The 57,671-nt window shown below is 36.8% G+C and carries 51 protein-coding genes and 1 tRNA gene (2 of these 52 only partly in view); 22 read left to right on the forward strand and 30 right to left on the reverse strand.

Annotated elements, in window-relative coordinates:
• On the reverse strand, positions 1 to 5,691 hold the 5' portion of the coding sequence (locus ACYT6F_RS01670; protein ID WP_472599598.1) for an RHS repeat-associated core domain-containing protein. Its footprint begins 765 nt before the window's first position; only the first 5,691 of its 6,456 coding nucleotides appear in the window; the start codon lies at positions 5,689 to 5,691; its stop codon lies off the left edge, out of view.
• Between the two features lie 9 nt (positions 5,692 to 5,700).
• Complete coding sequence (locus ACYT6F_RS01675; RefSeq protein ID WP_472599599.1) at positions 5,701 to 6,159, reverse strand: hypothetical protein; 459 nt, start codon at positions 6,157 to 6,159, stop codon at positions 5,701 to 5,703.
• A gap of 502 nt (positions 6,160 to 6,661) precedes the next feature.
• On the opposite strand from ACYT6F_RS01675, the gene ACYT6F_RS01680 reads away from it, so the two are divergent.
• From ACYT6F_RS01680 to ACYT6F_RS01695, 4 genes are all read left to right on the forward strand, one after another.
• Positions 6,662 to 7,393 (forward strand): DUF6261 family protein, encoded by a 732-nt coding sequence (locus ACYT6F_RS01680; protein ID WP_472599600.1) that lies wholly within the window; start codon positions 6,662 to 6,664, stop codon positions 7,391 to 7,393.
• Positions 7,394 to 7,440: 47 nt separating this feature from the next.
• Complete coding sequence (locus ACYT6F_RS01685) at positions 7,441 to 7,839, forward strand: putative signal transducing protein (protein ID WP_169229364.1); 399 nt, start codon at positions 7,441 to 7,443, stop codon at positions 7,837 to 7,839.
• 585 nt (positions 7,840 to 8,424) lie between these two features.
• Complete coding sequence (locus ACYT6F_RS01690) at positions 8,425 to 9,030, forward strand: fumarylacetoacetate hydrolase family protein (RefSeq protein WP_472599601.1); 606 nt, start codon at positions 8,425 to 8,427, stop codon at positions 9,028 to 9,030.
• A 58-nt stretch (positions 9,031 to 9,088) separates the two neighbouring features.
• Positions 9,089 to 9,526 carry a universal stress protein gene (locus tag ACYT6F_RS01695; protein WP_472599602.1) on the forward strand — a complete coding sequence of 146 codons (438 nt, stop codon included), beginning with the start codon at positions 9,089 to 9,091 and terminating at the stop codon, positions 9,524 to 9,526.
• Between the two features lie 79 nt (positions 9,527 to 9,605).
• Here the strand turns inward: ACYT6F_RS01695 and ACYT6F_RS01700 are convergent, their stop codons facing one another.
• The gene (locus ACYT6F_RS01700; protein WP_472599603.1) at positions 9,606 to 9,839 is read right to left on the reverse strand and encodes a DUF6341 family protein; all 234 of its coding nucleotides are present in this window, start codon (positions 9,837 to 9,839) and stop codon (positions 9,606 to 9,608) included.
• Between the two features lie 42 nt (positions 9,840 to 9,881).
• On the opposite strand from ACYT6F_RS01700, the gene ACYT6F_RS01705 reads away from it, so the two are divergent.
• The 4 genes from ACYT6F_RS01705 (at position 9,882) to ACYT6F_RS01720 (ending at position 15,046) form a co-directional block, all read left to right on the forward strand.
• Positions 9,882 to 10,787, forward strand: a complete 906-nt coding sequence (locus ACYT6F_RS01705; RefSeq protein WP_472599604.1) for a DUF6427 family protein — start codon at positions 9,882 to 9,884, stop codon at positions 10,785 to 10,787.
• A gap of 6 nt (positions 10,788 to 10,793) precedes the next feature.
• Complete coding sequence (locus tag ACYT6F_RS01710; RefSeq protein WP_472599605.1) at positions 10,794 to 11,378, forward strand: DUF3109 family protein; 585 nt, start codon at positions 10,794 to 10,796, stop codon at positions 11,376 to 11,378.
• A 261-nt stretch (positions 11,379 to 11,639) separates the two neighbouring features.
• Positions 11,640 to 13,928 carry a GmrSD restriction endonuclease domain-containing protein gene (locus ACYT6F_RS01715; RefSeq protein ID WP_472599606.1) on the forward strand — a complete coding sequence of 763 codons (2,289 nt, stop codon included), beginning with the start codon at positions 11,640 to 11,642 and terminating at the stop codon, positions 13,926 to 13,928.
• Positions 13,925 to 15,046 carry a PIN domain-containing protein gene (locus tag ACYT6F_RS01720; protein WP_472599607.1) on the forward strand — a complete coding sequence of 374 codons (1,122 nt, stop codon included), beginning with the start codon at positions 13,925 to 13,927 and terminating at the stop codon, positions 15,044 to 15,046. Before ACYT6F_RS01715 ends, ACYT6F_RS01720 begins: the two co-directional genes overlap by 4 nt.
• Before the next feature lie 97 nt (positions 15,047 to 15,143).
• Here the strand turns inward: ACYT6F_RS01720 and ACYT6F_RS01725 are convergent, their stop codons facing one another.
• The 13 genes from ACYT6F_RS01725 to ACYT6F_RS01785 form a co-directional block, all read right to left on the reverse strand.
• Complete coding sequence (locus ACYT6F_RS01725; RefSeq protein ID WP_472599608.1) at positions 15,144 to 18,005, reverse strand: M16 family metallopeptidase; 2,862 nt, start codon at positions 18,003 to 18,005, stop codon at positions 15,144 to 15,146.
• A gap of 309 nt (positions 18,006 to 18,314) precedes the next feature.
• The gene (locus ACYT6F_RS01730) at positions 18,315 to 18,998 is read right to left on the reverse strand and encodes a hypothetical protein (RefSeq protein ID WP_472599609.1); all 684 of its coding nucleotides are present in this window, start codon (positions 18,996 to 18,998) and stop codon (positions 18,315 to 18,317) included.
• 111 nt (positions 18,999 to 19,109) lie between these two features.
• A complete protein-coding gene (locus ACYT6F_RS01735) occupies positions 19,110 to 20,444 on the reverse strand; it encodes a trigger factor (RefSeq protein WP_472599610.1) in 1,335 nt (444 codons plus the stop codon).
• Between the two features lie 249 nt (positions 20,445 to 20,693).
• Positions 20,694 to 21,290: a hypothetical protein gene (locus ACYT6F_RS01740; RefSeq protein WP_472599611.1), complete on the reverse strand. Its 597-nt coding sequence runs from the start codon at positions 21,288 to 21,290 to the stop codon at positions 20,694 to 20,696.
• Between the two features lie 46 nt (positions 21,291 to 21,336).
• A complete protein-coding gene (locus ACYT6F_RS01745; RefSeq protein WP_472599612.1) occupies positions 21,337 to 23,721 on the reverse strand; it encodes a TonB-dependent receptor in 2,385 nt (794 codons plus the stop codon).
• Between the two features lie 227 nt (positions 23,722 to 23,948).
• Positions 23,949 to 24,305, reverse strand: a complete 357-nt coding sequence (locus ACYT6F_RS01750) for a hypothetical protein (RefSeq protein WP_472599613.1) — start codon at positions 24,303 to 24,305, stop codon at positions 23,949 to 23,951.
• 158 nt (positions 24,306 to 24,463) lie between these two features.
• The gene (locus tag ACYT6F_RS01755) at positions 24,464 to 26,389 is read right to left on the reverse strand and encodes an ABC-F family ATP-binding cassette domain-containing protein (RefSeq protein ID WP_472599614.1); all 1,926 of its coding nucleotides are present in this window, start codon (positions 26,387 to 26,389) and stop codon (positions 24,464 to 24,466) included.
• A 189-nt stretch (positions 26,390 to 26,578) separates the two neighbouring features.
• A complete protein-coding gene (locus ACYT6F_RS01760; protein WP_472599615.1) occupies positions 26,579 to 27,922 on the reverse strand; it encodes a T6SS phospholipase effector Tle1-like catalytic domain-containing protein in 1,344 nt (447 codons plus the stop codon).
• Positions 27,923 to 28,054: 132 nt separating this feature from the next.
• Entirely contained in the window at positions 28,055 to 28,732 is a 678-nt protein-coding gene (locus ACYT6F_RS01765) for a response regulator transcription factor (protein ID WP_472599616.1), read from the reverse strand.
• Entirely contained in the window at positions 28,701 to 29,429 is a 729-nt protein-coding gene (locus ACYT6F_RS01770) for a sensor histidine kinase (protein WP_472599617.1), read from the reverse strand. Before ACYT6F_RS01770 ends, ACYT6F_RS01765 begins: the two co-directional genes overlap by 32 nt.
• Positions 29,430 to 29,479: 50 nt before the next feature.
• Positions 29,480 to 30,088, reverse strand: coding sequence for a hypothetical protein (locus tag ACYT6F_RS01775; protein ID WP_472599618.1), 609 nt, complete (start codon positions 30,086 to 30,088; stop codon positions 29,480 to 29,482).
• A 15-nt stretch (positions 30,089 to 30,103) separates the two neighbouring features.
• Positions 30,104 to 30,835 (reverse strand): hypothetical protein, encoded by a 732-nt coding sequence (locus ACYT6F_RS01780; protein ID WP_472599619.1) that lies wholly within the window; start codon positions 30,833 to 30,835, stop codon positions 30,104 to 30,106.
• Between the two features lie 80 nt (positions 30,836 to 30,915).
• The gene (locus tag ACYT6F_RS01785) at positions 30,916 to 31,536 is read right to left on the reverse strand and encodes a DUF5715 family protein (RefSeq protein ID WP_472599620.1); all 621 of its coding nucleotides are present in this window, start codon (positions 31,534 to 31,536) and stop codon (positions 30,916 to 30,918) included.
• A 217-nt stretch (positions 31,537 to 31,753) separates the two neighbouring features.
• Between ACYT6F_RS01785 and aqpZ the strand changes: the two genes are divergently transcribed.
• Positions 31,754 to 32,479 carry an aquaporin Z gene (gene aqpZ / locus ACYT6F_RS01790; RefSeq protein ID WP_472601092.1) on the forward strand — a complete coding sequence of 242 codons (726 nt, stop codon included), beginning with the start codon at positions 31,754 to 31,756 and terminating at the stop codon, positions 32,477 to 32,479.
• Positions 32,480 to 32,529: 50 nt separating this feature from the next.
• On the opposite strand, the gene ACYT6F_RS01795 is transcribed toward aqpZ, so the two are convergent.
• The 4 genes from ACYT6F_RS01795 to ACYT6F_RS01810 all read right to left on the reverse strand — a co-directional run bounded on the left by ACYT6F_RS01795 (position 32,530) and on the right by ACYT6F_RS01810 (position 35,754).
• Positions 32,530 to 33,075 (reverse strand): hypothetical protein, encoded by a 546-nt coding sequence (locus tag ACYT6F_RS01795; RefSeq protein WP_472599621.1) that lies wholly within the window; start codon positions 33,073 to 33,075, stop codon positions 32,530 to 32,532.
• A 264-nt stretch (positions 33,076 to 33,339) separates the two neighbouring features.
• Complete coding sequence (locus ACYT6F_RS01800) at positions 33,340 to 34,320, reverse strand: LuxE/PaaK family acyltransferase (protein ID WP_472599622.1); 981 nt, start codon at positions 34,318 to 34,320, stop codon at positions 33,340 to 33,342.
• Positions 34,321 to 34,492: 172 nt separating this feature from the next.
• Positions 34,493 to 35,284, reverse strand: coding sequence for a UDP-2,3-diacylglucosamine diphosphatase (locus ACYT6F_RS01805; protein WP_169229344.1), 792 nt, complete (start codon positions 35,282 to 35,284; stop codon positions 34,493 to 34,495).
• 23 nt (positions 35,285 to 35,307) lie between these two features.
• On the reverse strand, positions 35,308 to 35,754 hold the full coding sequence (locus ACYT6F_RS01810; RefSeq protein ID WP_029294574.1) for a 6-pyruvoyl trahydropterin synthase family protein: 447 nt from the start codon (positions 35,752 to 35,754) through the stop codon (positions 35,308 to 35,310).
• Between the two features lie 149 nt (positions 35,755 to 35,903).
• Between ACYT6F_RS01810 and ACYT6F_RS01815 the strand changes: the two genes are divergently transcribed.
• Entirely contained in the window at positions 35,904 to 36,419 is a 516-nt protein-coding gene (locus ACYT6F_RS01815; RefSeq protein WP_472599623.1) for a TlpA family protein disulfide reductase, read from the forward strand.
• On the opposite strand, the gene ACYT6F_RS01820 is transcribed toward ACYT6F_RS01815, so the two are convergent.
• On the reverse strand, positions 36,414 to 36,797 hold the full coding sequence (locus tag ACYT6F_RS01820) for an acyl-CoA thioesterase (protein WP_472599624.1): 384 nt from the start codon (positions 36,795 to 36,797) through the stop codon (positions 36,414 to 36,416). The genes ACYT6F_RS01815 and ACYT6F_RS01820 overlap by 6 nt on opposite strands.
• 136 nt (positions 36,798 to 36,933) lie before the next feature.
• Here ACYT6F_RS01820 and ACYT6F_RS01825 point away from each other — a divergent pair, with 136 nt between their 5' ends.
• Both ACYT6F_RS01825 and ACYT6F_RS01830 read left to right on the forward strand, forming a co-directional pair.
• The gene (locus ACYT6F_RS01825) at positions 36,934 to 37,587 is read left to right on the forward strand and encodes a ComF family protein (RefSeq protein WP_472599625.1); all 654 of its coding nucleotides are present in this window, start codon (positions 36,934 to 36,936) and stop codon (positions 37,585 to 37,587) included.
• 115 nt (positions 37,588 to 37,702) lie between these two features.
• The gene (locus ACYT6F_RS01830; RefSeq protein ID WP_472599626.1) at positions 37,703 to 38,392 is read left to right on the forward strand and encodes an alpha/beta fold hydrolase; all 690 of its coding nucleotides are present in this window, start codon (positions 37,703 to 37,705) and stop codon (positions 38,390 to 38,392) included.
• 59 nt (positions 38,393 to 38,451) lie between these two features.
• Here ACYT6F_RS01830 and ACYT6F_RS01835 read toward each other — a convergent pair whose 3' ends face one another.
• The 3 genes from ACYT6F_RS01835 to der all read right to left on the reverse strand — a co-directional run bounded on the left by ACYT6F_RS01835 (position 38,452) and on the right by der (position 42,009).
• Positions 38,452 to 39,657, reverse strand: a complete 1,206-nt coding sequence (locus tag ACYT6F_RS01835) for a cytochrome-c peroxidase (RefSeq protein ID WP_472599627.1) — start codon at positions 39,655 to 39,657, stop codon at positions 38,452 to 38,454.
• A gap of 310 nt (positions 39,658 to 39,967) precedes the next feature.
• Positions 39,968 to 40,621 carry a uracil phosphoribosyltransferase gene (gene upp / locus ACYT6F_RS01840; protein WP_472599628.1) on the reverse strand — a complete coding sequence of 218 codons (654 nt, stop codon included), beginning with the start codon at positions 40,619 to 40,621 and terminating at the stop codon, positions 39,968 to 39,970.
• Positions 40,622 to 40,698: 77 nt separating this feature from the next.
• On the reverse strand, positions 40,699 to 42,009 hold the full coding sequence (der, locus tag ACYT6F_RS01845; protein WP_472599629.1) for a ribosome biogenesis GTPase Der: 1,311 nt from the start codon (positions 42,007 to 42,009) through the stop codon (positions 40,699 to 40,701).
• Positions 42,010 to 42,259: 250 nt separating this feature from the next.
• On the opposite strand from der, the gene ACYT6F_RS01850 reads away from it, so the two are divergent.
• Positions 42,260 to 42,330, forward strand: a tRNA-Gln gene (locus ACYT6F_RS01850).
• Positions 42,331 to 42,472: 142 nt separating this feature from the next.
• On the opposite strand, the gene ACYT6F_RS01855 is transcribed toward ACYT6F_RS01850, so the two are convergent.
• Both ACYT6F_RS01855 and katG read right to left on the reverse strand, forming a co-directional pair.
• The gene (locus ACYT6F_RS01855) at positions 42,473 to 43,066 is read right to left on the reverse strand and encodes a hypothetical protein (protein WP_472599630.1); all 594 of its coding nucleotides are present in this window, start codon (positions 43,064 to 43,066) and stop codon (positions 42,473 to 42,475) included.
• Positions 43,067 to 43,153: 87 nt separating this feature from the next.
• The gene (gene katG, locus ACYT6F_RS01860; RefSeq protein WP_472599631.1) at positions 43,154 to 45,433 is read right to left on the reverse strand and encodes a catalase/peroxidase HPI; all 2,280 of its coding nucleotides are present in this window, start codon (positions 45,431 to 45,433) and stop codon (positions 43,154 to 43,156) included.
• A gap of 303 nt (positions 45,434 to 45,736) precedes the next feature.
• Here katG and ACYT6F_RS01865 point away from each other — a divergent pair, with 303 nt between their 5' ends.
• Together ACYT6F_RS01865 and ACYT6F_RS01870 are read left to right on the forward strand one after the other, a co-directional pair.
• The gene (locus ACYT6F_RS01865) at positions 45,737 to 46,198 is read left to right on the forward strand and encodes a heme-binding domain-containing protein (protein WP_472599632.1); all 462 of its coding nucleotides are present in this window, start codon (positions 45,737 to 45,739) and stop codon (positions 46,196 to 46,198) included.
• Positions 46,199 to 46,208: 10 nt separating this feature from the next.
• Complete coding sequence (locus ACYT6F_RS01870) at positions 46,209 to 46,622, forward strand: thiol-disulfide oxidoreductase DCC family protein (protein WP_169229335.1); 414 nt, start codon at positions 46,209 to 46,211, stop codon at positions 46,620 to 46,622.
• 62 nt (positions 46,623 to 46,684) lie between these two features.
• Here the strand turns inward: ACYT6F_RS01870 and ACYT6F_RS01875 are convergent, their stop codons facing one another.
• Positions 46,685 to 48,115 carry an alpha-amylase gene (locus ACYT6F_RS01875; protein WP_472599633.1) on the reverse strand — a complete coding sequence of 477 codons (1,431 nt, stop codon included), beginning with the start codon at positions 48,113 to 48,115 and terminating at the stop codon, positions 46,685 to 46,687.
• A 189-nt stretch (positions 48,116 to 48,304) separates the two neighbouring features.
• Here ACYT6F_RS01875 and ACYT6F_RS01880 point away from each other — a divergent pair, with 189 nt between their 5' ends.
• Positions 48,305 to 48,970: a DUF4290 domain-containing protein gene (locus ACYT6F_RS01880; protein WP_169229333.1), complete on the forward strand. Its 666-nt coding sequence runs from the start codon at positions 48,305 to 48,307 to the stop codon at positions 48,968 to 48,970.
• Between the two features lie 2 nt (positions 48,971 to 48,972).
• Positions 48,973 to 50,280: a UDP-N-acetylglucosamine 1-carboxyvinyltransferase gene (gene murA, locus ACYT6F_RS01885; protein ID WP_472599634.1), complete on the forward strand. Its 1,308-nt coding sequence runs from the start codon at positions 48,973 to 48,975 to the stop codon at positions 50,278 to 50,280.
• Positions 50,281 to 50,368: 88 nt separating this feature from the next.
• Here the strand turns inward: murA and ACYT6F_RS01890 are convergent, their stop codons facing one another.
• The 3 genes from ACYT6F_RS01890 to ACYT6F_RS01900 all read right to left on the reverse strand — a co-directional run bounded on the left by ACYT6F_RS01890 (position 50,369) and on the right by ACYT6F_RS01900 (position 51,940).
• Positions 50,369 to 50,680 (reverse strand): NIL domain-containing protein, encoded by a 312-nt coding sequence (locus ACYT6F_RS01890; protein WP_472599635.1) that lies wholly within the window; start codon positions 50,678 to 50,680, stop codon positions 50,369 to 50,371.
• A gap of 164 nt (positions 50,681 to 50,844) precedes the next feature.
• Positions 50,845 to 51,507, reverse strand: coding sequence for a YiiX/YebB-like N1pC/P60 family cysteine hydrolase (locus ACYT6F_RS01895; protein ID WP_472599636.1), 663 nt, complete (start codon positions 51,505 to 51,507; stop codon positions 50,845 to 50,847).
• A complete protein-coding gene (locus ACYT6F_RS01900; protein WP_472599637.1) occupies positions 51,485 to 51,940 on the reverse strand; it encodes a DUF1801 domain-containing protein in 456 nt (151 codons plus the stop codon). The genes ACYT6F_RS01895 and ACYT6F_RS01900 overlap by 23 nt, the downstream gene beginning before the upstream one ends.
• A gap of 160 nt (positions 51,941 to 52,100) precedes the next feature.
• Between ACYT6F_RS01900 and ACYT6F_RS01905 the strand changes: the two genes are divergently transcribed.
• From ACYT6F_RS01905 to rpmB, 5 genes are all read left to right on the forward strand, one after another.
• Positions 52,101 to 53,306, forward strand: coding sequence for a pyridoxal phosphate-dependent aminotransferase (locus tag ACYT6F_RS01905; protein WP_472599638.1), 1,206 nt, complete (start codon positions 52,101 to 52,103; stop codon positions 53,304 to 53,306).
• Positions 53,307 to 53,624: 318 nt separating this feature from the next.
• A complete protein-coding gene (gene murB, locus ACYT6F_RS01910) occupies positions 53,625 to 54,644 on the forward strand; it encodes a UDP-N-acetylmuramate dehydrogenase (protein ID WP_472601093.1) in 1,020 nt (339 codons plus the stop codon).
• A gap of 249 nt (positions 54,645 to 54,893) precedes the next feature.
• Positions 54,894 to 55,697, forward strand: a complete 804-nt coding sequence (proC, locus tag ACYT6F_RS01915; RefSeq protein ID WP_472599639.1) for a pyrroline-5-carboxylate reductase — start codon at positions 54,894 to 54,896, stop codon at positions 55,695 to 55,697.
• 126 nt (positions 55,698 to 55,823) lie between these two features.
• Positions 55,824 to 57,467, forward strand: coding sequence for an apolipoprotein N-acyltransferase (gene lnt, locus ACYT6F_RS01920; RefSeq protein WP_472599640.1), 1,644 nt, complete (start codon positions 55,824 to 55,826; stop codon positions 57,465 to 57,467).
• Between the two features lie 136 nt (positions 57,468 to 57,603).
• Positions 57,604 to 57,671 carry the 5' end (the start) of a 50S ribosomal protein L28 gene (rpmB, locus tag ACYT6F_RS01925; RefSeq protein ID WP_029294538.1) on the forward strand. It continues 172 nt past the right edge of the window, so the window shows 68 of its 240 coding nt (coding positions 1-68); the start codon lies at positions 57,604 to 57,606; the stop codon falls past the right edge of the window.

A 57,671-nucleotide genomic window follows, 5' to 3' on the forward strand; every position in this document is an offset into this window, starting at 1 on the left:
AAAGGTAGAAGAAAATCCTCCGGAAATAGCCCCCGTGACAGCGCCTACCAGCAAACTTTTACCAAAGCCTCCCCAAGTCCAGTTATTGGTTATCAAAGATTTTATCGTATAAATTCCGGCAGATATTACCGCGCCTACAATGGCACCATAAATTACAGGAACTACGTACGATAAAAAGAAACCTGCTGCCCATATTTCCCCAGTCGGGTCATTATACATCAAGGGGTTATTCATTACATAACCGTACTTGTTGTAGTTTTGGGTATTGGCAGGATCCTGTATATTTTCGTCTGCATTCAGGAATCTTCTTAGCAGCGGATCATACAGCCTTCCGTTCATGTGGATAAGCTCTACCTCGTGCAGATGCTCGTGGGAAGTATAGCCACGGTCTATCAGCATGGCTTTGTTTGTCAAAAACTCTTCTAATGCCTGACCTTTTAGTATGCCTCCTTCTTTTATTTGCAGATGGGTAAAGATACCCCATGCATCATAATGTCTGCGTTCTTCGGCATTGCCTTCTTCATCGCTTATGGCAAGAATACTCCCCAGGTAATCTTTGTGCAGGAATTTATAGCCTTTGTCTTCATTAAAATCTTTAACATAGATAATGCTGCTTTCATACGGCGAGCCGCCGATGTAGAGGATATGCTTTTCTTTTCCGCTCTTCTGGTCGATAATAATCTCGGCATCGCCACCCTCATTGTAATACTTGGCGTATCTGGCTTCCTGCTCTTTCTCAAAGTTTCCACCGTAGTACATGATCTGCCTGCTTTCAGACAATCCGTATCCGAAAGCATAGTCGCCACGGGTACCGTCTATTTTTACCGGATCGTTGTTTTCGTTGTAGGTAATTTTCTGAAGCACCCTACTCTGCCCGTTGAGGTCATAATTCTGTATTCCTTCTGCATTCAGCTTCATTTGCGTAACCCGGTACGGATTTCCGCCAATACTGAACCCTATTTCTCCCAACTGGTCGTTGTATCTTATTCTTCCTGTCTCATCATATTCGTTAAAAGACAATTGCCCTGTTTTAGGATTGGTCCAGTTAACCAGCCTGTTGTTGTCATCGTATTCGAAAACTTCGTCGATGTCGAAATTCTTGTGGTAACGATGGTTCAGCTCATTCTTTATGGCATTAAAGCTATAATTCAGTGTCATCAAATCCGCACTTCCGGAAACATGAGACACCTGGGACAAGAAACCAAAGCTGTCATACTGATTGCTGATCTGGGTATTTCCCAGTGATGCAGCCAGTACCTGTCCTTTGGCATTGGTTTCCTGCAATTGGTAAAGGGTTTTCCCGCTGTTGGCATCGGATAGGTTTTCCAGGTCTCCGTTCCAGCTGCTGTAGTTATTCTGTACGGTTACTTGAGTTGTACCACCCTGAGATTGCAAGCCTTGATGAAACTGCGAAACCCTGCCCAGTGCATCATACTGTATATCATCTTTAAAGAATGTTTTCCCCTCAAACTGTTCTGCATGCGCCGTAAGCCTTCCGTCTGTAGCATAAGTAAAGTTCTGCGCAAAATACCTGCCATTGGCTTCGCCATATTTTTTTGCGATCTGCCCGTAAGGATTGTACTCAAATTCATAATTTTTTTGAGTAGAAACACCATCGTTAGAAATTTCTTTTACGTGCACAGGTAATCCGTTGGATGCGTAAGTGTATTCTTTATATCCTTTCGGGCTGATCTCTTTTTTAATGGCTCCGAGGCCCGTATATTCATAGTTGTACAGACCGTTAGCAGGATCATGAAAGCTCATTTTTCTTCCCCAATCATCGTACCCTGTAATTACTGTATTATCACCATATTTTGCTTTTATCTGCTGCCCTGCTGCATTGTAAGAAAATACAATGGTTCCACCTTTGTCTGTAGCGTTTATTACGTTTCCTAAAGCATCGGTTGTTTTGCTGGTGGTTCTGTTATAACCGTTCAGCTCTTTTACAGTTGTGGTATAGCCCGAGATAGTGGTTTGTATCTTTTTACCGTTAAAAGAAGTCGCCGTTACTTGGGCAGGGTACACCGTATCGTCATAAGCAATAGTATTCCATTGAGATGCAGACTGCCCTTCAAAATAGGGTTCGGATTCTTTCAGTTTTCTTCCTAATATATCATATTGTATTTCTGCGGAAATATATTTCCCCTGTACAAATGCTTTAGTGGTTGTTTTATAGTTCTGTCCCAGCGTATTGGTATATACGATCTTCACATCCCCGTCCGGCAAAAACTCTGATACTTTCGTACCTGCATTACCGGAAAGCCTTTCGTAAGTATAGGAAGTTGTACCCCCGAGCGTACTCGTAGAGGAAATTAGCTTACCCCAGTTATCATATGCATTCGTAAGCATATTCCCAAAAGGATCTTTCTGGGTAAGGGTCTGCCCCCAATTGTTGTACGTAAACGATGTTTCCAGCCCCAGATTATCCGTTTTTTTGTTAACAAAACGCCCTTTGTCTTCGTACTGCGATTTTTCAGTAATGCTTTGGCCATCTACAGAATTGGTGCTTATTTTCTGAGTGATGTTTCCAAAACCGTCATAGAAATAGGTGTCTAAGGTATAGCCTGTATTATTCTTATTCCATTTCTTAACTGTTTTTAGCAGATTATTATCATAGGTGTACTCTTCTTTGGCAGATTGAGTGTCTCCGTACGCTGTAACCTGCTCTGTTTTGGAGAGCGGCCGCCCGGTAAAATAATTGCCTCCAACTCCTGCCAGATTATGGAGATATTCATAAGTCGTCGTATTGATGGCATACCCGTTGTTGATATTGGATACTGTTTGTGACGGAAGATAATAACTGCCATAAGAAATAGTGCTTACTGCAAGAGTATTGGTTATAAAATCTTTTGTCTTTGTGATTGTAGGAACAATAGCCGTTACAACTTTTGGCTTATCAGCATCCGGAACTGTAGTTACCACCTGCCCGTTTAAAAGCTTATCCGTTTGATAAATTGTTCCTTTATAAGAGAGAAGCTGAGTGTTATTTTCTGAAATATCTGCCGGGAATATTTTGCTTTCATCATTGGTTCTTATGGACCATTCTTTTACGGGAACGCTTTCATTTTGTGGATCTGTTTCTACACCAGACCATATTTTGGTATTCTCAAAACCATCTGCATACCATGAAGAGCGCGCTGACCGGTTAAACCCTAACATCCCTCTTCCCTGCAAATGCCCGGTCATACCCCTGTATCGGAAATCCTGTTTTCTGCCCGCCTGCTGTAACTGCACTACAGCATAAGACTGGTCTGCCCGCTGCATAGAAAAGAAAGGATAGTATTCTTTCTTTTCCTTTTTATAATAATTAGAATTTGTATCCGGATTTAGCTCTGCATAAGTAACAGAAGTAGTAAGCCCAGCTTGAGAAATCGATTTTATGCGGGACAATTCTGCGATGGGAGTAGGTGCTTTTATCTTAAGCAAAGCATCTTTTCTAAACAGGAAAACATTGTAATAATTATTATTTGATCTTATTGTGTTGGTAATAGGCTGATATATGGAGAGATCATCATAAGGCTGAGTTAAGGTGTAAGTTCCCGGTGAAGGAAAAGAATAGATGTTTTCAAAATCGAAATTAATGCTGCCATCAGTCATATTGGTGCCATTAGAAGTAATTGAATTGACGGTAACACCAATTGTCCTGTAACTGCTTCCGGATGAGTTTGAATACGAATACACCTGTACTATATCTGATTTCCCATCAGAATTAAGGTCTGATATCGAATAAAATGTTTTGCTGAATTGTAACCAGTATCCGTTATTTGTAGTGGAAACATTTTTATATACTAAGAAATCATTTCTTCGGAAGCTGTTAAATCCTGTTCCCGTACCTATGTAAAACCTCCAGTCATCTTTTCCCGTTTTTCCTTCAGTAAGAGGCAAAGTGAAATCCAGTTTTGAATCACCATTAAAATCACCAAAAAGTACCGGAAAGCCCGTTCCTTTGGTTTCAGCTAAATTGCCTGTGAATTTTATTCTTTTAAGATATTCGGTAGCCGATATTTTTGCAAATTCAAATACTGTATAAGAAGTATTTGAAATATTAATTATATCAACTTTTCCATCACCGTCTGCATCCAAATATTTCTGATCGGTATATTGACTGTCAGTAATTCCTGAATCAAGCGTATAAGAATACAATGGATTGTTAGCATTTTTCAAATCAACTATAAAATTTCCTACTAATTGGGTATATTGTTGAAATCCGTAACATGGCCCTCCGTCATCTATTCCTACTCCAATAACTGGTGTTGTGCCATTGCAAGGCATCTCAACCCATTCCCCTACCCTTTTATTAATCGTTACAAATACATCCGAAATACCATCTCCGTTAATATCCCCTTCATTGAATGAAGCCATTTGTAGACTGCAACTGTTATTACCCTGATTTATACAGCTAGGATCAGCATATACCAGTTTTTCAAATACTTTGACAAAATTATTTGCTCTGAAAATATACCCTACAACTTTCCCGGATTCATATTGAACAATTCCGTTTCCATTGTAGATTTGTCCTTCTTCATCAATCATCGTGGTTACTACTTTTGCCTCCGTGTTAAAAACTTTATTGGTAGCAACCTCAGTATAATTATCGTTAAATGCACCTAATTTCACCGTACCATTAGACATTATGAAATCTATATATGAATCTCCGTTAAAGTCACCCGTCAGTTTCACGTCTTCTAATGTTGAAGAGCCAAAATTTGCTCCGGCAATACTGGTTCCTGTTCTGTTGGGATATGTAAAGGTCACAGGATTTGCTGCTTCATTATTCGCGTTATATTCGGTAATCTTATTCAGAAACTGATAATTGGTGCCATTATTTGTATATTCAACCAGATATTTTCTAAATTGTGAGCCGTTCGTGTTTACGATAATACCTGATAAAATTTTATCTTGGATAAATCTTAATCCCTGAATATAGGCCTGTTCTTTTAAATTTCTTTCCGTATAAGTAAATTCGACCGAATTATAGTGGGGTTTATTCAGGAGTTCATTTCCTCCCCAAAAGATAGAGGATATTCTAAGTGTCCCGGGAAAATTAAACCCTCCCGAATGAGCTGTATACTCATAATTGTATGAGATATAATTTCCTTGCGCATCCCTCCATTTTACAATATTGTATTCTGAAGGCGATGTTACCGTAACATTATTTCTGGTACCTGCTTTATAAATTCCATACCACGCCTGGGAGCCATCTTCAAATGTCACTTCAAATTCTGCGGGTCCGGCGAATTGCCCATTAACAGGATATGTTCCTAAAGATCTTATTTTTATATTAGAAAATTTTTCTGTTACATAGGTAGCACCATCTTGTCCGTAAGCAGCAGGGCTATTTGGTGCAAGAATAAGCCTCTGCCCGTTAAAGCTGTAAGAATCTGAGTAATCCAGCTGAATTGCTTTAATGTCCCCGTCCCGTTCAATGCTTTTTCCTGTTCTGGTGATGGAGGTAATGCCTGAGACTGTCCACCCATATCCTGCAATACCATTGCTGGAATTACTTAAATACATAAGACTGATATTAGGCGAAACATTTTTTACCCCCGGAGGAAGAGTAATAGGAAGCGTATATTGAAGCTGCCCTCCGGCATTTACTTCTACTTTCCCCTGTGTATCATGGAAATTGTTCTGCCCATATAGATTGTAAAACCCTAATAGGACAGTAAGGAATATAATAATTTTTTTCATAATGTGCTTCTAATTTTTTGTTACTGTTCTGGTATAAACGCTACCGTCTGAGAGATAGAATTTGAGATAATATACCCCATAAGGATAACTTTCCATGCGGAAAATATAGGAGGTATTATTAAGTGTTCTAACATCTACAAAACTCAGAATCTTAAAGCTATTATAAGGCAGAAGTTCTATTTTCGTGATATAGTCATTCACCTCCTTATCCCATAATACAGTTAAATCTGTTTTTACAGGGACAGGAGCTGCACGTACACTATTCGCGACTTTTTGAGCAATAGTTTTGGGCTGAGATGCCTGCGGTTGTGTTTTAGAAAATAAATCTGAATTAGAATTTTTGCAGCCGTCACATATTCCCCGGAATGCCTGATTGCCTGCCTCATCATATTCAAAAATTACGCTTTGTGCGTACAAGCTGCTTCCAAAGAAAAGGAAAAATACAGCAGTAGAAATACTTTTTCTCATGTTTGATAATTTGAGTTTAAAATTTATTGTAAAGGATAAATTTCATCCTGGATATTAGCAATATTTGTGTGCGCCAAATTTGCAAATAATTTCTAAAATATGTTGTATCCTTTCGCTATAATTTTATCACACATTGGTTGATATTTATTATTTTAGCAAAAAAATAGGTGATGAAATATATTTTGAGTAACAGCAGAAACTTATAGAATAGATAAAATGCTGTTTTTAAGGCTGAATCTCTCAATTAAAAACCGGATACCTCAGCGGGACAGAAAGAACAATTCAGCAAATTGCTTCATTGTTCACGACAACAAAACGGAGCTTTCATCAATTATTCGTTACATACGTTCTTGTAAGCTGATGCTTACATTAATGTACAAAAAGATGTATTATAACCGGATTGAGCCTTTTGTAAATTTGTCACAAATTTCAAGACAATGCTAACATCAATTAAAATATTAAAGAACAGATCGATATTTTAAAACAACTATATTATAAAAACATGGAAAAAGTAAAAAAAATTTATCTCGAAAAACTGAACAACAAAGATTTTTATCAACTAATAGAAAATGTGATTGCCATTTCTGATACCGAACCCCTATTATCTACAATTTCAGCGGCACTAAAAGCAGACATCCCGCAGATGAAGCTTTCATTTAAAAAAGAAAGCCTTACCGAAGAAACACAGCAGGTGGTAGCATTGGATAAAAAACGAGACAGAGCCTTTATAAGACTGAAATCTTTTTTGGAAAGCGAAACATATAACGATGAAGAGTCCACTAAAGCCGATGCTGCGATTTCATTACTTACCATTATAGAAAATTTTGGAGGAAGTAAAATTCCAAAATTCAACCTTAATGGAGAAACGGCCGTTCTTACTAACCTTATTTCTGCGCTGAATGCAAAAACAAACGAAATTACAATACTTAATTTATCTTCCAAAATTGTATATTTAAAAAATAGCAATGAGAGTTTTCAAGCTTTCTATAAAGATCGTGGTGATGCTGCAAAGGAATTGGCAGATATAAACCCTTTCTACAGACTGCGTAAACCTGTAACAGCGAAATACCGAAGATTTATTTCGGCAATAGAAAATATGCCGGAAATTTTACCATCTTCCTCTCCAGCTATCACAAGTATTATTACGAGATTAAATGTAGAATTGGATAAGTTTGATGCACTAATTTCCAAAGCAAAAAACGATAGTGAAAATCCCGCATCCGGACTCAGTTAATGTTGAAAAAACAATAAAATAAATTCAGTTATCAAGCAGATTTTAAAATGAGCGAACTGGTAAAATTCAAATTCTACGAAACGGCACTTCAGGCCAACAGAGATAAGCAGATTCTGGCGGAAAGCGGTATCAACAGCTTTATTGCGAATGAGCAGCTGATCCAGTCGGACTGGCTTTTGGCGCAGGCTGTAGGCGGCATTCAGCTGCAGGTTTTTGAGGAAGATCTTGAAAAAGCACAGCAGGCTTTGGAAGAGTATAAAGAAAATGAGCAGTTTTCTCTGGAAGTGGAACATACGATTTCAGATCCAGAATTTGATTTTGTCTGTCCGAAATGCGGTTCCAACCATATTTATAGGGACGACAGCGCAACAAGTTTCTTTGGAATCTCTATTTTAACGAGCCATAAATTTGTCTGTTATTATTGCGGAAACGAGTTTACTCATTAGCATATCATAGAGAAAATATATATAGTTTTAATATTTTAACGCAAAGCTGCAAAGGATTTTTGAATTTATTGTGGATATCTTTTGTTCGAAAGGTACTTCGGCAGGCTCATCATAAACTATAATACCCAGCAAATGAGCAGTGGACTAGTTGTTACTGAAACAAGATTATATCACAACAAAGAGTTACCATTCCCCTCCTTTGGAGGGGTGGCGAAAATTCGAAGAATTTTTGACGGGGTGGTTAAAATGATCGGTAAGTGATCAATAATGACTGATAAAAGTGAAGATGCTGAGTTTGTCTCACAATGAATTTCCTGAAGGGTTACCATTCATAACTTCCCCACGGAAATTGAACCATTCACCTCTCATAGCCCCGATTGCAACGGCATCTTTTTGGTTGCGGGCGGAGCAAAGCGGAGCCCGTAACCAAAAAGATATAGTGAAAAGCGGGAAAAAGCTCTTAAAAAAGAAAGGAAGTTGGAGGATGGAGGATGAAGTTTACTATCATTGAAATAAAATTTATTAAATAATGTGAGATGAAACTGCTTCGTCGCAGTAGCTTCTCGCAATGCTAAATAAAAAATTATGAAAATAATCTGTATAGGAAGAAACTACAGCGAACACGCAAAGGAACTGGGAAATGAAATCCCGGAAAGACCTGTTATCTTTATGAAACCCGACACTGCAGTTTTGAAAGGTAATGATTTTTATATTCCGGAATTTTCTGATGATGTTCATCATGAGCTGGAAGTCGTGGTAAAAATTTCAAAAGGAGGAAAATACATACAGAAAGAAACGGCCCACAAACATTATGATGAAATTGGCCTGGGAATAGATTTTACCGCCAGAGACCTCCAGAGTGAACTGAAATCCAAAGGTTTACCGTGGGAACTGGCTAAAGGTTTTGATGGCTCTGCAGTAGTAGGAAATTTCTTTAAAAAGGAAGACTTCAATCTAAGTGCTTTGAATTTTTCGTTATTAAAGAACAAAGAAAAGGTTCAGGACGGAAATACGAAAGATATGATGTTTACGATTGATGACATTATCGCTTTTGTTTCGCAGTATTTTACATTAAGGGTTGGTGATCTTATTTTCACAGGTACTCCTAAAGGCGTAGGCAAGATCAACGAACACGACATTCTTGAAGCGTATCTGGAAGATCAAAAAGTGCTTGATATCCGAATATTGTAAATAATTTAGCACCACATTTGCCATATTTTTCTTAACTTTAGTAGACAAAATAAAGGTTATGGTAAATATTGTATTACCCGTAGATTTTGGGGACAAAACAGAACAGCTTGTAGAAGGCGCCGTGAAATTTGCAACGCAGATCAACGGCAAAATTTTTCTCATCCACGTAGCACCGTCAGACATTGGTTTTGCGATTGGTGATATGGGATTTCAGTATTTCCCGGAAGTTGAGGAAAATGAGATCAGAGAAGAGCTGGTGCAGCTTAATAAAATCCAGCAGCGAATTCTTGCGCACAATATAGATTGCGAACATATCCTGAAGCAGGGAATCGCCAAAGATATTATCCTTGAGCATGCTCAGGATAAAAATGCAGACTTTATCGTCATGGGATCACACGGAAGAAGCGGAATTTATGACGTTTTCGTGGGAAGCCTAACGAAAGGGATCACCAAAGATTCAAAAATCCCTGTACTGGTATTGCCTGTTCATGAATAAGTCATAAAATTTTAATCGTTAGTCATAAAAAAGCCGATCAAACAGAATTTGATCGGCTTTTTACTATATAACCAATTAATTAACCTTCTTTTTTATAGATGTTCGGATCATAGTAAGGAAACTTACCTTCCGTTGGAGAATAGTAGTCTTTGTCTTTATTGTTACCAAGAGTAGACACCAAAACATAGCACCAGTAGGTAAACAATGCGCAGCAAACAATAAATAAAACCCAGTTTAACACGTTTCCGAATGCATCAAAAAAACCAAACGACCATTTGAAAACTTTGCTTAAGAATAGAAAGAAAGACGTCATTATTTTCCTTTTTTAAATTAACTTTGTACAAATTTATAAAAAATGTTTAAATTACTTTCAAAAGAAAGCAATATTTTTTCAATCCCGGTTTATATTGGGTTTCTTCTTTTAATCGTAATAACTTTTAATTTACTGAATTTCAACACATATGAAGCTATTGTTGCCATAATTACTTTTTTGGGTATTGCATTGGGGTATTTTTGTTTTCACAGCATTGCTCTGAATTATCAGACGCACCTGCCTCTATTCTTATATACATTTTTTATTTTTGGTTTATATCCCGGTAAGCTTGATATAGGACTTGCGGTTGCATTGCTTACGAATTCTTTTCTGCTGTTGCTGCTTACCAGCACTAATGAAGATCTCAGAAAAAAATCGTATGTTCTGGTAGGCTCCATAGTAGCACTGAATTTTATTTTTCTTCCCACGACCTGGCCTATGGCTGTTTTTGTAATGATTCACGTTATTGCCACGTCCGAAAGAATAGGCCTGAATATTTTCAGGTTTCTGCTGGGAATTATATTGATTGTTCTGAGTTATTTTTCAGTAATGTTTTTTGTGAATTATACTTCCTGGAATACAGATTATTTCCCCTTCGGAAAAATGAAGCTGGTAACAGACTATGAAGGGCTGCTGCCATTAATCCCCATCGTACTGATGCTGATTTATGCAGTGTACGACCATTTCAGGAATTACAATAAGAAAAGCCCTGTCAGCAGGTACAAATATACTTTTTTGCTGGTTTTCTCTGTTGCCCAGCTGATCACCATTATTCTGTACATGAATAAAGCCTATGAATACCTGCTGCTGCTTGCCTTTCCGGCCACGATTATTATCAGCAGAATGCTGAGATTTCTTCCGAAATACTGGATGCAGGAGGTAAGTCTGTGGTTAGTTATATTCAGTTTAATCGGTTTTAAAGCCGGAACTTATTTTGATTTATTTTAAAAGATTATGATTCAGATTGACGATAAATTGATTTCCGAGGAGATTTTCTCCGAAGAGTTTGTTTGCAACCTTACAAAATGTAAAGGTGCGTGTTGTGTAGAAGGAGATGTAGGAGCTCCGTTAGATAAAGATGAGCTGGAGATTTTAGATAATATCTTTGATAAAATAAAACCTTATCTTACTCCGGAAGGTATAAAAGCACTGGAAGAGCAGGGCACATGGACCACGGATCCTATGGACGGCATGTATGTAACTCCAATGGTGGAAGACCGCGAATGTGCTTATGTAACATTCGATGAAAAAGGCATTACCAAATGTGGTATTGAAAAAGCTTATGAAGACGGCGCCGTAGATTGGCAAAAACCTATTTCCTGCCACCTATACCCGATTCGTATCACGGAATATTCTTCTTTCACAGCTTTAAATTATCATGAATGGAGTGTCTGCAATGATGCATGTACTCTGGGAAGAGAACTTCAGGTTCCTGTGTATAAATTCCTGAAGACACCTCTCATTAGAAAATATGGTGAAGATTTTTATGAGGTATTGAGCGGAGCTGCTGAAGAGTGGAAGAAAGAGTATGGCTCGTGATGGAAGTTTGAGAGTGTAAGGTTTAAGTGTATTGTGTAATTTATATTTAAAACAATATACTGATTTACAACTTAATACAATTCGACTATATTATTTTTCTAATAATCTGTATCGATTTTTAAGATTAGTCACATAGTAGTAATTGAAATATTATAATTACAGAAGATCAAGTGCTTGGATTGATTATTATATGCTTATGTCTATAAAATATAAATTCTATTTTTAAAATACTTTTTCATATTTTTGGTAAAACTACAAAATATGGATATTCAAAATCTTTTCAAGAAAATTAAAGTGGAGCCTAAAGTTATGGGAATCGAAACCATGTTTAGCAATCAAAGAAGACTTGAAAAGACAAATTATAAGCCATCTTATCAAAGAAACTATGTGTGGGATAATGAAAAAGCAACTTATTTCATTGAGAGTATAATATTGGGTACAGAAATTCCGCCTTTAATCTTTTTTAAAACACAAGATTATATTGAAGTAATTGATGGAAGACAGAGGTACGAAACAATTTATAATTTTGTTAAAGTTGATAGTAAACAAAAATTAACACAAACTGGTTTATATATTTTCGATGACCTTAAAAATAAAAAATTTCAAGATTTGGCTCCTGAAATAAGAAATACATTTTGGGAAACAAAGCTTAGGCTAATTGAGTTTAGTTTTATTGATGAAAGCAATAGTGAACTGCAAGAAGTTGTAAAAAGAGAAATTTTTAAGCGATATAATACAGGCATTACGCCATTAAAATCTACAGAAATTGATAAAGCTAAATTCCTTGAGAATGAATTAAATTCATATTTTAAAAAAAATATTGAATCAAATAGAAAGCTTCAAGATATTATAAGAGATGTTTTTTATTTTGATAATTCAAGTATTGAAGTTATTCTTAAAGAAATCAGAAAGCTTTTAGTATTGAATTTTATACCTATAAATTATTATTCTAATAAAAAAGACAAAGTTTTAAATAAATTTTATGAATATCACTATGAAGAAAATGATGTAGATAGTGAAAGTATTTTTAGTGATTTTACTAATAAATTAAATTATTTAGAACAGATAAAAAATATATTAAAGAAAAATGAAGTTGCAAGTAATAGACTTATTTTTGAATGCTTGTATTGGGCTATTACCATTGCACAAAGAGAATCTCCAGATGTAAATTATACGAAAGATTTATCAAAGAAAGAAAATTTAGATAGATTAGCCGATTTTATTAGAATAAATATTGAAGATTTTAAAACAGAAAGACATTCTTTTGCATCTGAAATACTTACTAGATATAGCACTATAGCAACTTTTTTTACAGATCTATATGGAATAGATTATACAGACTATCTTAAAAATAATAATAAATTCAAGGAAGAAAATAGGAATATAGATATTAATAGAGTAAAAACGAATACCAACACACTTGAAAAGTTTGAGTCTTTAAGATTAAATAAGCCTGATGCAACTTCAATTACAATTGAAGATGTAATGCAGCAAATGAAAAGCAATAGATTTTTAATCAGACCCCCGTATCAAAGAGAAGAAGTCATTAATCAAGCAAAATCTTCTGCTATTATAGAGAGTATTTTATTAGGTATAAAATTACCTCCTATATTTATATTTAAAAGAAATGACGGTGTCTCAGAAGTTATAGATGGACAACAAAGGCTCTTGTCTATTTTGGGGTTTATTGGAAAGAAATATACAAATGAAAAGGGCAAACTAGTAGAATCAAAAAAGAATTCATTCGCACTTAATCTTAAAAATGGTATTTTAAAAGAATACGATAGGAAAAGATTTATTGACCTTCCAAAACATCAACAAGATAAAATTTTAGATTTTGATTTATGGATAATTGAAATTAAGCAAAAGGATAATAAATTTTTTGAACCTATAGATTTATTTCTAAGATTAAATTCAAAACCGTTTCCTATTAAAGAAAATACATTTGAAATGTGGAATTCTTATATTGATAGAAGAATAATTGATAAAATAAAAGAAGTATCTCATCATAATGATAGTTGGTTTTATTTACGAAAAAACAATAAAAGGATGGATAATGAAGGCTTAATAGCAAGCTTTTGTTATTTATATTTAAAATATGATGAATCAAAAAAAACATATAAAGATATTTCTTCTTTTTTAGAAATTTTCTTGTCGGGTGATAAGATTCAAGCTAGAATTAATCCTAAAAGTAATATTACAAATCTTCTGGAAAAACATGATAGTACAGAAAAGCTTATAGACCAAATCAATTTATTTGAAAATGTATTTTTAGAAACTCTAAAAAAAATTTTAGATGTAGATAAAAAAGAATTAAGTGAGGAGTTAGATAAATTAATTTCGTCCGAAAATATTAGAACATTTAATAAATTCTATCTGTTATGGCTACTTATTGTTAATTGTAAAACTGAAAGTTTGATTGCAAATACTTCTGAAACTAAAAAAGATATAAATACGATTATTAACGAGGTGAATAGTTTGGGTTCATTGACTGTGTTTGAAGAGAAAGTGAAAATGTTTTGGGATAAATATAATACTGTTACAAAATGATAGAAAAATTTGGGCATTATTTGCCTCTCAATGAAAAAGAATTTAATGAGCTCTTTAAAAATGCTTATTTTGTATTAGATACAAATGTTCTGATAAATTTTTATAGGTATTCACAAAACACCACAAATCAATTTTTTGATATTTTAGAAAAAATAAAGCATAGAATTTATTTACCTTATCAAATAGCAAATGAGTTTTTTACTAATAGATTAAATGAAATTAGTGTTCAGAAGAACTCATATAAAGAAATGGTAGAGAAGATTACAATTATTAAGCAGGATTTTGAAAATAAGAATAGAAATCCCTTTTTAAGTGCTGAAAACCTTGCTTTATTTGACACTATTATTAAAGAATTAAAAGATAAAGAGAATGAATATGAAAATTTGAAAAAAGAAGATAAAATATTATCTAAGATTAATTCAATATTCAAAAATGTTGGTGAGGAGTTTTATGAATATGACAAAATTATAGCTGAGGGTAAGAAGCGTTATAAAGATAAAATTCCGCCAGGATATAAAGATGATGATAAACCGATTGAAATACAAAAATATGGGGATTATATAATTTGGATTGACTTAATAAAAAAGTCAAAAAAAGAAAATAAACCATGTATTTTTATTACTGATGATAATAAAGAGGATTGGTGGCTTTTAGATAAAAGTAAAAACATAATATCTCCTAGACCTGAATTAAGAAAGGAATTTCTAAAGGATGCAGGTCAAATTTATTATTCTTACCTGCCTTTTAATTTTTTAAATACAATTCAAAAATATATTGATGTAAAAGTTGAAAAATCAGTAATTGACGAGGTAAAGAATAAATCTTTAAAGAAAGAACAAAATTCTACTATATTTATAGATAAATATATTTTTGCAGAACATGATTCTAACTTTATGCAGTTTGCTCAAAAAATTACGGATGTGGGATATAATGTTGATATAAACTTTATACATAGAGCGAGTAACGGTTATTTCTATAAAATAACTGCTATGCTTCCAGAAATATTTGATATAGAAAGAAGATATTTGGATTATTTTAAAATATTTGCAGAACAATATTCAATAAAGATTTTAAACATTGAGGAGATCGAAAATTTAATGAATATAAAGTTGTATTGATGAAAACAACGTCCGCATTTTAGAATGAGAAGTGTTTTGAAGTTGTTACAATATATACAAATATTAAAAATCCCCCTCTATAAGGAGGGGATTAATTTTATTGCGCCGCTCCGGTTTTCATTACGGTCGTTTCTGGTTTTGCTTCCTCTTTTTTAGCATTTTCCCAGCCGTCTTCCGGCATTAAGGTAGCCACAACTCTTCCTTTTGTAAGATACTTTTTACCTGCATCCTGAAGATCTTTTATTGTCAGCGCTTTTACTTTTTCCTCATAGTTCAGGATTTCGTATTTATCGCTTCCATCCATCTGGTTTTTGGTAAGAGCATTCATCCAGTACATATTGTCTTTAAGGCTGGTCTTATAATCGTTGTATTCTCCTTCCTTATACTTGTCGAGATCTTTCTGTTCCGGTCCTTTATCAATAAGCTTCTGCAGCTCTGCCATTGCGCTTTTAGTAAGCTTTTCCGCATTTTCAGGACCGCAAGGGAAGCTGATGCTGAAACTGTAATTGTTGAAAGGCACTTTATACATTCCGCCTCTTGCTCCTCCACCATAGATTCCGCTTTCGTCTTCACGCAGTTTTTCAATTACTTTAATGGTTGCCACTTCTCCCAATGCTTCCAAAGCCAATGCGTCTTTTTCATTATAAGGTGCTTCACCCGCATAAGAGATGGTTACCATACTTTTAGGATCTTTACCTTTTTTATAAGTTCTGGTAAAATCTCCTGTCATCTGTCTGTATCCTGTATCCTTAAAGTTGGTAGATTTCCCAGTCGACGGAAGACTTGCAATATACTGAAGCACTTCATTTTTAAATTTAGCCTCATCAATATTTCCTACGAAATAGAAATGGAAGTTTCCGGCATTGCTGAATTTCTCTTTATAGATATCATATGCTTTTTTGTAATCCGTATTCGCCCATTCTTTTTCCAGAGGAACAATCCCGATAAATCTCGGATTTTTCTGATTCATGAATTTCGCATGCTCACTGGAGAAATAAAACTGCGGATTCGACAATAGATTGTCAAGCATTGCAGACTGCTTCGTTTTGTAGGCATTAAATGCATCAGGATTGTAATTCAGTCCTGTGAAATAAGCATACATAAGCTCCATTGCCGTGCCCAGGTCTTTTTGGGTAGTACGCCCGGACATTCCTTCGAATAAAGAACTTACCATAGGATTTACACTCACCTGTTTACCAGCAAGATAGTTGGTAAGATCTGACTTGGAAAAACCGTTTACACCGGCCTCCGAAAGCGCAGGAAAAGCAAACTGTGTCTTATTGTAATCCGTATCATTGATTAATGAACTTCCGCCCATACTTCTCGCAGAGAAAACAATTTCATCATCTTTAAAATCTGTTTTTTTGAACGTTACCTTAGCGCCATTGCTTAATGTCCAGGTTGTTGTTCCCAGTTTTGCATCGGTTTCCGTTTTTGCAATTTTACCTTCTGATTTGAATGGCTTTACCAGATTTTTAATGGTTTCTTTTTCCTCATAAGGTTTAAGATCTGCCATTTTCACGCTCTCAAACATATTTAAAACCATGGCTTGTGACGGCATCGGCACATTATCTTTTTTAGGACCGGTAATTACCACTACCCTGCTGTCATCCTTTACAAACTTTTTAATTACTTCATTGGTCTGAGCCAGCGTTACGGATGGCAGGAATTTCTTTGTATCTTCATATTCCCATGCAATTCCCGGGATCGGTTCTTTTTCCAGAAAGTTTCTTACATATTCATCAACCAGCCTGTCGCTTTCGGTTTTGTCGCGGTTATTATATGATCTTTCAAGATTTGATAAAATCTGCGCTTTTGCCCGGTCTAATTCAGTTTGTGTAAATCCGAATCTTTTTGCTCTCTCCGTTTCTTCAAGAAGAACTTTCAGGGCGTTAAGCTGACCGCCATCTTTTACCATTGCAAATCCCTGAAATCCTTCCTTGCTTCTAGCGTAGGTGCCACCATGATAAACAGACCCGTAAGTGAAAGGAGGATTTGTAGAGTTTACAAGCTCTCTTAGCCTGTTATTCAGCATTGTAGAGGTAAGATTTTCAATAATACTCTGATTGTACTGTTCTACCGTAACATCAGGCTGATAAGCTTCGGAATCCTTCATAATAAACTGAACCATTGAGCTTGTAGCATCAGGATCCGTTTCAATCGCTACCAACGTTTCCTTATGATTCGGCAGATCGAATGTTTTTCTTTCTCTTGGCTTCGCAGGATTTTTGTATTTGCTGAAATTGTCTTTGATTTTCTTTTCAACTTCGTCTACATTGATGTCTCCTACTACTACAATAGCCATAAGATCCGGTCTGTACCAGTCTGTATGGAATTGTCTGATCACTTCCGGCTTGAAGTTTTCCAGCACCTCTTTTTTACCTATCGGAAGGCGGTTCGCATATTGGGAATTGTACAGCAATTTAGGAAGGTACTTATCGGCCATTCTTTTGTCGGCTCCAAGACCTAATCTTAATTCTTCCAGAACAACACCTCTTTCTTTATTGATCTGTTCATCGGAAAGTGTTGCATTAAAAGCCCAGTCTTCCATTACCTTCAGACCCGCATCCAGGTTTCCGGGTTTATCAAGAGGCACGGGGAGCATATACACCGTTTCGTCAAAACTTGTATAGGCATTAAGGTGCTGACCGAATTTCACCCCGATGGACTGCAGGAAATCAACCAGTTTGTTATCAGGGAAGTTCTTTGTTCCGTTAAAGTTCATGTGCTCCATGAAGTGAGCCAGACCTCTCTGATTGTCGTCTTCAAGAATAGATCCGGCATTGATGGCCAACCTGAAATCTACTTTCTTTTCGGGAAGCGTATTTTTTTTGATGTAGTACTTCATTCCGTTTGAAAGAGTACCGATTCTTACAGCAGGATCTGTAGGAATATTCTGTGCGAATGCATTTGCAGAGATCAGAAATACTACTGCAAATGAAGATAGCATTTTCTTCATATGTTTGATTATTAATTTTTATGGTTCAAAAATATCATTTATTCACATAACGAGGAAATAATAAAAATATTATTTAAAGTTAAATACCGTTAAATACCGTTAATTTTTCAGGATTGCTGTGGAATATTTCCGGAAATGGAAGAGAAAGTTTGTTTTCGTTAATTTTTTTATCATTTGTATGTGTGTTATTTTGGCAAAAATATTAATTCAAACGGAAAGTATAAAAGATGTTTAGTTAAACTTTCGTTAAATATGAATTCAATAAAAAAACCGGGACTAGCCCGGTTTAATTATCTTAAATCCAAATAATTATTTGAAATCTGCATCAGAAACACCAGAATTAAGTGTAACTTTAGTAGTCTTAATCACCACTTTCTGTCCGTTTCCTTCTGCTTCAATTTCCTGTGGAAATTTTAAACTATCTACAGTCATATAGCTTTTTACAAGAGCCGTCCCTTCTGCTGCGGAAGACTTGTACAGCAAACCTGTAGAGGCATCGAAGTAAAATTTACCCTTCTCTGAGGTTAATACATTATAATCTTTTCCATCAATTTTTTCAACGGTAACTGTTGAGAAGGTTGCAGGATCATACGTCAGTGCGTCGATAACTTTGCTTTTCTTTAAATCTGCAATTTTATCAGCCGGGATATCCATTTTCTGGCCTCCCTGCTCAAAATATCCTTTTTCACCATCAAAGAACTGAACCATTTTCTGCCCCATCACAGATTGCTCTGACTTGAATTTGTTGCCCATCTTTTTGGTAGTCATCATAATATCCATTCCCTGAACGGTAAGGGTATTTTCGATAAGTGTTGTTTTGATGCCTTCAAGTTTATCTTTTCCTCCTAAAGCTTTTAGGTAATTATCAATAACCTCTTTGGGTGTTAATTTAGATTTTACAGCTTCCGTTTTAGCGGGAGCGGTTGATGTCTGTGCAGCTACCGGGACAGCATAAAGCACAGCACAAAAAAACGGAATGATGATCTTTTTCATATATAAATTTTAGACTGTAAATATATGAATATTGAATGATAGTTTTTGATGATATTATCATAAAAAAAACCACCAAAATTGGTGGTTTTAACATATTTATAATAAAATAAATTATTTTTTAAGCTCTTCTAAAAACTCATCGTGAGAGATTGCTGTTTCTTTTTTAGTTGCTTTTTCAAGAATGATATCTTTCAGTTTTGTCATAGCAACTTCAGAAGAGATCTGTCTTACCTGTTCCTGATCTTTCAGCATTTCAACAGCATATTTCTGGATTTCTTCGTCTCCTAAGTGGTGGATTCCGTAGATAGCCAACTGGTTTCTTACCAACTGCTCTGCCTGGGCCAAAACATCAGCATAATCTAACTGGATTTCGTTATCAGTCATTAATTTACCTTCAATGATCTGGTATTTCAACTGGTTTTTCTCAGATTCCAGAATTTGCTTAGCCTGCTCTTCAGACTGGATGTTCTGATTAGAGAATATTAACCATTTAACAAGGAATTCTTCAGGAAGCTTTACTTCTTCTTTTTCAGAAACCTGCTCCAATACTTTATTTACAAAGTGAACGTCTGCATTTTGCTGGAAGTACTCATCCAATTCAGATTTCACTTTTTCTTTTAATTCTTCTTCAGATTTAATATTTCCTTCACCATATACTTTGTCGAAAAGTTCCTGGTTAAGTTCAGCAAGGTTTAAAGAATAGAAATCTTTTACTTTTACTTCCACTTCATTGTGGTGCATGTGCTCAACTTCTTCTTTAGAGAATCCTAATTCTTTAGCCAAATCTTCATTTTCTGCAAGTGTTTCTTTAGACACTTTTACAGATCCGTCCATTTTCAGACCTTTTACCAGTTTGAAAGCTTCTTTGTTTTCAGCAGTAATGGTTGCATTTTTAGGATGGTGGTGGTGCTCACCTTCCGCGTCTTCTTCCACAACCTGAGAAATTTCTAAAGCGATGTAAGAATCTTTGGTAATTTTATCTTGAGGAACCTGCTCAGCGAAACGCTTCTGCATGTTTTCAATGCTCTTGTTGATTTCTTTTTCAGAAGCTTCCACTTTATAGTGAGGCGCTTCGTACTTAGAAAGGTCTATGGTAAATTCAGGCTCGAAACCTACTTCAAAAGCCACTTCCAACTGATCAGCATTGTAATCGAATTCGTTTACAGGCTGAGGAACAGGCTGACCCACTAATCTTAATTTGTTTTCGTTTACGTAGTTGTTCAAAGCATCAGAAACCTGTTTGTTGATTTCTTCAAATGCAATACCGGCTTCGTATTGTCTTCTAACCATACTTAAAGGCACTTTTCCTTTTCTGAAACCAGGAACTTGCGCATTTTTAGCATAATTAATTAATTGCTTTTCAACTCTTTCTTTATAGTCAGATTTTTCCAATGTCACTGTAAGCAATGCACTTACATCATCATGGTTTTGTGCGGTAACCTTCATTATTGATTAAAATTTTAGGTTGCAAAAATAGGAAAATTTTATGAAAATCACTCATTTAAAATGAACATAAAAGCTAAATAATGTTAAATATAAATTTCTGCCTCGGAGAGCCCGGAGGATGGAAGTTCAGTAAAATTTCAAATTTTAGGATAGGTTCAATTTATATTATTGAAGTTTTATCTTAAATACAAAACCACCGGAAAATTCCGATGGTTCTGATAACAAGATTAAGGATATTAAAAGATTATTTTAATTCGTAATAGTATAGTTCGCCTGAGCATCGGTTTCACCGCCAACCTGTGTTCCAAAAATCACTCCGTTTCCGCTCGCCTGAGCATCTTCCGTTACGCTTGCAGGCTCATGGTATAATGTAAAGATCAGCTGGCTAGTAGCGGAAGGATTTTTAATGGCCTTATTAACAACCCACTGTGTTTTCAGTCCTACACGCTTTCCGTCTGCTCTTGTAGAAGAAGCATCATCAATACGTGTCAAAGCGATGTCTGAATTTGGGAAATTGAAAATTAAAAAGTGTTCGTCTTTCGCATCTTTAATTTCCTGAGTCGCATCTTCATTTCCGTTTTTAAACTCTGCAATCACCTCATAGGTTTTTCCATCCTCCAATTTTATAGACGGAGCTCCTCCGGCTCCCATACTGTAATTATATGCTATTGCAGGAGCTGTACTTCCGGGTGAGATATCTCTTACTTTCAAAATAATATTGGTAAGATCCTCCTGCGGAAGGTCATCTTCTGCCGCCGATCCGTCTCTCTGACAAGAAACAATAGTAATAGCAATAAATAAAACAGCTAATAACTTGATGATATTTTTAGTATTTAATAATTTCATTTTTCTAAATTTTAAAGTTGTTGATTTGTTTGATTGTTTTGAATCTTTAGAACCTGTATCTAAAGTTGAGAATAAAGTTTCTTCCTGCCTCATCGGAGAAAAATCTCATCCTGTTCAGATAATCTCTGTACGAAACATTGAAAAGATTATTCACGATAAGTCCTCCAGAAAGATTTTTGCTGATATTAATGCCGGCCTGGATATTCCATAAAGAATAACCGTTGGGCGGTGTGCTCAGATCCACCGTTTTTTCAACCTCATCTCCATCAATATAGATAGGAATGGTTGCATTGTACACCGGGAATCTGTTTTGTTTTAAAAATGTATGATTTTCTACGGTAAAATAGAAATGATTCCAGCTTTCTTTGGTGAATTGCAGAGCATTGGAAAAATTCGGAGGCATCATTAAGATCAAAGGGACATTGTGGGTATCGTCCTGTCCGTAAACATAGCTTCCTCTTCCTACATAGGTTAGTTGGTCGGTAAGTTTAAAGCTCACATCCAGATCTACCCCGTACATTTTGGCATTGATTTGCTGATAAGACCATACCGGAAATACCCCTCTGATGGTATTCTGCACTCCTGTTGGAACCTGATTGATGAAATTTTTAGTGACAAACAGGTAAGGATTCACAGAAACATTCAATCCTTTCAGCACATTGAACCTTGAATCAATGGTCAGATTAAACTGATGTCCCTGTTCATTTTTCAGTCCCATGTCTCCGATTTCGATTACTGAGGCCGAGTGATGCAGTCCGTCTGAAAACAATTCGGCAATATTCGGGGTCCTTCCTACTTTTGCGTAATTGAATTTCAGATCAATGGTTGAATTCGAACGATATTCCAGTCCTGCATTGAAAGAAACATTGTTGTAATTCAGCTGAGGACGTGTCAAAATCCTGTTTTGATCTGTTTTCACATAAAACTCCGGATAAGCATCAGCGTATCTTTTTTCCCAGTCGCTTTTATCATACCATTTCGTGACATCATACCGCGTAAAATCATATCTTGCGCCCGCCTCTACATTAAAGTTACCGGAAATTTTATATTTAAAAATGGAATACACTCCCGCAGCATATTTATCATAATTCGGAATCAGACGACGTGCTTTTGTAGCCGGATCCGAATAATTGTTCTGAAAGCTTGCATCAATACCGGTTTCCAAAGAAAATTTCCCTCTTTCCAGTAAATCATTAAGATTGAACTGATGGGTCATAAGCTCCAGATCCAGGGAAGGCGTATCTTTAAGGTCTCCCCTTCTGATATCGTATTCCTGTCTGTGGTTATACTGATAACTGTAGGTTGCGGAAACTTTCCCGATATTTTCAAATCTTTTGAAAGCAGAAACTTTAGCAATATGATGCTCAATCAGCTGTCTCGGATTATCAATATCGTAACTGAAATTACCTGTATATACAGGAATCTTTGATGTTGTGGCATTATAGAAATCTTCATTGTTTCCAACGTGAGAACCTCTGTAAATTCCTATATTCTGGTTGGTAAGATAATAATCGAATGAAATTCCTTTTTCATACGTATTATGCTGAACGGTAAAATTGAATGAAGAAAAATCCATTCCCGTATTCATAAGATTATAATCCGGAGCATTCTGATCGCCCAGTTTTTTGATGCTTCCGCCGGTTTTTACCGCCCATCCGTTTTTCCAGATTTTAGCAACATCAGCTTCCAGCGCCATTCCGCGTCCGTTTGAAATTCCCGTGAGACCTACCGATCCTTTAATGGTATCTTTTTTAGGAAAAACTTCAGGTTCCATTACCACGACTCCGCCAACGGCATCACTTCCGTACTTTAATGCAGAAGCGCCTTTGATTACGTCGATATGCTGAAAATTATTAATATCAACGTTTGGTGCGTGCTCTACTCCCCATTCCTGTTCTGCAAGTTTCACCCCATTGTTTAAAATGGAGACCCTGCTTCCGTAAAGCCCGTGAATAATGGGTTTTGAAATATTATTTCCTGTCTTCAAAGCGCTGACACCTGAAATTTTCGACAGCAAATTTCCTAAATTTTCTGAGGAATTTCTTTCAATTTCGGATTTATCAAGCGTTTTAACGACCAGAGACCCATTGCTTTTATGGCTTCCGTGAATAGTCACGGTTTCGATATCCTGAATATGATGTTCCAGGGTAATCGTCAAATGTAAATCCTGTGTAACTCCTACATTTTCAGTATAATCATTACAATCAGGATGTTTAGCAATGAGTATGTATTTTCCCGCAGGGATTTTACTGAAAGAAAACTTACCGTTTTTATCGGTTTTAGCAGAGAACTCTCCAATTTTCACTACTGCATTTTCCAGTGCTGTTTTGTCATGAAAATCCTGAACAGTTCCTTCTACCGCATAAGTCTGCTGTGCGCTGATTAATGCAAACCCACAAAGGATCAGCATTAAACTATATATCAATTTCATTGTTAAATAGATTGATTATGTACTTTTTTTGAAGTACTTTTTTCGAAAAAGTTTGTTGATTGTATTTTTTGAAATGCATCTAATTGAATTTAACAGAACTAACTATTAATCAATGCATTAACTTAATATTCCTAACAATTTATTATCTCTTAATGACTATATTTTCACCAGGAAATATTTAAATTCTAAAAATTTAAGTTAAAAAAAATACGAAAAGAATCTATGAATTATGAAATTGCGGGCGGACCGCGAAGCTGAAACGTGAATTTGGTCTGAGACCATATTTTCTCCTGAACTGCAATAATTTGCTTTACTTCATGCGTATAATTTTCAAAAGAAAAACCAAATTCTTCAGGAACTAAAGTATGTCCAGTAGCTAAGAAATGACAAGCGAGACAGTCTGCTGCTTTTTCCTTCGCTATATTTTTGGTAATGGTATTTTCTGATTTTTTAAAGCTGAAGCTTTTAAAAACATCTTCAGAACTGTGACTGTGAAAATTTTGAGAAAACAGCGCAAGAAAATAGATCCCAAACAATAGTTTGGAAATAAAATTTCTCAGATTTCTGCTTTCTTTAAAAATCATGTGTCAAAATTATAAAAATAAATTAAAAACTCAGATTAAAGTTTTCTTAAAATATTTTTTGATAGATAAGTGATGGAAATGAAGTTTTGTTACAACTGTTATTCAAACCTTATAGGTTTTAAAAACCTATAAGGTTTATCTTAGTACAACCTTTAGAATTAGTTCAACTGAGAACCCAGATATTCCCACTCCTGCAGCGCAAGATCCAGATCTTCTTTGGTTTTATTATACTTTTCCAACGTTTCTTCAGAAGGATTCTCTTTGGTAAACGAAACTTCAAACTCCTCAATCTTTGTTTCAAGTTCGGTAATTTTCTCTTCTACTTTTTTTAATTTATTCTGAATATTCTTCTGCTCTTTGCTTACAATTACGGATGATTCGTTAGAAACCTGCTTTTCTTCGGCCTTTTTTTCCTCAACTTTCGGCAGCTCATTGTGCAGTTTCGCCTTTTCAGCAGAAATTTCCCTGATGGATTCTTTTTGTCGGAATTCAAGATATTCATTGATGTCCCCTAAGAATTCTTTCATTTTACCATCGCGGAATTCGTAAATTTTATCACAAAGTCCTTGTAAGAATTCCCTGTCGTGCGAAATTACGATTAAGGTTCCTTCAAACTTCTGAAGCGCCAGCTTGATAATTTCCTTAGACTGAATGTCAAGGTGGTTCGTAGGTTCGTCCATAATCAGTGTATTGAACGGACGCAATAATAATTTACAAAGAGCCAGACGGTTTCTTTCCCCTCCGGAAAGTACTTTCGTTTTTTTATTCACCGCTTCCCCCTGAAAAAGGAAAGATCCCAGCAAATCACGAACTCTTGGTCTCGTTTCTTCGGTTGCAGCGTCTTCCGCTTCTTCCTGAACGGTTTTATTCGGAGTTAAAACTTCCTCCTGGTTCTGAGCGAAATAACCAATATTTACGTTATGTCCCAGATTCCAGGTTCCCGAATAATCTTTGATATCGCCTGCAAGAATTTTTGCCAGTGTTGTTTTTCCCTGTCCGTTCTGTCCTAAAAGAGCAATTCTGTCTCCTCTCTGAACAATAAAATCCACATCGTCAAAAATCTGTTTCTCTCCATAAGCTTTTCCGAGTTTTTGAGCTTCAAAAATTACTTTTCCGGGAACTACGGATTGTACGAAGCGAATGTTGAATTTAGAGACATCTTCATTATCCACTTCGATTCGCTCGATTTTGTCTAATTTTTTGATAAGCGACTGTGCGAAGGATGCTTTGGTAGCACTTGCACGGAACTTATTGATGTTATCTTCCATTTGCTTGATCTCCGCATCCTGATTCTTTTTAGCCTGAATCAGCTTTTCACGGCGGTCTTCGCGCATCACGAGATATTTGGAATAATTGGCTTTATAGTCGTCAACTTTTTTGTTGTTGATATCGAAAGTACGGTTACAAACCGCAGTCATGAACTGCTTATCGTGACTTACCAGAACAATTGCTCCGGGATAATCTTTTAAAAAGTTTTCCAGCCACATGATGGATTCCATATCGAGGTGGTTAGTAGGCTCATCGAGAAGCATAATGTCATTTTTCTGAAGAAGTAGCTTCGCAAGCTCGATTCTCATTCTCCATCCTCCTGAGAATTCGTCGGTAATCTTCTGAAAATCATCCGCTTTGAATCCGAGACCAAAAAGCACCTTTTCCATGTCGCCTTCGAGATTGTAAGCGTCATGGTTCATCAAAAGGTCGTTCAGCTCCGTCATTTTATTAATCAGATCGGTGTAAGAATCACTTTCATAGTCGGTTCTTGTGGCCATCTGATGATTCACTTCTTCAAGTTCATTTTTCCATGCGTTAATCTGTTCGAAAGCCTGCATGGTTTCTGCCCAAACCGTTCTTCCTTTTACGAAATCAAGATCCTGCTTTAGAAACCCGATGGTGATATTTCCTTCCGGAACTACATTTCCTTCATAGAAATTAATTTCCCCGGAAAGCATTTTTAATAAAGTGGATTTCCCCGCCCCATTTTTACCAACCAAACCAATTTTATCATCCTTTTTAATCGTGAAATTCACGTTTTGAAACAAATATGTTCCTGAATGATGTAATCCTAAACCTTGAACCGAAAGCATGCTAAATAATGATTAATAGTGAATAATGAATTTTCGGGTGCAAAAATACGGAAAATAAAAGAACTGGCTGTAAGAAAAATAACTTCTTATGAATGTGACTCTTAAAAAGATTTCTTTTCGGAAACAGGAATAAAAAAAGAGCTGTCTTACCAGGACAGCTCCACACCTAAATTTAAAACTGAAAAAGTACTAACATTTTTTGTATAAATTTTCCTTAATCAATATGGTTCGGCTCCAATTGTCGTTATTGGGGATATTGGTTCCGTATGCGTAATCCACGACAGAATCTTCGATATGATGTATTTCCACCTGCAGTTTTGAAGTGTTGGCAGTAAACTGATCGTCAGAATTTCCCGGTACATTCAGACCGTTGTTGATAAATTCCGTAAGTCCTCCGTCTGCTGAAGTTCTCGATATTGCCGGATGATATAATCCGAAGTTGGCGGAGATATGGGTATAATTTGCCAGTTCTTTATAATGATAAACAGGCTTTAATTCCGGGGAAAGCTTTTCTGCATACTGCTTTAGTGCATTTGAAAGCTGGATGAGATAGGGATGTTTTCCGGCATCAATTAAAAAGTTGGAATCATCAAATTCCGTATTAAAAATCGGTTTTTCAGCATTTGATTCTTCGAGCATAAGTTTTCCGTAAACTTTAGAAAGTTCATTATACACAAGGTTTCTGGCAAGATAAGCCTGAAAAAATGCTTCTCCGCGGTTTATTTCATAATTTTCCAGTACATGATCCCATATTTTATTTCCTTCTGCATCGGCTGTCGTTCTGATGTTACGGATGTAGGCTTCAACCTCATTTTCCTGCAGGAAGTTCGGAGAGATGTATACGGACTGTGGACCTTCCAGATATCCGCCACCGACATCCGCATGAGCACCGGGAACAAAAATTTTTTTCCATACGGTATTCCCAGTATCTGCTATTTTATCTTCCATTAAACCCGAATCTTCAAAAAGACAGGTTAGAGGGAAGAAAAAGCGGCATTCGTTTGCGGCACAGATATGAAGTGCCTTTTCCGTTGCAGGATGCACCATGACATTGTAATCGTTAAAAGGCGAAGATTCTACCGTGTCAAAAACTCCAAGAAACTTTACCGTAATATTTCCATGAAACTCTGTATTTTCTTTCAGCAGTTCGTAGCAAAAATTTCTGGCCAGCATCGCACCTCTGCTGAAACCGTAAACGTACAATTCATAGCGACTTGTACAATCAGACATGATCTGCCTGATAAAAGAAAATGCTTTCTGCAGTTTGTCGTCAGAAGAATACCCTTGGTATCCTGCAGGATTTTTGCAGGTAGCCATGGCAAAATCACTGTCTTCCTTCTGGGTAACTGTTCCAATGCCTTCTATATATATTTTTTCCTCACCGTTAAACTGTTGAAATAATTTATAAATATTGGTACTATTTCCATAATAACTTTCGTTGTTTTTTGGGGGCTTTTCGGGAGAAGTTGCGTTTATCCCGTTATTTCCTGTTCCGTCAAAAAAAACTCCGACGGAGATTATGCTGCTTTTCATTGACACCTTGTGGTTTTAGTTTTAAACCTTATCAAAATTGATAAAGTGAACGAATTCTTCAAAGTAACGATGAAAAAAGGCGGGATTTTAGAGTAAAAAGCACCAAATAAAAAATTCCGTATTTCTACGGAATCAGATTCTTTCTAACGGATGGATATTATTAATGATGGCATAAATAACAATACCTACTGTATTCTTGGCGCCTATTTTTTCCACGATTCTCTGCCTGTGGCTTTCTACGGTTCTTGGGCTGATGAACAGCTTTTCAGCAATTTCATTATTGGTGCATTCCTGACAGATAAGTCTTACCACATCTTTTTCACGGTCGGACAATTCATCGTCCATTTCGAAGAGCGTTCTTTTCTTGGTAGGACTGTTCATGTAGGAAAAGATCATCTGATGATCTTCAGGTGTGAAGAAAATTCCGTTTTTATAAACCATAGTAATGGCTTCCATAAAGGCTTCACGGTTGGAGTTTTTGGGTAAAAAAGCAGAAACACCCAGTTTCACCATATATCCCAGAATGGTTGTTTTATAATGGGAAGATAGGATGATAATCTTGAGGTTCGGATATTTTTCTTTAAGAACCTCAACGAGTTCAAAGCCGTTCATGGGCTGCATCTGAACATCTACCAAAGCGATATCCGGAAAGTCTTCTTCTGAAGTATTCTCTAAAACTTTGAGAAAATCCGGACCGTTATTGGAGGTAAATCCTACTGAAATATTCTGTTCGGAGGAGAGCAGCATTTTCACCCCTTCGAGGATGAGCTGCTCGTCATCAATTAATGCTACTTTGATTTGGGAATTCATTGGTGTATGGAATTTTAATGATTAGCCGGCTTCCTTTACCTAAGACATTTTTCCATTTGTGTGCCGCGTTCATGGATTTTATTCTGGATTCTATATTTTTGATCCCCATCCCTTTTTTCACCTCTTCATATTCAAAACTTTCACCGTTATCTGAGATGACTACCCCCAGATTATCACGATTGTCTTTAATATAGATCCAGACTCTTGATGCTTCCGAATGTTTGAGAACATTGGTGGTAAACTCTTGAATGATTCTGTAAAGCTGAACTTCTATGAAAATATCTTTTTTCTGAAATTTCGGGCTTACACTCAGCGAAATATTTATTCTTCCCGATAAATTGGCAATAAGCTCTTCAATATATAACACCAGTCCCACGGTTTCAAGATTTACCGGATATAATGAATGCGAGATGCTTCGTGCAGAGTCTATAAGGGAAGACATCTGGGTGGTAATATTTTTTTTTATAAGCTCGTCGCCTTTCGTATCAAGGTTATTCAGCCATAATGATAATATATTAAGCCTGTTTCCGATATCATCATGAATCATTACGGCAATTCTTTTTCTTTCGGCTTCCTGAGCTTTTATGTTTTCCAGCACCAGGTTTTTCTGATGCAGAACCTCCGCTTCATGCTGCACGTTTTTTTCTTCAATTATCCTTTTAATAAAGCTTCTGTACGCAAGCAAAATAAAAGACATGATAATTACCAGAACGACAATTAACGTAATAAAAAAGCTTATATTAAGGGTTATTTCTTTAATTTTAAAAAGGTATAAATAATTGATACATATAAAAAACTGCTGAGTATATTATTAATACTCCATATCATATTGGCTTCTTCTTTTCCCAGATCCGAAAGCTGCCTGAGAAGGAAAAACAAAAAGACCGACAGTGCATAGTAGACAAAGATAAAGCTGTCTGCCAATATAAACCTGTCGTTAATTTTACTGCTCTTAATGACAGTAAGCAGTGCATAACCGGCGAAGCAGATTACCACTATATTGGAGATCACTTTTTTTACGTCATTGGTAAGCATTTGGGAATCTATAAAGAATAAAGCAGCAAGCAGGGCTACAGGAATGAACCAATAAACCGACATATTAAGCTTTCTTATGTATAAGATCCCCAGCAGCAGAAGTTCTCCTGCAACATAAAAAGGAAAGACAAAATTCACATCTTTCAGGTTAAAAACATAAAGACAGAGTTTAACAACAGCTTCTATCAAAAAAAGAAAAATGATATAATAGACATACCATTTTTCTGAATTTTTAAAGAATTTGTACCGGATAAGTCCTATAACAGCACAAATGAAAAGTAAACTATTATTAAGATAAAGTATTACTTTGTATGTATCCACAATAATTTTTAGATATTAATTAAACGGGCACAGAGGCGGGCAAGGCTGAGACCAGTCGTACGTATTGGAAATAGTATCAATGCTTCCCGAATTCTGCAGATCATGATAAAATGAGATAAAGATAAGCGTCGGCAAAACTCTCTGATACACTTCCGAAAACTTCAGTCCGAATGAGCATATTATTTTATAAAGCCCAGGTTTGGAAGAAATAAGATCCTCAGACGGTACATAAAACTTTTTGAAAATCCTGCTTCCCTTAAACTCCGAACATTCTCTGTAGAACCAGGTCATCCCGTCATTTCTCCACGATTCTATTGCTTCAAGCGCTACATCCTGCTCCAGCATAGGCTTATTGGAAACCGGAAAATAGGTATCTGAATCGTAATCGATTCTCTGCAGATCTTTAGAAAGAACAGCATTTTTAATTACTTTATACTGCTCTGTTTCTACCAGTCTAAGATCTCCGTCAAGCTCATTCAGAGCACTGTAAGGGAATTGATCTACGATAAGTTTTTGCCCGTTGGCATCCATCGGACATAAAATAGCCACCAGCTGACCTTTAAAAACGCCTATTTCCGCACAAAATTCACTGTACTTGTTTTGGCTTTTTAACCAGGTGACCTGTTCCGTATCAAAGGTAAAAACGTAATTGGTAGGAATAAGGCTCTGGATTCTCTTATAATCTGCACAGCAGTTGGTCCATTCTGCAACGGCTACATCAAATTGATCTCTGTTGAATACATTCATATTTCACGGTTTTTAAAGTGCCATAAAATTATAGAAACTAAATTATCTGTGCAAGTATATCACATAGATTTGAAAACTATTTAATAATTCTTAACCGTAATGTGAAAACAGCCTTGCTGTCTTTCTTTGATATAGTAAATGCGCCCTGCATCATAATAGTATTTCAATACTTTTTCCAGAGCAGCTTCAAGCTTCGAATTGTTTCTTAAAACCCCATCAAAACGCACATAGGATATATCGAAAGAATTGCCGTAATTGTGAGAACTGATCCCGAGTGAGGCATTGGTATTAACTCTTCTTAACCTGCACTGATCTTCAAGAGTGCGGGTAATGGATGAAACGGTGAATGTATTTCCTTTTGTTTCTTTGCTGAACCTGGCAGCGATTCTTTCCAGCATCAGTTTTCCTTTTGAAACCATCCAGGCTCTGCTGTAGTCGAGTTTTTGCACGCGGTATCCTTTCCCGGATTTACTGATCTTGTGAAATTTTCCGTTGTTGATGTATTTCTGAACAGCCTTTGAATCTTTCAAAATCCTGACTCCAAAACTTTTAGAGGCGTCAAGATGAGGTTTGTAGAGCAATGTAGGTTCTACCTTTAAAACTTCTGTAAGATCATAGCATGGTAATGTTTTTTTAGCTTCCTGAGAATGATAAATCTCCTGCATAACGAAAGCAAAGGCCACGCATAAAAACTTTTTCATTAAAGAATGTTTTAATTTCCAATTAAAAATAATGAATTATCTATTATCAGTCAAATACCATAATAATACTACATTAAATAAAACACAATAAAAATCGGATAAAATGAAAATTTATCAATTAAAATTTAATTTATATAAATTAATGATATTAAAAATCACTTTTTATTTCGATATATAAATTATAAATTTGATTACAATTAAAAAAAAATATAATATGATGAAAAAACTTTTTGCCGAATTTTTCGGTACCTTCTGGCTTGTATTCGGAGGTTGTGGCAGTGCAGTGTTTGCCTCCCAGATTGCTCCTTCTGCCCATGGACAAATAGGAATCTTGCTAATTGGCGTATCTCTCGCTTTCGGACTCACTGTTCTTACTATGGCTTATGCTGTAGGACCTATTTCCGGCGGACATTTCAATCCTGCCGTAAGTTTCGGATTAATGGCGGGAGGAAGGTTTCCTGTCCGGGAACTTGTTCCATATATCATAGCCCAATGTTTAGGAGCTACAGCAGCCGCAGCAGCTTTATACATCATTTTACAAGGTTCCGGAAGTATCGATTTTTCCGCACCGGGTGCTTTTGCTACCAATTTTTACGATGCTCCCGTTTATTTTGAGAAAAGCTACTCTATGGGCGCCGCCTTCCTGACCGAATTTCTACTGACCGCTTTTTTCCTGATCATTATTATGGGAACGACCGACAGGCATTCCCACGGAAAGTTTGCGGGAATCGCCATCGGAATTGCTCTTACTTTGATTCATTTGATCTCGATTCCGATTACCAATACTTCCGTGAATCCGGCGCGATCGCTCTCTCAGGCAATTTTTGTACAGGGCAATGCACTTTCGCAGCTCTGGCTGTTCTGGGCTGCTCCGATTTTAGGTGGAATTTCCGGCGGGCTTATATATAAATTTTTGCTCCGAAAAGAACACGAAATTTCATAATCGGTTTAAGCAAACAAAAAATCCTGTTCTTCAACAGGATTTTTTTGGTCTTATTTTAATTTTTTAATATCAAAAGGATTTTTAAAGATCAGTTCTTCATGTTTCCCTTTGATCTCTAATTTTCTCTGAAGCAGGTTCAGCGCCATTTTCCGGATAAAAAGATCTTTATCATTTAGCTTCCAGTAAGCATCTTCATGAACCTTTCTCGGCTTTCTGATGGTGTAAAATTCAGTATTCCAGGAATCTACATTGTGATAAAACTCAATGATGCCGCAGTGTTCCGGAATAAGCGTGTGATCTACCATTCCCATCGGAAGCAGAAAGCTGAAGGCATTGCAGACATAATCGCCGCAGGAAATTTTGTCATGCTTCAGGAACTTTTCGCCGGTACTGGAATTGGTGTAGGATTTTTTAAAATCATTTTTAAAATCACTTTTTGATAGCTTGATTTCTATTTCGTGACTGAATCCTTCCGAATCCACAATCAGAATATCAGCCTCCCAATCTGCCTGAAAATGATTGGTCAGCACAATTTCCTTCTCAAAATCACATTGAGAATAAATAAATGCATGAACCAATTCTTCTATTTTTAACATTTTTTTATTTTGACAGCATTGTATCCCTGGTATACGTCGTCCCTTCGGGATTGTATTTTAAATTATTTTTAATAGGATTGCTTCCTATTCTTAAAAATCATTCATTGATAGGATTTACATCCTATTCTTATGTAGGTCGTCCTTTCAGGATTCCAATAGTTTTTATTTTAACAATCATTCGAGATCAGGCAGGATGTGCAGCTATATTTTAAAACAATCACGCTCACCTCTCATCTCATCTCTTATACCCTGAAACTCTCAAACCTAACTTACGAGTAAACTGCAGCCCCGAATATCAGAGTGGTCGATTCTGCCTAAAACCTGAAATTTATCTCCGACGATTTTTCCTAAATCCTGAGTGGCAATAAATGCACAGGAATGCACGTTGGCAAGATCAATAATGTTGATGGCGCCTGTTCTCCCTTCTTTTTCGTAGTTAAAAGGATCTTCTGCATTCCGGATCATGATTCTCATCCACTTTGGACATTTGTATTCATTATTTCCCAAAGAATAGGCCTGTGAAAGGAGTTCGGTCATGGAATATTCGGAATAAATTTTTTCCGTTTTAAAACCTTCTTGTAAAATTTTCAGAAGTTCATCTTTGGTCATTTCTTCTTTTCTTCCTTTCATACCGCCAGTCTCGATCACTGTTAGAGAGTCGGAGAATTTGAGCGTTTTAGTGTTTGAGTCGCAATAATCAAGAAAATCCAGTAATGCAAAGGAAACTCCAAAGAGAATAACTTTTTTGTCTTCCAGTTTATTTAAAAGGGCAAACAGATCTTCATGATTGTAAAGAAAATATCCGTTTTCAGGCTTTCCTGATTTTTTCATTAAATAATCAACCATATAAATAAGAGAAGAATTTTGACGCTCGAGATAGCTTGGCAGCAATCCAAGGAAAATAAAGTCTTCCGGCTTTCCTATGAATTCTGAAAAACTTTTATAAATGCTTTCTTTATAGAGATCTTCGTCCGCAATAAAATGCTTTGAAAGATTCATCTGCGTAGTTCCCGAACTTTGAAAGAAGAGATCTGCCTTCACATTTTTATCTGTTATCTGATGATTCTTAAACATCTCGATTGGAAGGAACGGAATTTTGACCAGTTCATCCACTTCGTCAGGATTAATATTGAGATAATCTACAAAACGTCTGTAAATTTCAACATTCTGATATTGGTAACGAAAAGTTCTGAGAGATGCCGACAAAAAGTCTTTTTCGGTTTGTATGTCAAATATTGTATCCACTTCAAAAGTATTTTCTCTTACAGTCTCATTATAAAACAATTAATGAAACCATTGAGCTTTTTAATATTTTTTTAATATAAAATTTAAATTTTGGTCGGGTTATTGCAATTACAAAACCGGAATATGGATTAAAAACAAGAGTGAAATTCGTTTCGCTCGAAGAATTACCTCTTTATGGGGTAATTCTTTTTGTTTTCATTTCAAATGTCTTCAGATGAAACTCGTGCTCAAACACTCCGTATGTAAAGTAAGAGATCCAGTCTCCCAGATTGATATATTTTGCTTTCCCCTCCAGTTCCAGAATCATAGGAAGATGACGGTGGCCATAGATAAAATAATCTATTTTCTGTGTTTTAAGCTTTTCTTTGGAATAAATAATTAGAAATTCTTTATCCTCGCCCAAAAATTCTTTGTCTTCATCACCGGAAATCATTTTATTTTTCTGCGACATGTACAGCGCAATTTTCATGGCAATATCCGGATGCAACCATTTGAAGAACCACTGTGCAACAGGATTGGTAAAGACCTTTTTCATTCTTTTGTATCCTTTATCACCTGGCCCGAGGCCATCTCCGTGAGCAAGCAGAAACTGCTTACCCCCCATTTCAAAATACTGTTTTGTATAAAAAACGGTACATCCTATTTCTTCTTCAAGATAATCTTTCATCCAAAGGTCATGGTTTCCTACAAAGAAATAAATATGAATTCCCCGGTCTTTGAGTTCGGCAATTTTACCCAACACCCGTACGTATCCTTTCGGAATGACGTGTTTCCATTCGTGCCAGAAATCAAAAAGATCACCCATTAAAAACAAGACCTGTGCATCATGCTTGATCTCGTCCATCCAGCGGATAAAGTGTTCTTCGCGCACTTTGCTAGATTTTGGATCCGGTGCACCGAAATGCTGATCGGAAGCAAAATATACTTTTTTTCCAGGTTCTAAATTAATGGTTGTCTTTAACACTTCTGAATATTTATTGATCTACATTACTGATTATCTTCCGCAAACCATTCTCCGTAAGAATTTTCTGTTTCGTGAAGCTTAAGATAAGCTAGGGAAATCCCTTCCGGAAGCTTGGATTTTATTTTTGCAGCAATCGCATACAGCATGTTTTCGCAGGTCGGCTGGAACGTACAGTAAATTACTTTATGTCCTTTTCCTTCAAGATCTTCCCCCAATTCTTTATGTGGGGAGAGTCCGTTGATCAGCACCGCATGATCCCACACATCTACAATTTCAGATTTTACGATACTTTTTATGTCTCCAAAATCTACCACCATCCCGTTTTTCGGGTTTTCCAAATCATTTACAGGCTTTCCTTTCACCGTCACAAACAGCTTGTAGGAATGCCCATGCATATTTTTACATTTCCCATCATAATTGTACAGCACATGGGCTGTTTCGAATGTAAAAATTTTTGTAATACGTATCATAGTGCAAAGATAAGGAATTTGCTTTGAGTTTCAGGCTGGTAAATTGTGACTATAGATTTAAGAATGCATGTATGAAGGTAAATGATATTTGCCATACATCACAATAAACAAAATCTTTAGCACGTTGATAAGAAATTAATACCCGATAGATGACCAAACTACTCAAATATTTTTCATCTTCTTTTCTTCTCTTTTGCGTGTCTTTAAACGCGCAGCAAAAACATTTTCAGGCTCACCCTCTTCTTGAAAAAAAGATCGGACAACATTTTCCTATTGAAAATTTTAAAAATGGCGAAGGTAAAAATTTCAGCGCTCAGGAACTCACCGGAAAAGTTACACTTATCAATTTTTGGTCAACAACCTGCGCGCCATGTATTGAAGAACTTCCGTACCTCAATCAAATTAAGAAAAATTTAGGTAATAAAGTAAATTTTATTGCAATCAACCACGACCCGAAAGAGAAGGTTGACCGGTTTTTATTAACACATGAATTCAATTTTCTGCACATTACGGATTCAATGAAAGAATTACAGTCCTACTTTTCATTAATAAGAAATCCTCTTACTTTTATTATTGATAAAAACGGAACCGTATCGGAGATCACAGGGACCATTGATAAAGAAAAATCGGACTTGGTTCTTACGATTCTTAATGAAAAATTATAAAATATCCAACCAATCACTTTCCAGCCTGATAATCCTTTCCGTTTCCTTATCAATGAATACCCAGAGCGTTAAGGAATCTACTACCAGCTGATCATTGCAGTAGAATTCTACTTTTCTCGGCTGACGGATTCCTTCGGGAGTTTTCGGATAAGTTTTTATAGTGAGGATTTCTCCCAGATAGACCTGCTTTTTATATTGAATGTGATGATCCAGAAGCATCCAGATATCATCAGGATTTTTGGTTTTATGTTTCACGAAATCCCAGTGTTCAGTGGCAATCTCTTCTACCCATTTGACGTATTGGACATTATTGACGTGATTGTTTTGGTCAATATGTTCTTCTGTCACCACGATTTGCTTTTCATAAATCAAACTCATCTCCTTCAATATTTATTCAAAAATAAGACATAAAATTAAAGAATCTGCTTGAATCCCGTATTATTCAATGTTTGCACCTGAAATCAGACTATGAAATAACTTACAAGTTAGTATATTAGCAAAAAATTACGCACAAATGATTCTGGATATTCTGTTTCCGAACCGCTGCCTGGGCTGCAGCAGTATTATTTCGGCCGATCTTCTGATCTGTGAGCTTTGTTTCAGCCGGGTTGATTTCATACATTCCGGCTATTCGGATGATAATTTTATTAAAGAAAAATGCAGACTTCTTTTTCCTGTTGAGAATACTTTTGCCTTAATGCAATTCGGAAAAGAAAATCTCAGCAGAAAAATCATCCATGAACTAAAATACAAAAGCAGGGAAAAAACAGGAGAAATTCTGGCACAGTGGACATCTGAACGTCTTGATTTTGGGAACCAGAAGCCTGATTTATTGGTCTCGGTACCGCTGCATCCTAAAAAACTTAAAGAAAGAGGCTATAACCAGCTGCACTTATTTACCGAAAAAATTTCTGAATTCTACAACATTCCGTTCGACCATAATCTGATCCGGAGAAATCATTATTCAAAAGCCCAGGCGCTGAAGAACAGGCAACGCCGCCTGGAAACGGAAAACACATTTTCCATTACCAAGACAATTACCGGAAAGAATATTCTGCTTATTGATGATGTGTTCACTACCGGGAATACGGTTGCTACCATTGCATGGGAAATTCTTAAAGCCGGAAATAATAAGATAAGTATATTAGTGATGGCTGTGGATGCTTAGATTAAAAGTTTAAAGTTCAGAGTATAGGGTTTAAAAGTGTAAGAACTTTAAATAAGCTATTTCTTTCATATATGAGATGTAATAAATTTTAGTAATTTTCCGGGAAAACATTACCATGTCAAATCTTATTTTACTCCATGGCGCATTAGGTCACCGCCAGACCTTTGATCCTTTCATCGAGGAGCTTTCAAAATATTTTACCGTTCATACGCCTTTATTTTCAGGGCATGGAGACTCCGAACTCCCGGAAGATGGCATCAGCATTGAAAAATACACGTGTGAATTGCAGGAATTTATCGAATCAAATAACCTTTATGATGTTGATATTTTCGGCCACAGCATGGGCGGTTATATAGCACTCTGCCATGCTTTGGAGTATCCAAAAAGAATCAATTCTGTGATGACTTTGGGAACAAAATTCGACTGGACGGAAGAACAGGCATTAAAGGAAAGTAAAATGCTTGATCCTGAAGTCATTGCTCAAAAAGTACCAAAATATGCCACGATTATGGAAGCACAACACGGAAAAAAATGGAAAAAACTGATGCACTCCGTTGCTGATCTTATGGTTTCCTTAGGAAAAAACCCTCCATTGAAAGTTAACCTTTCAGCAATAGACATCCCCATTCAGATTATGGTAGGAGATCAGGATAACATGGTGACCCTGGAAGAAAGTATGGATGCCTGCAAAAGCCTTCCGGACGGAAGACTGGCCGTACTCCCTGGCACAAAGCATCCGATGGATAAAGTCAGAGTCAGACTATTACTGGATTTAATGAAAGATTTCTGGAAGATACCAGAGTAATTTAAGTTTATATTAACAAAAAAAGCTGCCAACGACAGCTTTAGAATGAAGATTCAAGATTATTTAAAAGGATTGCTCCATTTTTTATTGGTATACACATCGCTTCCGGATAAGGTTTTCAAAAATGCAATCACCGCATCTGTTTCCTGAGATGTGACGTTGAGCTTCTGTCCTACACCATTCGGCGTAAGTCGCGGATCGAGGTTGGTATTTCCTGCAGCGATGCTTATGGTTGCGTAATGACCAATTACCTGCTGTAGTGTTGTAAAGGCTCCGGTATGCATCAACCTGCCGTTTTCAAGTCCGCTGTTGTTGGTAACGTTTCTTAAACTCGGCGCTCTTGTATTGGCGATATCAATACCTGTTCCGCTTATTTTTCCAATAATCCCGTTGTTTCTTGAGTTAGGATTAATATCGAATTCCGGAGCTGCATGACATGCGGCACATCCTAACCCGCCTCCTGTACGGTTTCCTGAACCATCGAATACGGGAGGAGCCAGAAATAAATTTTTACCCTGATTTTCTTGCGCAGTAAAATTGGCAAACGGCTGCTGGTCGTTGGCACTCGACGCTCTTCCTGCATCATATTTAGAATCAAAAGACTGAATACTTCTTACAAACTGTGCCAGAGCATTCTGAATTCTGGTTTGGGTTACCGCCGCATCTCCATACACAAACGTAAACATTTCCTGATAATATTTTATGTTCTGAAGCTTGGCAATCAGGTCCTGCAGGCTGCCGTCACCATTGGTTCCGCTGAAACCCATTTCTACATGATCCTGAATCGGGAAAACAGTTTTTGCTTCTAATGTTGATGCTCTTTCGTCCCAGAAAAATTTTGCTTCATTGCTGAACCGGGCGTTTACAAGCCTCATAGAATGCCTTCCTGTAGTTCCGTTAACACCGATACTTGCCACAGCATTATCTCCGAAAGCCAGCTCCTGTTTGTGGCAGCTTGAGCAGGAAATGGTATTATCCTTAGAGAGATTTTTATCATAAAACAAAATCCTTCCCAGAGTAGCACCTTTATCCGTTATCGGGTTTCCTGCGGTATTATCTTTGGTAATATAAGCCGGCTTGATTTGATTGGCATAATTTTCAAGACTGCTCAGATTAATATTGGCTCCGAAAGCAGCTGTAATATTGGGATATTCGTCTTTAGAAAGAGGAGCTTCTTCATATACGTCGCCGCCGGAACAAGAGTAAAAAACAGCCGCTAAAAAAATTGAGGGAACAATGAGTGATGTTAAATTTTTTTTCATCATTTGGAATACGTTTTTTATTTGGTTATCTATCAAGTTTTGTTGCATAATTTTAAGATAAAATTTCTTCTTAATGCTTTCTATCTTTTTAGACGACTTATTTTTTGTATTCCTTCTGTAGTATTTAATTTTTTTTAATATTTTTTATCAAATTAAGAATTAAGAGTAGTTTGAACCAAAGTTGTGATCCGTCAGGCACAAATATTTAAGGGTGACATTACTGATGCCACCCTATTTTTGTATAGTTAAGTTTGAACTTTTTTAAAAACAGAAAAGTTTCACGTATCTAATCTGTAATATTTACGACTGTAAATTAGCGTTGTAGTTTTTCTCCGTAGCTTAAATCTCCGGCATCTCCCAAACCTGGCGTGATATACCCCTTGGAAGTGAGCTGCTCATCGATGGCTCCCACCCATATTTTGGCTTCGGGATAAGCTTTTTCTATGGTTTCAACACCCTGTTTTGAAGCAATTGCAGCTACGATATGAAGCTGGCTTGGCTTGCCGTGGGTGAGTAAATCTTTGATCGCTTCAATTAAAGAAGCCCCTGTAGCCAACATCGGATCACCGACAATTAAAGGTCTTCCTTCGATATCGGGACACGTTAAATAATCCTGCTTGATGGAGAAATAATCATTAGCATCATGTTTTCTGTATGCTGCCACGAATCCGCAGTCGGCTTTGTCGAAATAATTCAGAATTCCCTGAAACAAAGGGACACCGGCTCTTAATATGGTTGTAATAACCGGCTGAACAGCAATTTCTCTGACTCTGATCTTATCTAACGGTGTCTGAATTTCGATCTCCTTTTGCCCGAGACTTTTACTAATTTCAAAAGCGGCTATTTCGCCGATCCGCTCCATATTTCTGCGGAACCTCATCCTGTCATGCTGAATATCAACATTCCTGAGTTCATTAATCCATGAATTAACCAAAGAAAACTGTTCTGATAGTACAACTGTATTCATTATTGTGAAACTTTTATCTAAAATATGAAATTATATAGAATAAAATCCCTTCCAGGTTTTCCTGAAAGGGATGCTCATTATTTTTGTCTGAAATACACTTCAATTGGAACTCCGGTAAATCCGAACTCTTTTCTCAGCTGATTTTCAGTAAATCTTTTGTATGGTTCTTTAACGTACTGCGGAAGGTTGCAGAAGAAAACAAACTGCGGTGACGGTGTCGGAAGCTGTACGCAATATTTAATTTTGATATATTTTCCTTTATTTGCAGGTGGCGGTGTTCCTTCAAAAATAGGGAGCATCACTTCGTTTAATTTTGAAGTTTTAATCTTTTTCTTACGGTCTTCGTATACTTCCATAGCAACTTCAACTGCTTTTAAGATTCTCTGCTTGGTTAATGCCGAAATAAACAAAATCGGGATGTCCTGGAATTGTCCGATCTTATCTTTGATCTGTCTTTCGAAATCACGCATGGTATTGGTTTGCTTATCTTCAACAAGATCCCATTTATTTACCAAAATTACGATTCCTTTTCTGTTTTTCTGGGCAAGGCTGAAGATATTCATGTCCTGAGATTCCCATCCCTGGGTAGCATCTACCATAATGATCACGACATCCGAAAATTCAATAGAACGGATGGAACGCATCACGGAATAGAATTCCAGGTCTTCACTTACTTTAGATTTTTTACGCATTCCGGCAGTGTCTACAAGTACAAATTCATGTCCGAATTTATTGTAAAGCGTCTGGATGCTGTCTCTTGTAGTTCCCGCAATGTCTGTGACGATATTTCTTTCTACATCCAGCAATGCATTTGTAAGGGTGGATTTTCCCACATTCGGACGTCCTGCGATAGTAATTTTCGGCAGTCCTTCAAAAGGGTCTTTGTATTCTGTAGTCGGGAAATCTCTCACAATATCATCCAGAAGATCACCAGTTCCTGATCCTGTTGCAGAAGATAAAGTATAATATTTATCGATTCCCAACTGATAAAATTCCGTTGCAGGAAGTTCTTCTTTCGAAGAATCTACTTTGTTGATGACAATATAAATTGGTTTATTGGATCTTCTTAAAAGCCTATAAATTTCATAGTCTGTATCGGTAAGCCCTTCTTCCACATTCATCATAAAAATAATGGAGGTTGCCTCATCTACAGCTAGCTGAACCTGTTTGCGGATTTCTTCTTCAAAGATATCATCCGTTCCTACATCATAACCACCGGTATCAATTACGGTGAAATCTACTCCATTCCAGTCGGACTTTCCGTAATGACGGTCCCTGGTAACTCCTGCAGTAGAATCTACAATGGCTTCTCTTCTTTCTAATAAACGGTTAAATAACGTGGATTTTCCTACGTTGGGACGCCCAACGATTGCGACTATATTCGACATAAAAAATGTTTAATAATCCTTCAACAAAGCTCAGGATAAGTTATTAATGGGTTTCTCCAACTTTTGGAGCCCAATTTTTTTGCAAAGATACAGTTTTAATTTAAATTCTGTTTACAGCGCGATAAACATGTGAAATTGTAAGAAAAATAATTCTTTGAATATCAGCAAAAAAACGAATATTATCGGCAAATATTAGTTATTTCATTTTTATTTTTAAAATAATTTATATAATTTCGCGACATAGAAATACAGACCCATGGTGTAGCGGTAACACTACTGATTTTGGTTCAGTCATCTGGGGTTCGAATCCCTGTGGGTCTACATTCGTTAATCGTTAATTATCAAATAATTAACGATTTTTTTATTTCTTTAGTTTACGCATATTCGTAATTAGTTCCAATATTATAAAACATCAGCATGTAAACTAAGATAAATTTTAAATATTACGAAAAACTAATTACAATCAATACCTGGAAATTAAGACCCAAGCCGAGCCGTTGCTTTGTACTACAATGCCTCTTCCCAAGTCGCTGTTATTTAGTCCGTAATTGGTAAAGTTACCGCCATTAATTCTGAAAGTCCCAGTTACGGTAACATTTCCTGTTGTATCATTAATGAGATTATACACACGGCCTGTATTGGACGTATTAGGAGTAGGCAAAGCTATATTTCCCGTTACAAGAACGGTAAAATCATCTGCAGCCACCGTACCGCTTGCAAGCGTTCTTATTCTCCGGTCATCTGAAGACAAAAGTTTTACCCAACGGCTGCCGTTAAAGAGATAATATCCCGGAGTCGTCACTGTAGTTGTCTGTCCGCTGGGAGCAGAATCTGCTGCGGTAACATATACGATAGCGCCGGTCTGAAGACCCGAATATGTTTTTGACCTCAGCTGATCGCCAATAATATTCGGCGCTATAATTCCGTCCATAGAGCTTACAATTGAAGGTTTTCCTATTACTTCTAATGTAGCATTGGGAGTGTTTGTATTGATGCCAACTTGTGCGAAATTAAAAATTCCTAAAAAAATCAAAAGAGGAAATAATTTTCTCATCATGTACATATTTTTTAATAAAATTAATAAAATAGAAAAGACAGCCAAAAAAATAAGCTGTCTTTTTACGTATTTTATAATTATGTTAAATTATTTTAGGTCAAATCGATCGAGGTTCATTACTTTTACCCAGGCAGCAATAAAATCATTAACAAACTTTTCCTGTGAGTCAGAACTTGCGTATACCTCGGCAATTGCTCTTAATTCAGAGTTAGATCCAAAAACCAGATCGGCCCGCGTGGCAGTCCATTTCTTTTCTCCGGTCTTTCGGTCTGTCCCTTCATAGAGTTCATTATCCTGAGAAACTGGTTTCCACTGCGTACTCATATCCAGCAGATGGACAAAAAAATCATTGGTAAGAAATCCCGGTCTCTTAGTGAAGATTCCGTGTTGAGAACCGTCAAAATTAGCATTGAGCGCGCGCATTCCTCCAATAAGGACAGTAAGTTCAGGAGCGGTAAGCGTTAGCAGTTGTGCTTTGTCAATCAATAAAGATTCTGTAGAAACGGAGAATTTTTTCTTTAAATAATTTCTGAACCCATCAGCCAAAGGTTCCAAAAACTGCATGGATTCTACGTCGGTCTGTTCCTGTGAAGCATCTGTTCTACCCGGTGAAAAAGGAACGATAATCGTATGGCCTGCATCTTTTACTGCTTTTTCAACCGCTGCACTTCCTGCAAGGACAATTAAATCCGCCAATGAAATTTTCTTCCCCCCGGTCTGGCTTTCATTAAATTCTTTCTGAATATTTTCCAGCGTACTTAAAACTTTCTGCAGCTGGGCCGGATTATTCACTTCCCAGTTTTTCTGAGGCACAAGACGGATTCTTGCTCCATTGGCTCCTCCTCTTTTATCACTTCCTCTGAAGGTGGAAGCAGAAGCCCACGCTGTTGATACCAGTTCAGAAACACTTAATCCTGAATCCAGAATTTTTGATTTCAACGCTTCAATATCAGAATTGTGAATTAACACATGATCTACTGCAGGAAGCGGATCCTGCCAGAGGAGTTCTTCGGAAGGAACCTCCGGTCCAAGATAACGAGCTTTCGGTCCCATATCTCTGTGCGTAAGTTTAAACCAAGCCCTTGCAAAAGCATCTGCAAACGCATCCGGGTTTTCATAAAATCGTCTTGATATTTTTTCATATTCGGGATCAAATCTTAAGGAAAGATCTGTCGTGAGCATCGTTGGTCTGTGCTTTTTATGGGGATCAAAAGCATCCGGAATGGTTTCGCTGGCGTTTTTCGCAACCCACTGATGGGCACCGGCAGGACTTTTAGTAAGTTCCCATTCGTTTTCAAAAAGATTTTTGAAAAAATTATTGCTCCATTGAGTAGGCGTTTCTGTCCAGGTAACTTCAAGTCCGCTTGAGATTGCATCTCTTCCTTTTCCGGAATTGTAAGTACTGTTCCATCCGAATCCCTGTGCTTCAATACTTTCCGCTTCCGGTTCTTTTCCAACATGATCTGCCGGCCCTGCACCGTGTGTTTTCCCGAATGTATGACCTCCGGCGATAAGCGCCACCGTCTCTTCATCATTCATAGCCATTCTTCCAAAGGTATCACGGATATCTTTTGCGGCTGCTATCGGATCCGGGTTTCCGTCCGGGCCTTCAGGATTTACATAAATAAGCCCCATCTGCACGGCGGCCAAAGGTTTTTCAAGATCTCGCGTATGAATATCTCCGTCTGCGTCATCATCTGTAGGCAATACTCCGCGACCTTCTACAACGCCGTCTGAACCGTGTGAATAGCGAAGATCACCTCCGAGCCATGTTTTTTCAGATCCCCAGTAAACATCCATATCCGGCTCCCATACATCTTCACGGCCTCCCGCAAATCCGAATGTTTTAAAGCCCATGGATTCTAAGGCTACATTTCCCGTAAGAATCATAAGATCTGCCCAGGATATTTTCTTTCCATATTTTTGTTTGATCGGCCATAGAAGTCTTCTCGCTTTATCCAGATTCACATTATCCGGCCAGCTGTTCAGCGGTGCAAAACGCTGCTGTCCTGCACCGGCACCTCCTCGTCCGTCTCCTACACGGTATGTTCCTGCGCTGTGCCAGGCCATACGGATAAAAAGAGGTCCGTAATGTCCGAAATCAGCGGGCCACCAGTCCTGTGAATCTGTCATTAAGTGATGAAGATCTTTTTTTACCGCTTCAAGATCCAGACTATTAAATTCTTCTGCATAGTTAAAATCTTTATCCATGGGATTGGATAAGGATGAATGCTGCCGGAGAATATCTACTTTCAGCTGATCCGGCCACCAGTCTGAATTTTTGGTACCGCCACCGGCGAAATTTTCTTTTTTCATAGATCCGTTATGAAACGGGCATTTACTGATGTCATTCAAGTCTTTTTCCATTGTCGTTAATTTTATGTTGATTCTTAAATTATTTATGAGACAAACTTACATAAGTTTTTTAATAAACGAAATCTATTAAAAGTATTTTTATAATAGTTAAAAACGATAATTAATATTTTGAATGTTTCTGATACAGTTAAATTTAAGAATAACTTGCATATCTATTTTATAAATCATCTATAAATTTTCACAACAAATAATCTCTGCTGATATTAAAAAGTTTTTTGTGATTTAAAGCATATCTGATGTGTGTATATAACTCAAAATTTTATAGTACATTTATGTTTAATTAAACATTGAAAAATGAAAAAAGTTTTAACTGTTATTCTGGTAGCATTTATTATCATTCAGTTCTTTCATATCGACAAAACGAATCCTGCACCTACACCTGGCATGGATTTTTTAAAGATAAAAAACACCCCGCCTGAAATTGCCGGTCTGATCAAGGCGTCGTGCTACGATTGTCATTCGAACGAAACACATTATCCTTGGTACTCTAACATTGCCCCGGCTTCGTGGGTTATGAAAAATCATATCGATGAAGGAAGAAAAGAACTTAATTTTTCCACATTTGCAATGTATCAGCAAAAGAATCAGGCACATAAATTGCAGGAATGTATAGAAATGATTGAAAAAAAAGAGATGCCTCTTGACTCCTATTTTTTGGGGCATCAGGATGCGAAACTGAGCGATGAACAGAGAAAGATTCTGACAGATTACTTTAAAAGAGAAAAAACAGAAACAGAAAGGAAAATGCTTTATTAAATTTAACATCATGGAAGATAACTGGGAAAATAAATATATTGTATTTTTTGACGGTGACTGCGGCGTATGCAATTTCTGGGTACAATGGATTCTTGAAAGAGATAAAAAAGACCAGTTCATGTTTGCTTCCCTGCAATCTGATTTTGGCCAGAAATTTCTATCCGAAAGAGGACTGAATACAAAAGTTTTCAACACTATGTATCTTTGGCGGCCCGGCCAGTATTATCTGGAAAAGTCCAAAGCGGTTCTAAAGATTGCCAATTTACTTGGCGGTATTTACAAACTCTCTGTATTAGGTAAAATTGTTCCTTCATTTTTAAGTGATAAGCTTTATGACACGGTATCCAAAAACAGGATGAAACTAGCCAACCAAAAATGTTACTTACCAACTCCGCATCAGCGGGCGAAGTTTATTCAGGTTTAAAAAAACGATAAAAATATCCAATTTAAAAAATACTGTTTCAGAAGAAACAGTATTTTAAATGTTTACTGATTCAGTGACCAAACAGAATATGAGTTTGGTGCACACTGGATTTTTACCCATTTATCCGATTGGGTTGTAGGATACCACGTTGAACTCCCTGTGAAATCCTTAATCTGCTGACTCGCCCAATTGGTCTGGATCCACCGTTCCTGCCAGCTTGAAGAGTTGTTGATATATACCACCAATCCCGGATTTCCATTATATCCGTTTCTTCGGGCAATGTATTCGTCATTATCGGTATAAAGGATAGAAGTTGTTCCGGTTGCTTTATTATTGTGAATCCAGATAAGATTATTTAACCTTTCTTTGTTCAGCCATTCTTCATAATCTCTGTAAAAAATTGTAGGATATCCTTCATGGGTTAAAATATAAGCATAAGCGAGCATTTTATTGTAGATAATATCTGTATCGTGATTGGCGACAAAAGTAACGGCTTTAAAGGGATTTCTTTTCCACATCATATCGTCATTCAATACATTTAAATTCCCGTTATCGAATGCATCATCCATTTTGTAATAAGCCGCAAAATCAAATACCGAGCTATTGGCATTATTCGCCCACCATTCCAGCGTATTAACATTGGAGTCCCAAAGTTCCCCAACGGAAAAACCGCCGACATTGGAATTCCAGGTATTTACCACCCATGGCCCGAAACCTTTTACATAATCGAATCTCCAGCCATCGAATTTCATGACATTTTTATAGTATTTTCCGACAGAATCGTCCCTTCCCCAAAGCCAGTCCTGAACGTAAGGATTGGCGTGGCATAAGTCTGGGAAACCTCCGAAAGCACCTTCATCGTTATTCCCGTAAGCATTTTTATAAAAATCATTGTAGCTTCTTGGAAATTTTCCTGAAGCAACACCTGAAAAATTGGTCCAGGTATTTGAACCTACATAAGGATTGTACTCCGACTGGCCGCCGCTGTTATGATTGATGACAATATCTGCATATACCTGCATATTTTCTGCGTGGGCTTTTGTGATCAGTGCTTCAAGTTCTGCCCGTGATCCGAAACGCGTCTCAATACTTCCGTTTTGATTATAATTTCCGAAATCATAATAATCAGTCGGATCATAACCCATAGAATAAGCTCCGTTCTGTGCTTTGGATGCAGGAGGCAGCCAGACTGCTCCGATTCCGGCATTCGACCAATCGGTAAGTTTTCCTTTCACGGTATTCCACCAGTTTCCTCCGTCCGGTACATCCCAATAAAATCCCTGCATGAGAACACTTCCGCCGGGACCTGCGACAAATTTTGCATACGGAGATTCCCCTGTATTGAAAGGCCGTCCGTCGTGACGGGTTACCTGTATGGTTTTGTTGTGAACTTCTTCCTTAGCCGAAGTTTCCTCAGCGATCGCATCATTTTCCCGGCAGGACTGAACGCATCCAAAAGCCAGGAATACAAATAGAAAGTGTGTTTTTTTCATATCTTATTTTTTTGATTATTAAAGTATTAACTAAATTACACTTTTATTAAAATAATATCAAATGATTGTGAAATATTTTTATTTTTAACATGAAATCTTTACTCGAGTCTTATTTGAAACATCATTAAAAAATCATAAACTTTAAAGATTTTCGTACACATTTTCTATTAATCCATATATTTGCATATTATGGAATACAACACCCAAAAAAACAAGCTTCATTTGCCGGAATACGGCAGAATCATACAACAGTTGGTTGAACGTTGCAAAGAGCTTTCTTCAAAGGAAGAGAGAAGCGAAATGGCGATGGGCATCATTGATTTTATGGGTCAGAGAAACCCTCAGCTTCGCGACGAAGAAAATTATAAGCATAAACTTTGGGATCACCTATTTATTCTTGCCGATTATGATCTTGACGTAGATTCACCATATCCTTTCCCTACCAGAGAACAGCTGGCTGAACCGCCAAAAAGAATGGAATACCCAAAACTTCAGGGTGATTTCAAATTCTACGGGAAAAGTATTCTTCAATTAATTGAAAAAGCAATAGAACTGGAGCAGGGGGATGAAAAAGAGGCCCTGATCGAGGTTATTGCCAACAATATGAAGAAATCTTATAACGTATATAATAAGGAACATGTAACGGATGACGTTATCTTCCGCCACCTGAAAGAACTTTCTGAAAACCGGCTGGATCTTACGGGAATAGATAGTCTTGAAAAAAGCAAAATCTATTATACCAGCAATAACAATAACCGTAATAATAACAACAGAAACCAGTCTAACAACAGAAACCAGCCCAATAATAAAAGAAGACATAACAATAGCAACAACAATCATAAAAACAGAAAGTAGACATGAGTGGAACATTTCAGATAAGAGGAGGAAAAAGACTGCAAGGTGAAATTACTCCACAAGGAGCAAAAAATGAAGCTCTACAAATTCTTTGTGCCGTCTTATTAACTGATGAGGAAGTAAGAATTAAAAATATTCCCGATATCCACGACGTTAATCGATTAATTGAAATTCTGGGAGACTTCGGCGTGAAGGTTACCAAGAACGGACACGGCGATTATACTTTCAAAGCAGATAAAGTAAATTTTGATTATATCAAATCAAATGAATTCAAAAAAGATGGGGCGAAATTAAGAGGTTCCATCATGCTTATGGGGCCTATGCTGGCAAGATACGGTGAAGCGTATATGCCTACTCCGGGAGGTGACAAAATCGGAAGAAGAAGACTGGACACCCACTTTCAGGGATTGGTAGAACTCGGAGCTGAATTTAATTATGACGAAGAAGAGTTTTTCTATTCGCTGAAAGCTAAAGAACTGAGAGGAAAATTTATCCTGTTGGAAGAAGCTTCGGTAACGGGTACTGCCAATATCGTAATGGCTGCCGCTTTGGCAAAAGGAAAAACAAGAATTTACAATGCTGCGTGCGAACCTTATCTGCAACAGCTTTGCAAAATGCTGAACAGAATGGGGGCAAATATTTCCGGAATCGGCTCAAATTTACTAACCATTGAAGGAGTTGAACATCTTCGCGGAACTGAGCACACCATGCTTCCGGATATGGTTGAGATCGGATCATGGATCGGTCTTGCCGCCATGACCAAATCCGAAATTACCATTAAAAACGTAAACTGGAACCAGCTGGGTGTAATCCCAAATACCTTCAGAAAGCTTGGTATCCAGCTTGAGCAAAGCGATGATGATATTTTTATCCCAGCTCAGGAAAATTATAAAATTCAGAAATTTATTGACGGTTCTATCCTTACCATTTCAGATGCACCATGGCCGGGATTCACACCAGACCTTCTTTCCATTATCCTTGTTGTAGCAACACAGGCGAAAGGAAGCCTGTTGGTTCACCAGAAAATGTTTGAATCAAGATTATTCTTCGTTGATAAGCTGATTGATATGGGCGCCCAGATCATTCTTTGCGATCCGCACCGTGCAACGGTAATCGGACTAAACCAGGAAACTCCGCTAAGAGGAACAACCATGGTTTCTCCTGACATCAGGGCCGGAAATGCACTTTTGATTGCCGCTCTTTCTGCAGAAGGCAAATCAATCATCCACAATATTGAGCAGATCGACAGAGGATATGAAAATATCGACGGAAGATTAAAAGCGATAGGTGCAGATATCGAGAGAATTTAATACAATCGTACTTAATGATCATATAAAAAGCGTCCGGTAAAAAACCGGACGCTTCTTTTTGTATTTAAAAACTATATATGAACCTTTCTTATAAGTATCTCCTGCATACATATTCTACAGTCGTACTCAGAAGTTTATTTTTTTGAAGATATTGTTCCAGCGCATCATAATCTTCCGAATTTACGCTGATGTACAGCTGAACAGCCCCGAAGCTTCTTCCGTTTACATATTCAACGTTAGCAGATAACACCCTGTGACAGATCCCGAACTGATTGTAGATCGTATTCATCAGCTGTTCGAACTTCATTTTACCATTCAGTTCAATTTCAAGGATCAATTCTTTTTTAGGCAGGTTTATTTTACCGTTTAAAAGCTGCAGGCTTGGATTAGGTGTTATCATAACAAAAACTATTGGTTTAACGACTCATTTTCTATTGTTAAGCTTCAACAAAAATATAAAAAAATATTAGTCCACCAAATTAGTAGGATATTAATTTTAAATTTATTCCTATTAAAAAATAAATCTAAAAAAACGGACTCTTGCGAATCCGTTACTTATTTTACTTATTTATCGATAAACCTCCATTTCAGTGCTTTTATTCTGTCAAGCTTTTCAGACGCGGCCAGTCCGTTAGGATTACATCCGGGCTCACCTTCCGGAACTTTAAGATTTTTTTTTGCGTAAAAGCTTTCCCAAAAGGCATTAGTTTTTCCTGTTGCCGGGTCTATAAAAGTCATCGGTTCCAGCCTAAAGATGTGATTCTCCCTGAAAGCCCTTTCTATATAATCTGAACAGTAATATGAATCATCATCTAAAATATAATTGAAATTGTAAGGTTTTCCCAACATTGCATTGGCTCTTTCAATAGCTGAAGGTATTGCATCCTGATACTGGGGTTTCAAACGGTAAACAACAACTGCTTGTCCTTCTTCAAACTGATCTTTCAGGAAATCTTTTAATGGTTGTTTTTGAGAGCCACCTTTGGGAGCCGCATGCAAAACATACAAATTTCCATCAGTTTTTTCCAGAATTCCGATATGGTCGAAAGAAGCATTTTTCTCTTTCTGGGTAACATTATTAATTGCTCCCGAAAGTCCGCTGCTTTTCGCTATTACAAAAAGCAAATCGCCGTTTTGCAGACCTGAAATCTTATGACTTCTGCAACTGAGAATGAGCACAGATGCAAAAAATGCAAAGAGAAAATTATTTTTTAAAATTTGCTTCATAACAATCGATCCAATCCTGAACGGTCATTTTCTTACTTACTTCTGCCAATAACTCAAAAGGAATATCATCCATTTTTTTGAAACGTACACAAGATTTTCCCATATCCAGTTTTCTTTTGGAATATTTTGGGAACTCCTCCACAAACCAATCCAGCAGATCCTGTTTCGCATACATTCCCATATGGTAAAATGCAATAAAATTCTTCTGGGAAGCAATACTTATAAAAGGTAAAGGCGTTCCCGGCGCACAGTGGTATCCTGCAGGATACGTTTCCAAAGGAACTCCCCATCCAATCATTCCGTAACTGCTGCCCTGCGAAAACCCTTCCGGCAGATTGTCATTAATGGTGTCAAATAGCTTCCTGAAAACCTCCTGTCTTTCTTCAGGAATTTTCGAAAGATAATCATCTATTGAAATGGATTCTATCTGCATTTTTTAAGTTTTATAATTTTTTCAAAATAACGAAAATTAATTAATATAATTTACATCACCAATTGATTACAGCTTACGATCATAAAAAAAGCCTCTTTACTGTCCTTAATTTTAATATTGCGAAATTAAATCTTACTTTTGCCATACAAATTTTTCAACAATGCCGAATATTTCAAACAGAGCACTGCACATGCCGCCTTCGCCGGTAAGAAAACTGGTTCCATTTGCCCTGAAAGCAAAGCAGAAAGGAATAAAAGTCTATCACCTGAACATCGGACAGCCCGATATCGAAACTCCGGAAACAGCACTGAATGCTTTAAAGAATATCGATCTTAAAGTTTTGGAATACGCTCTTTCAGAAGGTAATTTAGAATACAGGAAAGCTTTAACAGACTATTATCATTCATTGGGATTTAATGATCTTACAACAGATAATTTCATTGTTACCAACGGAGGATCGGAAGCTTTGAATTTCGCCATTTCAACACTGTGTGACGATGGTGACGAGGTAATTATCCCGGAGCCTTATTATGCCAATTACAATGGTTTTACAAGCACTTTCAATGTAAATGTTGTTGCCGTTCCTTCTACTATAGACACCGGATTTGCACTTCCTCCGATTGAAGAATTTGAGAAAAAAATTACAGCAAAAACAAGAGCGATCGTTATCTGCAACCCCGGAAATCCGACAGGATATCTTTATACCCGTGAAGAACTTCAAAAACTTGCGGAAATCGCCCTTAAATATGATATTGTCGTTATTTCAGATGAGGTGTACAGAGAATATGTATATGACGGGAAGCAGCAGATTTCCATGCTTGCATTCCCTGAGCTGGCAGAAAACTGTATCATTATTGATTCCGAATCAAAACGTTACTCTATGTGTGGTGTAAGAATCGGATGTATGATTACGCGTTCTAAAAAAATCCACGATGCAGCTATGCTTTTTGCGCAGGCAAGGCTAAGTCCTGTTTTATTGGGACAAATTGCAGCAACAGCGGCACACCAGAATGACGGAGCGTACATCAGAGCAGTAAGAGAGGAATATACCCACCGAAGAAATGTATTAGTAGATGCTTTAAACGCGATCCCGGGAGTAATCTGTCCGAAACCGAAAGGTGCTTTCTATTGCGTCGCAGAGCTTCCTGTAGACGATACCGAAAAATTTGCACAATGGCTGCTTGAAAAATATTCAAACCAGAATGAAACGATTATGGTAGCGCCTGCCGGAGGATTTTATAGCAATCCTGAACTCGGCAAAAAGCAGGTAAGAATTGCTTACGTTTTAAAAGAAGAAGATCTGAAAAGAAGTGCAGCTATTTTAAAAGATGCACTTGATCAATATAAACTTGAATTCAGTCTTTAATCTCAAAAAAATATAGTTATCAGCAATAAAAACCTGGATTTGAAATTTTCTTCCGTAATTGATTGCTGACATTTTAAGCCTGTCTAAACTTTTATATAACCACAAAAGTCACAAAAGATGAGTTCAGCTTTTATTTTAAGTTGATGAATACAAATAAAAAGGTCACAATAGTTAAAAAATCTTCGATTTTTATTCTTTTGAGAACTTGAATATACTAATCATTGCATTGTGATTATCTTTTGTGACTTTTGCGGTTAATTCTGAATTAGTTTAAACAGGTTTTTAATTTTAAATTAGATGAAAGAATTTGTTTAAATAATACAAATGCAGGAAAATTTTTCACTTAAGACACATAATACGTTTGGTGTTGACGCTAAAGCAAGATACTTTATGGAAGTACATTCCAAAGAAGAGCTGACCGATGCACTGGACTATTCAAAAACAGGTACTTTACCCTTATTATTTTTAGGTGGAGGAAGCAATATTCTTCTGACAAAAGATTTTGAAGGATTAGCTATTAAGCTCGGCTTAAAAGGAATTCAGGAAGAATTCATCAGCGATAATGAAGTATTGGTAACCGCAAAGGCAGGTGAAAACTGGCACGAATTCGTGATTTTCTGTCTTGAAAAGAATTACGGCGGACTGGAAAATCTTTCCCTGATTCCCGGCAATGTAGGAACATCACCCATGCAGAACATCGGTGCTTACGGCACGGAAATCAAAGATACTTTCGTAAGCTGCACCGTTCTTAACCTTGAAAAAATGCAGCTCGAGACTTTCGACCTGGAACAATGCAGATTTGGCTACAGAGATTCTGTTTTTAAGCAGGAAGGGAAAGGAAAATATGTAATTCTGGACGTGACTTTCAAACTGACCCGAAATAATCATCATATTAAAACAGAATACGGAGCCATACAGTCTGAACTGCAACACTTAGGAATTGAAAATCCTACCATTCAGGATGTTTCCCAAGCGGTGATCAATATCAGGCAGAGCAAACTCCCGAATCCAAAAGAAATCGGAAACGCCGGAAGTTTCTTTAAAAACCCCACGATTCCTTTGCTTCAGTTTGAACGGTTAAAGGAAAGCTTCCCACAAATTCCGGGTTATGCGAACGGAGATTTTGTAAAAGTTCCTGCAGGATGGCTGATCGAGCAATGCGGATGGAAAGGAAAACAGATTGGAAATGTCGCTTCTCATGAACTACAGGCTCTTGTCATCATTAATGCTACAGGACAGGCAACCGGACAGGAAATCTTTGATTTTTCAACGGAAATCATTAATTCTGTGAAGGAAAAATTCGGGATTGAACTGGAAAGGGAAGTCAATATTATTTAAGATAAAATAAAAACTTGTCAAAGATCTTAATTAACAAAGGTAAATACAAGTTCATCTAAGGTAATTAAATTTAACCGCAAAAGACACAAAAGTTATCTTATAGTTGTTCATTAAACAATAAAGCTTTAAAAGAATAAAAATCAAAGATTTTTAAAGTGAGCATTAAACGACATCATTCAAATCTTTTGTTTCTTTTGCGTTAAATAAAAAGTTTAGACAATTTTTTAATTCATAAAACAAACACACAATATGAAAATTGCTATTCTCGGGGCCGGAAACATGGGCCTCTCCTTTTCAAAATCATTCCTGAAATACGAACTGATAAAACCGGAAAACCTTCATTTAATCACAAGAAATCAATCTAAATTCTCAAAAATATCGGAAGACTTTCCAAAATCTGAGATCTCGACTTTTGATGAAGTCACAGAATTGAATGCCGATTTAATCATCATTGCTGTAAAACCTCAGGATTTCACGTATGTTGCCGAAAATCTCAAATTTGCACTCAGGGAAAACCAGATGGTTTTATCGATTATGGCAGGAATTAAAATCGAAAAAATTCAACAATTACTTAATCATCCCCTGGTGGTAAGAGCCATGCCCAATTCCCCTACTCTGCTCGGGATGGGAATTACCGGCTATACCTCTGCTGAAGGAATTTCATTCAGTCAGTTAATCAATATTGAAAGATTACTCAATTCAACAGGAAGATCGGTTTATCTCGAAAACGAAGAATTGCTTGACGGGGTAACCGCACTTTCCGGAAGCGGACCGGCATATTTTTATTACATTATAGATGCCATGATTAAAGCAGGGACTGAAATGGGAATAGATGAAAACCTGTCAAAACTTTTTGTAACCCAAACCATGCTCGGAGCCTACCATCTGATTAATAATTCTGATAAAAATCTGGAAGAACTTATTCAGGATGTTGCCTCAAAAGGCGGCACAACAGAAGCTGCATTGAAAACTTTTAACGAGAATAATTTAAAAGAAATCCTGAAAACAGGCATTATGAATGCGGAAAAACGTGCTAAGGAGCTGAATGGCTAAATCCTGCCATTAAAATCTGAAGTTGAGGTCACGTCAATTACGACCTGGCATTTTATAATATTCTTTAACATCGTATGCAAATTTATTCATTTCAAAAACATTAAATTTGTATATTAAATAAATTGAATGAAATACGTTTTACTTACGCTCATTTCAGCGATGCTATTATCCATTTCGTGGCCTACTTACGGAGTTCCGTTTTTTATATTTTTTGCCTTGGTTCCTCTTCTGATGATGGAACATGGGGTCTCCAAATTTTCAGATTACAAAAGAAAAAGCTGGGTAGTTTTCGGATTGTCCTATGTATGTTTTGTTATCTGGAATATAGTAACAACGGGCTGGCTTTACGGCGCAAGAAATCCCGATGGAAGCCACTCGATATTGGCGGTTTTATTTCCTGTGCTCGTTAATTCCCTTCTTTATGCTTTGGTATTTCAATGCTATCACTGGTATAAAAATGCGCAGGGAACCTATTGGGGACTCGCTTTTTTAATAGCGATCTGGATGAGTTTCGAGAAATTTCATTTGGGTTGGGAGTTTACCTGGCCATGGCTGAATCTGGGCAATGTATTTTCAGAGTATCCTAAGCTGATTCAATGGTATGACACATTGGGCGCTACAGGAGGAAGCTTTTGGATTTTATTAATAAATGTTTTGATTTTCTATACTGTAAGAATCTGGCAGGCCGGAAGAAAAAGAAAAGATTTGATCAAAAACACCTCAATCGTTGCAGCTCTGATTATCGTCCCGATGATTATTTCGGTTATGCAGTACAATAACTTTAATGAAAAACCGATCGGCAGCGTCAATGTATTGATGCTTCAGCCCGACCTTGATCCTTATGCTGAAAAATATTCCAAAGACAGCCTGGTTATTGAGAATGACCTTCTTGATCTGGCAGAAAAAAATACAACAGGAAAAATAGACTATTATATCGCTCCGGAAACTGCTCTTCCGGGCAGAGGCTCCATTTCCGAGCGCAGTTTTGAAAAAAGTATTATTCTGAACAATCTTAAAACATTTTTGTCTAAACATCCCGGCTCCGTATTTGCTACAGGAATTTCTTCACATAAATTTTATACATCCGGAGAAAATCTCCCTAAAGAAGCTTATCAGCTTAATCCCGGACTTTGGGTTGAAAGCTTTAATTCCGCAATTCAGGTTATTCCAAACAAAAATGTTGAAGTATACCATAAAGGCAAGCTGGTACCGGGGGTTGAAATCTTTCCTTATATGAGCTATTTAAAGCCTCTATTAGGTGATGCTATGCTTAATCTGGGAGGAACCGTTGCTTCACTTGGAACTGATAAAGAAAGAGTGGCTTTTGCCAATCCTTTCAACAAAGGCAAAATTGCTCCCATTATCTGTTATGAAAGCATTTATGGGGAATTTACCGGCGGTTACGTAAAAAAAGGAGCAAACTTTTTGGGAATTATGACCAATGATTCCTGGTGGGGCGTTTCGGAAGGACATAAGCAGCTTTTGTCTTATGCCAAATTAAGAGCTATCGAAACAAGAAGAGAAATTGCAAGAGCTGCAAACAGCGGAATTTCGGCTCATATTGATGCCAAAGGAGAAATCGTTGAAGATACTTTTTACGGAGACAAAACGGCTCTTTTTGCAAAAATAAATCTCTATGATACAATGACTTTTTATACAAAAGCCGGTGATCTGCTTTCAAGATTTTCAATTTTTGCGCTGGGATTTTTGTTGTTTTATTTTTTAATAAAACGGTTTCAGGCGAGAACTCAAAAAAATAAGGGAGTATAAGCAGGCAAAACGGAAATTGTTTGAAGTAAATATCAGTAAGTTATTACAAATAATTTTCTAAAAGATTTGCCTATCTAAAAAATTCTTCGTTATTTTGCACTCTCAAATATTATAGTACAAATAAGAACATCGAGATATGTCAAGAATTTGCCAAATAACAGGAAAGCGTGCAATGGTTGGTAACAACGTTTCTCACGCTAATAA

It is taken from the genome of Chryseobacterium sp. NG-CE01, from assembly GCF_055695505.1.

Bases quoted from the DNA above. Each gene is read 5' to 3' on its own strand.
- ACYT6F_RS01755 (WP_472599614.1), bottom strand. From the start codon at position 26,389: ATGCTTTCGGTTCAAGGTTTAGGATTACATCATTCAGGAACATATTTG.
- ACYT6F_RS01710 (WP_472599605.1), top strand. From the start codon at position 10,794: ATGATTCAGATTGACGATAAATTGATTTCCGAGGAGATTTTCTCCGAA.
- ACYT6F_RS01785 (WP_472599620.1), bottom strand. From the start codon at position 31,536: ATGAAAAAGTTTTTATGCGTGGCCTTTGCTTTCGTTATGCAGGAGATT.
- ACYT6F_RS01895 (WP_472599636.1), bottom strand. From the start codon at position 51,507: ATGAAGCAAATTTTAAAAAATAATTTTCTCTTTGCATTTTTTGCATCT.
- ACYT6F_RS01680 (WP_472599600.1), top strand. From the start codon at position 6,662: ATGGAAAAAGTAAAAAAAATTTATCTCGAAAAACTGAACAACAAAGAT.
- lnt (WP_472599640.1), top strand. From the start codon at position 55,824: ATGAAATACGTTTTACTTACGCTCATTTCAGCGATGCTATTATCCATT.
- ACYT6F_RS01690 (WP_472599601.1), top strand. From the start codon at position 8,425: ATGAAAATAATCTGTATAGGAAGAAACTACAGCGAACACGCAAAGGAA.
- ACYT6F_RS01725 (WP_472599608.1), bottom strand. From the start codon at position 18,005: ATGAAGAAAATGCTATCTTCATTTGCAGTAGTATTTCTGATCTCTGCA.
- ACYT6F_RS01820 (WP_472599624.1), bottom strand. From the start codon at position 36,797: ATGAGTTTGATTTATGAAAAGCAAATCGTGGTGACAGAAGAACATATT.
- ACYT6F_RS01735 (WP_472599610.1), bottom strand. From the start codon at position 20,444: ATGAAGGTTACCGCACAAAACCATGATGATGTAAGTGCATTGCTTACA.
- ACYT6F_RS01905 (WP_472599638.1), top strand. From the start codon at position 52,101: ATGCCGAATATTTCAAACAGAGCACTGCACATGCCGCCTTCGCCGGTA.
- aqpZ (WP_472601092.1), top strand. From the start codon at position 31,754: ATGAAAAAACTTTTTGCCGAATTTTTCGGTACCTTCTGGCTTGTATTC.
- ACYT6F_RS01810 (WP_029294574.1), bottom strand. From the start codon at position 35,754: ATGATACGTATTACAAAAATTTTTACATTCGAAACAGCCCATGTGCTG.
- ACYT6F_RS01760 (WP_472599615.1), bottom strand. From the start codon at position 27,922: ATGAAAAGCAGCATAATCTCCGTCGGAGTTTTTTTTGACGGAACAGGA.
- ACYT6F_RS01770 (WP_472599617.1), bottom strand. From the start codon at position 29,429: ATGTCTTTTATTTTGCTTGCGTACAGAAGCTTTATTAAAAGGATAATT.
- ACYT6F_RS01900 (WP_472599637.1), bottom strand. From the start codon at position 51,940: ATGCAGATAGAATCCATTTCAATAGATGATTATCTTTCGAAAATTCCT.
- ACYT6F_RS01705 (WP_472599604.1), top strand. From the start codon at position 9,882: ATGTTTAAATTACTTTCAAAAGAAAGCAATATTTTTTCAATCCCGGTT.
- ACYT6F_RS01880 (WP_169229333.1), top strand. From the start codon at position 48,305: ATGGAATACAACACCCAAAAAAACAAGCTTCATTTGCCGGAATACGGC.
- ACYT6F_RS01870 (WP_169229335.1), top strand. From the start codon at position 46,209: ATGGAAGATAACTGGGAAAATAAATATATTGTATTTTTTGACGGTGAC.
- ACYT6F_RS01720 (WP_472599607.1), top strand. From the start codon at position 13,925: ATGATAGAAAAATTTGGGCATTATTTGCCTCTCAATGAAAAAGAATTT.
- der (WP_472599629.1), bottom strand. From the start codon at position 42,009: ATGTCGAATATAGTCGCAATCGTTGGGCGTCCCAACGTAGGAAAATCC.
- proC (WP_472599639.1), top strand. From the start codon at position 54,894: ATGAAAATTGCTATTCTCGGGGCCGGAAACATGGGCCTCTCCTTTTCA.
- ACYT6F_RS01750 (WP_472599613.1), bottom strand. From the start codon at position 24,305: ATGATTTTTAAAGAAAGCAGAAATCTGAGAAATTTTATTTCCAAACTA.
- ACYT6F_RS01795 (WP_472599621.1), bottom strand. From the start codon at position 33,075: ATGTTAAAAATAGAAGAATTGGTTCATGCATTTATTTATTCTCAATGT.
- ACYT6F_RS01715 (WP_472599606.1), top strand. From the start codon at position 11,640: ATGGATATTCAAAATCTTTTCAAGAAAATTAAAGTGGAGCCTAAAGTT.
- ACYT6F_RS01865 (WP_472599632.1), top strand. From the start codon at position 45,737: ATGAAAAAAGTTTTAACTGTTATTCTGGTAGCATTTATTATCATTCAG.
- ACYT6F_RS01740 (WP_472599611.1), bottom strand. From the start codon at position 21,290: ATGAAATTATTAAATACTAAAAATATCATCAAGTTATTAGCTGTTTTA.
- ACYT6F_RS01825 (WP_472599625.1), top strand. From the start codon at position 36,934: ATGATTCTGGATATTCTGTTTCCGAACCGCTGCCTGGGCTGCAGCAGT.
- ACYT6F_RS01890 (WP_472599635.1), bottom strand. From the start codon at position 50,680: ATGATAACACCTAATCCAAGCCTGCAGCTTTTAAACGGTAAAATAAAC.
- ACYT6F_RS01875 (WP_472599633.1), bottom strand. From the start codon at position 48,115: ATGAAAAAAACACACTTTCTATTTGTATTCCTGGCTTTTGGATGCGTT.
- upp (WP_472599628.1), bottom strand. From the start codon at position 40,621: ATGAATACAGTTGTACTATCAGAACAGTTTTCTTTGGTTAATTCATGG.
- ACYT6F_RS01815 (WP_472599623.1), top strand. From the start codon at position 35,904: ATGACCAAACTACTCAAATATTTTTCATCTTCTTTTCTTCTCTTTTGC.
- ACYT6F_RS01745 (WP_472599612.1), bottom strand. From the start codon at position 23,721: ATGAAATTGATATATAGTTTAATGCTGATCCTTTGTGGGTTTGCATTA.
- ACYT6F_RS01780 (WP_472599619.1), bottom strand. From the start codon at position 30,835: ATGAATGTATTCAACAGAGATCAATTTGATGTAGCCGTTGCAGAATGG.
- ACYT6F_RS01855 (WP_472599630.1), bottom strand. From the start codon at position 43,066: ATGATGAGAAAATTATTTCCTCTTTTGATTTTTTTAGGAATTTTTAAT.
- ACYT6F_RS01695 (WP_472599602.1), top strand. From the start codon at position 9,089: ATGGTAAATATTGTATTACCCGTAGATTTTGGGGACAAAACAGAACAG.
- katG (WP_472599631.1), bottom strand. From the start codon at position 45,433: ATGGAAAAAGACTTGAATGACATCAGTAAATGCCCGTTTCATAACGGA.
- ACYT6F_RS01835 (WP_472599627.1), bottom strand. From the start codon at position 39,657: ATGATGAAAAAAAATTTAACATCACTCATTGTTCCCTCAATTTTTTTA.
- ACYT6F_RS01830 (WP_472599626.1), top strand. From the start codon at position 37,703: ATGTCAAATCTTATTTTACTCCATGGCGCATTAGGTCACCGCCAGACC.
- ACYT6F_RS01730 (WP_472599609.1), bottom strand. From the start codon at position 18,998: ATGAAAAAGATCATCATTCCGTTTTTTTGTGCTGTGCTTTATGCTGTC.
- ACYT6F_RS01685 (WP_169229364.1), top strand. From the start codon at position 7,441: ATGAGCGAACTGGTAAAATTCAAATTCTACGAAACGGCACTTCAGGCC.
- murA (WP_472599634.1), top strand. From the start codon at position 48,973: ATGAGTGGAACATTTCAGATAAGAGGAGGAAAAAGACTGCAAGGTGAA.
- ACYT6F_RS01765 (WP_472599616.1), bottom strand. From the start codon at position 28,732: ATGAATTCCCAAATCAAAGTAGCATTAATTGATGACGAGCAGCTCATC.
- ACYT6F_RS01700 (WP_472599603.1), bottom strand. From the start codon at position 9,839: ATGACGTCTTTCTTTCTATTCTTAAGCAAAGTTTTCAAATGGTCGTTT.
- ACYT6F_RS01675 (WP_472599599.1), bottom strand. From the start codon at position 6,159: ATGAGAAAAAGTATTTCTACTGCTGTATTTTTCCTTTTCTTTGGAAGC.